Below are 57,671 nucleotides of genomic sequence, written 5' to 3'. Positions count from 1 at the left end.
GACCGCGTCGGCGAAGGCGTTCCTCGACGGCGGGATCGTCCGCCATGCCCGCCCCGGACCAGGGGCCCCAGGAGACGGCGGTGGCGGGGAGCCCGGTGGCGCGCCGGTGCTCGGCGAGGGCGTCCAGGTAGGCGTTGGCGGCCGCGTAACCGCTCTGCCCGCCGCTGCCCCAAATCCCGGCGATCGAGGAGAACAGCACGAACGCGTCCAGTTCGTGGCCGGCGAGCAGGTCGTCGAGGTGGGCTGCGCCGTCCACCTTGGCGCGGGTGACCGCCGCAAACTCTTCGGCGGTGCAGTCGTCGAGCGGGGTGGGGTGGTCGACCCCGGCCGCGTGCACGACGGCCCGCAGCGGTGTGGGGCCGGCGTGTACGTCGAGGAGCAGGTCGGCGACCGCGGACCGGTCGGTGACGTCGACCGGCGCGATGGTCACCCGGGCGCCGAGGCTCTGCAGTTCGGCGGAGAGCTCCGCGGCACCGGGCGCGGCTGTTCCGCGCCGGCTGGTCAGGACCAGGTGTTCCGCGCCGGACCGGGCGGCCCAGCGGGCGACGTGTGCTCCGAGACCACCCGTACCGCCGGTGATCAGGACGGTGCCGGCGGGCCGCCAGGAGGAGCCGTCGGTGTCGGTGGCGACGCGGACGAGGCGACGCCCGTGCGGACCGTTACGCCGGATCGCTACCTGGTCCTCGTTGCCGGCGGCGAGCACGGAGGCCAGGTCACCGGCGGTTCGCTCGTCGATCTGCTCGGGCAGGTCGACGAGCCCACCCCAGCGTCGGGGGTGGTCGAGTGCGACGGCCCGCCCGAAGCCCCAGACGGTCGCCTGGGACGGTCGGCGCAGCGGGTCGTCCCGGTCGACGGTGACGGCGCCTCGGGTGAGGCACCAGAGCGGTGCGCCGGTGCCGCCGCTGTCGCCGAGCGCCTGCAGCAGGCGCAGCGTCGACAGCGCGGGGTCACCTCCGTCGCTGTCGTGCAGGGCCTGGAGGGAGACGACACCGGCCAGGTCGGGGGTCTCCGAGACGATCTGCCAGAGCTGGTCGGTGAGCACGCCACGGTCGGTGGTGGTGTCGTCGACCGTCGTGGTGATGACCGTCGCGCCGTGCTCCTCCAGCGCGGTCTGGACCCATCGGGTGTCGTCGGTGGGCGACACCAGCAGCCAGGTGCCGCTGAGGGCCGGCGCGGGGTCGGACGGGAACGGCTTCCAGGTGACCCGGTACCGCCAGTTGCCGACGGTGTCGTGCTGCTTGCTCCGGTGCCGCCAGGTGGAGAGGACCGGCAGTGCGGCGTCGAGCACCTCGCGGGCGGCGCTGTCGAGGTCGCCGGCGATCAGGTCGAGGTCGGCGCGTTCGACGGCGTCCCAGAAGCGGACGTCGGCGGGGTGCGGGCCGGGTGCGGCGGGCCGCGTCGTGTCGGGCCAGTACCGCTCGTGCTGGAAGGAGTAGGTGGGCAGGTCGACGCGTCGCGCGCCGGGGTAGCAGGGCGTCCAGTCGACGGCGACGCCGCGCACGTAGGCCTGCGCGAGGGCGGTCAGCAGCGTGGTCGGTTGGTCCCGGTCGGAGCGTTGCACTGGTACGAACACCGCGTCGGTGACGCAGTCCGCGCCCATGGCCGAGAGGACCCCGTCGGGGCCGATCTCGATGAACGTGCTGACGCCGAGGGCTTCCAGGGTGGTGATGCCGTCGGCGAACCGGACCGCCTCGCGGACGTGCCGCACCCAGTAAGCGGCATCCTGGGTCTCGGCGACCTGCCCGGTCAGGTTGGACACGATCGGGATGCGCGGCGACTCGTAGGTCAGGGATGCCGCGACCGACGCGAACTCGGCCAGCATCGGCTCCATCAACACCGAGTGGAACGCGTGACTGACCCGCAACTGCTTCGACTTCTCGAAGTGCGCTGCCACCGCCGTCACCTCGTCGGCAGCACCGGACAGCACCACCGACCGGGGGCCGTTGATCGCGGCGACGGACACGCGGTCGGTCAGCAGCGGCACCACCTCGGCCTCGGTGGCCCGTACCGCGACCATCACCCCACCGGCCGGGAGGGCCTGCATGAGGCGGCCTCGGGCGGTGACCAGTCTGGCCGCGTCCGGAAGGGACAGCACCCCGGCGACGTGCGCGGCGGCGATCTCACCGATGGAGTGCCCCACCAGGTAGTCCGGCACGACACCGAACGACTCGACAAGCCGGAACAACGCGACCTCGACGGCGAACAACGCCGACTGCGTGTACACCGTCTGGTCCAGATCGTCGCCCTCGGCGATCACCTCCCGGACCGGCCGGTCCAGGTGAAGGTCCAACTCGGCGCAGACCGCGTCGAACGCCTCCGCGTACACCGGGAACGTCTCGGCCAGGGCCAGGCCCATGCCCGGGCGTTGCGAACCCTGGCCGGAGAAGACGAACGCGAGCGTGCCGTCGGAGGTCTCGCCGGTCACCAGACCGGCCGCCGCCTGACCGGCGGCTGCCGCCGCCAGGGCGTCGGCGTGCTGGGGGCTGAGCACCACGAGGCGTTCGGTCAGCGCGGCACGGGTGGTGACAAGCGAGTGCCCGACGTCGACAGGGTCCGGGGCGTTCTCGCCGGAGGCCCAGATCAACAGGCGGGCGGCCTGGTCGCGCAGCGCGGCGGGGCCACGCGCGGAGAGCGTCCAGGGCACGATGCCGGTCTGCGGTCGGCGGGGGGCCGGCTCGTCGCCGTCGGCTACGGCCGGCGGCTCCTCGATGATCACGTGGGCGTTGGTGCCGGACATGCCGAACGAGGAGATCGCGGCCCGGCGCGGGCGGTCGCCGGCCGGCCACGGCCGGGGTTCGGTGAGAAGTTCGACGGCGCCGGCGGACCAGTCCACGTGCGGGGTCGGCTCGTCGACGTGCAGGGTCCGGGGCAGGGTCTCGTGGCGCATGGCCTCGACCATCTTGATGATCCCGGCGACACCGGCGGCGGCCTGCGAGTGGCCGATGTTCGACTTGATCGACCCCAGCCAGAGCGGCCGGTCGGCGGGGCGGTCCTGACCGTAGGTGGCCAGCAGCGCCTGCGCCTCGATCGGGTCGCCCAGCTTGGTGCCGGTGCCGTGCGCCTCGACGGTGTCGACGTCGGCGGTCGTGAGATTGGCGGCCGCGAGCGCCGCCCGGATCACCCGCTGTTGGGCGGGCCCGTTCGGCGCGGTCAGGCCGTTGGAGGCGCCGTCCTGGTTGATGGCACTGCCGCGGACCAGGGCGAGGACCTGGTGACCGTTGCGTCGGGCGTCGGAGAGCCGCTCCACCAGCAGGACGCCGACGCCCTCGGCCCAGCCGGTGCCGTCGGCGGCGGCGGCGAACGACTTGCACCGGCCGTCGGCGGCCAGGCCACGCTGGCGGGAGAACTCGGTGAACGTGCCGGGCGTGGCCATCACGATCGCCCCACCGGCCAGGGCGAGGTCGCACTCGCCGGACCGCAGTGCCTGGGCGGCGAGGTGCAGTGCGACCAGTGACGAGGAGCAGGCGGTGTCCACCGATACGGACGGCCCTTCCAGACCCAGCGCGTAGGACACCCGACCGGAGATGACGCTGGCGGCGTTGCCGGTGGCCAGGTAGCCCTCCACCGCGTCCGGCGCCGCCATCAGCAGCGTCGGGTAGTCGTGGCTGTTGGTGCCGGTGAAGACACCGGTGTGGGTGCCGCGCAGTGCGGTCGGGTCGATGCCGGCGCGTTCCACCGCCTCCCAGGAGGTCTCCAGCAGCAGGCGTTGCTGCGGGTCCATGGCGAGCGCTTCGCGGGGCGAGATGCCGAAGAACCGGGCGTCGAAATCGGCGACGCCGTCGAGGAAACCGCCGGCTGCGGCGTACGAGGTGCCGCGCGCGTCGGGGTCGGCGTCGTAGAGGGCGTCGAGGTCCCAGCCACGGTCGTCGGGCAGGGCCGAAACGGCGTCGGTGCCGGTCTCGACCAGTCGCCACAGGTCCTCCGGCGAGCTGACCCCGCCGGGGTAGCGGCAGGCCATGCCGACGATGGCGATCGGCTCGGACGTCGTGGTCGTCGTCCGGGTCTGCGGGGTGGGGCTGTCGTCGGCGCCGAGCAGTGCGTGCAGGTGACCGGCGAGGGTGGCGGCGCTCGGGTAGTCGAAGACGATGCTGGAGGGCAGTTGCAGGCCGGTGGTGGTGACCAGTCGGTTGCGGAGTTCGACAGCGGTCAGGGAGTCGAAGCCGAGTTCGCGGAAGGGCCGGTCGACGCCGATGTCGGCGACGCTGCCCAACCCGAGCACCGCCACCGCCTCGGTGCGCACCACGTCCACCAGTCGCCTCGACCGCTCGGTGGCGCTCAACCCGTCCAGGAAGGTGCTCGGCGCGCTCGTCTGCTCCACCGGGGCGTACACCTCGTCCAACAACGGACGCGACCTCGCCGACGTGAACGACGCACCAAACCGGTCCCAGTCCACATCCGCGACGGTGACCGCCCGCTCCCCCGACTCCGCCACCTGAGCGAACGCCGCCATCGCCACCTGCGCCGACATCGGAGGCAACCCACGACGCCGCAACGGCCCGTCATCGCCCGCCGCCGTCACCATGCCACCGCCGGCCCACGGACCCCACGACAGCGCCGTACCGACCACACCCCGAGCCCGCCGGGCCGCGATCATCCCGTCCAGGAACGCGTTCGCCGCCGCGTACGCACCCTGACCACCACTGCCCCAGATCCCGGAGATCGACGAGAACACCACGAACGCATCGAGGTCGTCGTCAAGCAGTTCATCCAGGTGCACCGCGCCGGCGGTCTTGCCGGACACCACCTCGTCCCAGATCTCCGGAGTGATTTCGGTCAACACCGACGTCCGCTCCACACCGGCGGCGTGCACGACGGCTCGTACCGGGGCGTCCAGGCTCTGCACCAGTGCGTTGACCGCGTCCCGGTCCGCCATGTCGCAGGCGACGACCGTCGCCCGGGCGCCGGCTGCCTCGACGGCGGCAACGATGTCGGCGGCACCCTCGGCCTGTGGGCCGCGCCGTGACACCAGCACCAGGTGCTCGGCACCACGCTCGGCCGCCCACACCGCGACGCGGCCACCCAACGAACCCGTACCACCGGTCACCAACACCGTCCCCGACGGCGACCAACCCGGCTGCTCACCAGCCACCACCGCCGAACGGGTCAACCGCCGCACGTACACACCCGAGGACCGCACCGCGACCTGATCCTCAGCACCGAACCCACCGGCCAACACCCGCACCAACCGGGCACCGACGCGCGCGTCCCACACGGACGGAACGTCGACCAGGCCACCCCACAGGTGCAGCATCTCCAGGCCGACCACCCGGCCCAGTCCCCACACCGCCGACACCGCCGGCGACACCACATCCGCACGCCCCACCGACACCCCACCGGCCGTCACCACCCACAGCGGAGCGGTCACGTCGGCCCGGACGAGTTCCTGCACCAGGGCGAGGGTGGCGTGGGCGGGGTCGGTGAGCTCGGGGTCGAGGGCGAGGAGCGAGACGACACCGCTCAGGTCTGCCGGCAGGTCGGCGAGGACGGCGGCGAGGACTGCCCGGTCGGCGGTCGGGGCCAGTTCGACGCGGATGAGGTCGGCTCCGGCGTCGGCCAGTGTGGTGGCGATGCCGGTGTCGACGCCGGTGGGGCCGACGACCAGCCAGGGGCCGGTCAGCTCGGCCACGGCGTCTCCGGTCGCCGAGCGCCACTCGACGCGGTAGCGCCGGTCGTCGACAAGCTGGGCGTCCTGGCGCTTGCGATGCCATTGGGCCAGCGCGGGGAGCAGGTCGCTGGCGTTGTCCGGGGCGATGCCGAGGCGGTCCAGGTCGCCGTCCTCGATGGCGGCCCAGAAGTCGGCGTCGGGCACTGTGGTGCTGGTTGCGCCGCCGTCGACCCCGGCGAAGACGTCGGCCAGGGTGGCGCTCGGCCAGTAGTCACGGTGCCGGAAGGCGTAGGTGGGCAGGTCGACGAGGCTTCCACCGGGGTAGCACTGCGTCCAGTCCACCGGCACGCCGCGGACGAAGGCTCGGGCGAGGCCGGTGAGGAAGGTCGTCACCTGGTCGGGGGTTGCGCGTTGCAGGGGTACGAGCGCCGCCCCGGTCACGCAGTCCGCGCCCATGGCGGAGAGGACTCCGTCGGGGCCGATCTCCACGAAGGTGCTGACGCCGAGGCCTTTCAGTGTGGTGATGCCGTCGGCGAAGCGGACCGCCTCACGGACGTGCCGCACCCAGTAGTCGGCGTCCTGCGCCTCGGCGACCTGCCCGGTCACGTTCGACACGATCGGGATGCGCGGCGGGTGGTAGCTCAGCCCGCCGGCCACTCGGGAGAACGCGTCGAGCATCGGTTCCATCAGCGACGAGTGGAAAGCGTGGCTGACCCGCAGTCGCTTGGACTTCTCGAAGTGGGCGGCGACGGCTGCCACCGCGTCGCCGGCGCCGGACAGCACGACCGAGTGCGGCCCGTTGATCGCGGCGATGTCCACGCCCTCGGTCAGCAGTGGCCGTACCTCGGCTTCGGTGGCCCGTACGGCGACCATGACGCCGCCGGCGGGCAGTTCCTGCATCAGGCGGCCCCGGGCCGCGACCAGCGTTGCCGCGTCGGCCAGGGACATGACCCCGGCGATGTGCGCGGCGGCGATCTCGCCGATCGAGTGCCCGACCAGGTAGTCCGGGGTGACGCCGAACGACTCGACCAGGCGGTGGAGCGCGACCTCGTAGGCGAACAGCGCCGTCTGGGTGTAGAGGGTCTGGTCGAGGTCGGTGTTGTCGGTGATCACGTCACGCAGCGGGCGGTCCAGGTGGACGTCGAGTTCGGCGCAGGCCGCGTCGAACGCGTCGGCGAAGACCGGATAGGTCTCGGCCAGTTCCAGGCCCATGCCCGGGCGCTGTGATCCCTGGCCGGAGAAGACGAACGCGAGCTTGCCGTCGGAGACCTCACCGACGACCAGACCGGCCGAGGCGGTCCCGGCGGCGAGCGCGTCGAGGGCGTCACGGTGGTCGGCGCCGATCGACACGGCCCGGTACGGCAGGGCAGCGCGGTGCGCGGCGAGGGTGTGACCGACGTCGATCGTGGCGGTGGGGTGTTGGTCGAGGTGGTGGGTGAGTCGGGTGGCCTGTGCGCGTAGGGCGTCGTCGCTGCGCGCGGAGATGAGCCACGGCGTGATGGGGTGCGGCGCACCGACCGGCTGGTCGGTCGCGGCGTCGCTGGTGGGTGGTTCTTCGAGGATGAGGTGGGCGTTGGTGCCGGAGAATCCGAACGACGACACCCCGGCCCGGCGGACCCGGCCGGTCTGCGGCTGCCAGGGGCGGGGTTCGGTCAGCAGCTGCACCGCACCGGTGGTCCAGTCGACCTGCGGGGTGGGTTCGTCCACGTGCATCGTCGCCGGGAGCACCCCGTGCTTGAGCGCTTGGACCATCTTGATCACACCGGCGACGCCGGCGGCGGCCTGGGTGTGCCCGATGTTCGACTTCACCGACCCCAACCACAACGGCTCACCACCGTCACGGTCCTGCCCATAGGTGGCCAACAACGCCTGCGCCTCGATCGGATCACCCAACTTGGTGCCCGTGCCATGCGCCTCAACGACGTCCACATCACTCGCGGCCAATCCGGCGCTGCCCAACGCCGCGCGGATCACCCGCTGCTGCGACGGACCATTCGGCGCGGTCAGACCATTCGACGCACCATCCTGATTGACCGCACTACCCCGCACCACCGCCAACACCCGATGCCCATTGGCCACCGCATCCGACAGACGCTCCACCACCAGAACACCGACGCCCTCACCCCACGCCGTGCCATCCGCCCCCGCAGCGAAAGCCTTACACCTGCCATCACCGGCCAACCCCCGCTGCCGCGAAAACTCAATGAACGTCCCCGGCGTCGACATCACCGTCACACCAGACGCCAACGCCAAACCACACTCACCTGAGCGCAACGCCTGCACCGCCAAATGCAACGCCACCAACGACGACGAACACGCCGTATCCACAGTGACCGCAGGCCCCTCCACACCCAACACATACGAAACCCGACCCGACAACACACTCGCCGCGTTACCAGTCCCCAAGAAACCATCAGCCTCCCGCGGCACCGCCAACAACAACGTCGAATAATCCTGACCATTCGTCCCCGTGAAAACACCAACCGGAGAACCCCGCAACCCCAGCGGATCAACCCCCGCCGACTCCAACGCCTCCCACGACACCTCCAACAACAACCGCTGCTGCGGATCCATCGCCAACGCCTCCCGAGGCGACACCCCGAAAAACGACGCATCAAAACCCGCAACACCCCTCAAAAACCCACCAGCAGACACATACGACGTCCCAAACGACTCCCCATCACCGGCCAAACCCGCCAAATCCCAACCCCGATCCGACGGAAACTCCACCACCCCATCCCCACCCGACACCACAAAATCCCACAACTCATCCGGCGACCCCACACCACCAGGAAAACGACACGCCATACCCACAATCGCCACCGGCTCATCCACCACAACCGACGACGACACCACCTCCGAAACACCAGAAACCCCACCCAACAACGAACCCAGAAAACCCGCCAACACACCCGCCGACGGATAATCGAAGACGATGCTGGAGGGCAGTTGCAGGCCGGTCGTGGTGACCAGTCGGTTGCGTAGTTCGACTGCGGTCAGCGAGTCGAAGCCGAGTTCGCGGAAGGGGCGGTCGACGCCGATGTCGGCGACGCTGCCCAACCCGAGCACCGCCACCGCCTCGGTGCGCACCACGTCCACCAGACGCTTCGCGCGTTCGGTGGCGCTGAGCCCGTCCAGGAAGGTGCTCGGCGCGCTCGTCTGCTCCACCGGGGCGTACACCTCGTCCAACAACGGACGCGACCTCGCCGACGTGAACGACGCACCAAACCGGTCCCAGTCCACATCCGCGACGGTGACCGCCCGCTCCCCCGACTCCACCACCTGAGCGAACGCCGCCATCGCCACCTGCGCCGACATCGGCGGCAACCCCCGACGACGCAACTGTGCGTCATCACCAGCGGCAGCGACCATCCCACCGTCAGCCCACGGACCCCACGACACCGCCGTACCCACCACACCCCGAGCCCGCCGGGCCGCGATCAACCCGTCCAGGAACGCGTTCGCCGCCGCGTACGCACCCTGCCCACCACTGCCCCACACCCCGGAGATCGACGAGAACACCACGAACGCATCCAGGTCATCGCCCAGCAGTTCATCCAGGTGCACCGCGCCGGCGGTCTTGCCGTTGAACACCTCGTCCCACGTGTCGGGGGTGGTTTCGGTCAGCAGAGCGGAGCGCTCGACACCGGCGGCGTGCACCACGCCCCGGACCGGAGCGTCGAGTCCGTCGAGCAGGGCTCGCACCGCATCCCGGTCGCCCATGTCGCAGGCCGCGACGGTCACCCGGGCGCCGGCTGCCTCGACCGCAGCGACCACGTCGGCAGCTCCGGCGGCCTGCGGGCCGCGCCGAGACACCAGCACCAGGTGCTCGGCACCACGCTCGGCCGCCCACACCGCGACGCGGCCACCCAACGAACCCGTACCACCGGTCACCAACACCGTCCCCGACGGCGACCAACCCGGCTGCTCCCCAGCCACCACCGCCGAACGGGTCAACCGCCGCACGTACACACCCGAGGACCGCACCGCGACCTGATCCTCAGCACCGAACCCACCGGCCAACACCCGCACCAACCGCGCACCGACCCGCGCGTCCCACACGGACGGAACATCGACCAGACCACCCCACAGATGCGGCATCTCCAGGCCCACCACCCGACCCAGACCCCACACCGCCGACACCGCCGGCGACACCACATCCGCACGCCCCACCGACACCCCACCGGCCGTCACCACCCACAGCGGAGCGGTCACGTCCGCACCGGCGAACTGCTGGACCAGGGCGAGCAGGTCGGCTCCGTAGTCGGCCACGGCGACGATGCCCGCGATCGGTGCGGAGAGGTCGGTCAGGTCGGTCGCGTCGTGGGCGTGGAGCACGTCGGCGCCGGCCTCGGCGAGTGTGCTCGCGAGGAAACCGGCGAGGTTCTCGTCGGTGGGGTCGGCACCGACGATCAGCCAGCGGCCGTCGAGGGTGTCGGAGGCGGCACCGGTGACCGGACGCCAGGTGATCCGGTAGCGCCAGCCGTCGACGACGTCGGCGTCCTGACGCTTGCGACGCCATTCGGCCAGCGCCGGCAGCAGGTCACCGGTGCTGTCCGCGGTGATGCCCAGTCGCGCCAGGTCGCCGTCCTCGACGGCGGCCCAGAACTCGGCGTCGGCCGGCTCGCCAGCGGTGACCGGCTCCGGAACGCTCGGCCAGTAACGCTCGTGCTGGAAGGCGTAGGTCGGCAGGTCGATCAACCGCCCGCCGCTCAGGCACTGCGTCCAGTCGACAGCGACGCCGCGCACGTAGGCCTGCGCGAGGGCGGTCAGCAGCGTGGTCGGCTGGTCCCGGTCAGAGCGTTGCACTGGTACGAACACCGCGTCGCTGACGCAGTCCGCCCCCATCGCGGACAAAACACCGTCGGGGCCGATCTCGATGAACGTGCTGACACCGAGGGCTTCCAGTGTGGTGATGCCGTCAGCGAAGCGGACCGCCTCGCGGACGTGCCGCACCCAGTAGCCGGCGTCCTGCGCCTCGGCGACCTGCCCGGTCACGTTCGACACGATCGGAATGCGCGGCGTCTCGTAGGTCAGCGTTGCCGCTACCGACGCGAATTCGGCCAGCATCGGCTCCATCAACACCGAGTGGAACGCGTGGCTGACCCGCAGCCGCTTCGACTTTCCGAAGTTCGCCGCGACAGCCGCCACCTCGTCGGCCACTCCGGAGAGCACGACCGACCGAGGCCCGTTGATCGCCGCGATGCTCACGCCGCCGGTGAGCAACGGCAGCACCTCGGCCTCGGTGGCCCGCACGGCGACCATGACCCCACCGGCCGGGAGTGCCTGCATCAGGCGACCCCGGGCGGTGACCAGCGTCGCCGCATCGGACAGGGACAGGACCCCGGCGACGTGCGCGGCGGCGATCTCACCGATCGAGTGCCCGACCAGGTAGTTCGGTCTGACCCCGAACGACTCGACCAGGCGGAACAACGCCACCTCGACGGCGAACAACGCGGCCTGCGTGTAGAGCGTCTGGTCCAGGGCTTTCGCGTCGTCCGCAATCACGTCCCGGATCGGCCGGTCGAGATGACGGTCCAGCTCGGCGCAGACCGCGTCGAACGCCTCCGCGTACACCGGGAACGTGGCGTAGAGGTCCAGGCCCATGCCGGGCCGTTGCGAGCCCTGGCCGGAGAAGACGAAAGCGGTACGCCCACCCTGCGCGGTGCCGGTGACCAGTCCGGGACCGGTCGTCCCGGCTGCGAGGGCAGTCAGCGCGGCCTGCCGATCCGTACCGAGGACGACGGCCCGGTGGGCGAGGGTGGCGCGAGCGGCCAACGAACGCCCGACGTCTGCCGGGTCGGTGTCGGGCCGCTCGTCGAGGTGGTGGGTGAGTCGGGCGGCCTGTGCGCGCAGGGCCTCGTCGCTGCGCGCGGAGATCAACCACGGCACCACCGAAGGTGCGCCGGCCAGTTGCTCGGGTTCGACGACCGGGGGCTCTTCCAGGATCAGGTGGGCGTTGGTGCCGGAGAATCCGAACGACGACACCCCAGCACGCCGGACCCGGCCGGTCTGCGGCTGCCAGGGGCGGGGTTCGGTCAGCAGCTGCACCGCACCGGTGGTCCAGTCGACCTGCGGGGTGGGTTCGTCCACGTGCATCGTCGCCGGGAGCACGCCGTGCTTGAGCGCTTGGACCATCTTGATCACACCGGCGACGCCGGCGGCGGCCTGGGTGTGCCCGATGTTCGACTTCACCGACCCCAACCACAACGGCTCACCACCGTCACGGTCCTGCCCATAGGTGGCCAACAACGCCTGCGCCTCGATCGGATCACCCAACTTGGTGCCCGTGCCATGCGCCTCAACGACGTCCACATCACTCGCGGCCAATCCGGCGCTGCCCAACGCCGCGCGGATCACCCGCTGCTGCGACGGACCATTCGGCGCGGTCAGACCATTCGACGCACCATCCTGATTGACCGCACTACCCCGCACCACCGCCAACACCCGATGCCCATTGGCCACCGCATCCGACAGACGCTCCACCACCAGAACACCGACGCCCTCACCCCACGCCGTGCCATCCGCCCCCGCAGCGAAAGCCTTACACCTGCCATCACCGGCCAACCCCCGCTGCCGGGAAAACTCAATGAACGTCCCCGGCGTCGACATCACCGTCACACCAGACGCCAACGCCAAACCACACTCACCTGAGCGCAACGCCTGCACCGCCAAATGCAACGCCACCAACGACGACGAACACGCCGTATCCACAGTGACCGCAGGCCCCTCCACACCCAACACATACGAAACCCGACCCGACAACACACTCGCCGCGTTACCAGTCCCCAAGAAACCATCAGCCTCCCGCGGCACCGCCAACAACAACGTCGAATAATCCTGACCATTCGTCCCCGTGAAAACACCAACCGGAGAACCCCGCAACCCCAGCGGATCAACCCCCGCCGACTCCAACGCCTCCCACGACACCTCCAACAACAACCGCTGCTGCGGATCCATCGCCAACGCCTCCCGAGGCGACACCCCGAAAAACGACGCATCAAAACCCGCAACACCCCTCAAAAACCCACCAGCAGACACATACGACGTCCCAAACGACTCCCCATCACCGGCCAAACCCGCCAAATCCCAACCCCGATCCGACGGAAACTCCACCACCCCATCCCCACCCGACACCACAAAATCCCACAACTCATCCGGCGACCCCACACCACCAGGAAAACGACACGCCATACCCACAATCGCCACCGGCTCATCCACCAGATGACTCGAAGATGGCGCTGCCGCCGGCACACTTTCCAATCCACCCAACAACGAACCCAGAAAACCCGCCAACACACCCGCCGACGGATAATCAAAAACAACACTCGACGGCAGTTGCAGACCCGTCACCACATTCAACCGATTACGCAACTCCACAGCCGTCAACGAGTCGAAGCCGAGTTCCTTGAACGGTTGGTCGGCGTCGATCAGACCGGCGCCGGTGTGCCCGAGGACGGCGGCCGCACTGGTGACCACCAGGTCGAGCAGTTCGCGGGAGCGCTCCTCGGCGCTCATCGCGGCGTACCGGCCGGCGGCTGGCGCGGCCGGCGTGGAGTCGGTGGCCTGGAGGCGAATGTGGTCGGGCAGCGCGCTGACCAGCGGACGGACGCGGGCGGACGCGTACATCGGAAGGAAGCGGTCCCAGTCGACGTCGGCGATGGTCACGCTGGTCTCGTCGCGGTCGAGGACCGACTGGAGGCCGGAGAGGGCGAGTTCCGGGTCGACGGTGAGCAGGCCACGCTTGCGCAGCTGCTCGGTGATCTCCGGGTCGTCGGCCATGCCCGCACCGGCCCAGACGCCCCAGGCGATCGAGGTGGCCGCGCGACCACGGGCGCGACGCCACTCGGCGAACGCGTCGAGGAAGGCGTTGCCGGCCGAGTACGCGGCCTGCCCGCCGCTGCCCCAGACACCGGAGATGGAGGAGAACAGGACGAAGGTGCGGGGCTCGTCGCCGAGCGCGGCGTCGAGGTTGATCGCGCCGGCGACCTTGGCGGCCAGGACGGCGTCGAGGTCGGCGGCGGTGGCGGTGTCCAGGTCGGTGTGGTGGTCGACGCCGGCGGCGTGCACGACGGTGTCGATCCGCTCGCCGGCTTCCCGTAGGTGCTGGACGAGTCGGTTCACCTCGTCCGGGTCGGCGACGTCGCAGGCGCTGACCGTCACCCGGGCCCCGTGGCGTCGCACCTCGGCGGCCACCACGTCGGCGTCGGGCGCGTGGAGACCGCGGCGGCTGACCAGGACGACGTGTTCGGCGCCGCGGACGGCGACCCAGCTCGCCACCCTGGCGCCGAGGCCACCGGTTCCGCCGGTGATCAGCACGGTGCCGCGCGGCAGCCACGCGTCGCGGGGTGCGGCCTCGGTGTGTGGTTGACGCAGCAGCCGGCGTACGTAGGTGCCGGATCCGCGTACCGCGATCTCGTCCTCGCCGCTGCCGTGCAGCGCGGCGACCACCCGGTCGGCGGCGCGCTGGTCCAGCTTCTCCGGCAGGTCGACGAGGCCACCCCAGAGGTGGGGGCGTTCCAGGCCGAGGACCCGGCCGAGGCCCCAGGCGAGGGCCTGGCGGGGCGCGTCGAGGCGGTCCGCGCGGCCGGTGGCGACGGCGCCCCGGGTGGCGGCCCACAGTGGTGCTTCGAGGCCCGCGTCGGCGCAGGCCTGCGCGACGGTCAGGAGGGTGGCCGCCGGGTCGAGCGCGGGGTCCAGGGCGAGTAGCGACAGGATGCCGTCGGTGGGGCCGGCGGCGCGCAGTCGGTCGGCGATAGCGGTGCGCTCGGGGGTCACGGTGAGCACTGTGGCGTCGCCGAGTGCGGACAGGAGCGCCGTGGTGCCGTCGACGTCCGCGCTGGTCAGCACGGTCCATCGGCCGGTCGCCGGGGTGTGGGTTGTGCCGGTCGACGGCTCCCAGCCGATCCGGTAGCGCAGGGTGTCGAGCACCGCGTGGGTGTGCCGGCGTCGCCGCCACGCGGAGAACGCCGGCAACAGGGTTTCGAGGGTTTCGCGGTCCTCGTCCGAGCCGAGGCCGAGGGTTTCGGCGAGGAACGCGGTGTCCTGGCGCTCGATCGCCGACCAGAAGTGCCCGTCGGCCGGGTCGCCGGCCGTCTCGACCCGCTCCGTGGGCGGCGAGGTGAGCCAGTACTGCTGCCGTTGGAAGGCGTAGGTGGGTAGGTCGACGAGACGCCCGCCGCTCAGGCAGGGCGTCCAGTCCACGGCGACGCCACGCACGAAGGCCTGCGCGAGAGCGGCAAGCAGCGTGGTCGGTTGGTCGCGGTCAGAGCGTTGCACTGGTACGAACACCGCGTCGCCGACGCAGTCCGCGCCCATCGCGGAGAGGACGCCGTCGGGGCCGATCTCCACGAACGTGCTGACACCGAGGCCTTCCAGTGCGGTGATGCCATCGGCGAAGCGCACCGCCTCACGGACGTGCCGCACCCAGTAGCCGGCGTCCTGCGCCTCGGCGACCTGCCCGGTCAGGTTGGACACGATCGGGATGCGCGGCGCCTCGTAGGTGAGGGTTGCGGCGACCGACGCGAACTCGGCCAGCATCGGCTCCATCAACACCGAGTGGAACGCGTGACTGACCCGCAACTGCTTCGACTTGAAACTCGCAGCCACGGCCGCCACCTCGTCAGCGGCACCAGACAGCACCACCGAGCGGGGGCCGTTGATCGCCGCGACGGACACCCCGTCGGTCAACAGCGGCAGCACCTCGGCCTCGGTTGCCCGCACCGCGACCATCACGCCCCCGGCCGGCAACGCCTGCATCAACCGGCCCCGCGCGGTGACCAGCGTCGCCGCATCAGCCAGGGACAACACCCCCGCCACGTGCGCGGCGGCGATCTCCCCGATGGAGTGCCCCACCAGGAAGTCCGGTGTGACACCGAACGACTCGACCAGACGGAACAACGCGACCTCGACGGCGAACAACGCCGACTGCGTGTACACCGTCTGATCCAGATCGTCGCCCTCGGCGATCACCTCCCGGACCGGCCGGTCCAGGTGAAGGTCCAACTCGACGCAGACCGCGTCGAACGCCTCCGCGTACACCGGGAAGGCCTCGGCCAGAGCCAGGCCCATGCCCTGCCGCTGCGAACCCTGACCGGAGAACACGAACGCCGTCTTGCCGCGCACCACCGAACCGGTGACCGGGCCGGGCTCACCGGCGGCGACCGCCGCCAGCTCGTCACGCCCGAAGACGACCGCCCGATGCGCGTGCGTCGACCGCGACGACACCAGCGAGAAGCCGACGTCCACCGGGTCGGCGTCCACCGGAATCAGCCGGGCGGCCTGCCCGCGTAACGCCTCCGGTGACCGGGCGGAGAGCACCCACGGCACCGGGGCGGACGCCACTGTCTCGCTCTGGGGTGGCTCCTCGGCGGTCGGTGGTTCCTCGATGATGACGTGCGCGTTCGTGCCGGAGACCCCGAACGACGACACGCCGGCGCGGCGCGGCCGGTCCTCGGCGTCCGGCCACGGCCGGGCCTCGGTGAGCAGTTCCACGGCGCCCGCCGACCAGTCCACCTGCGGCGTCGGCTCGTCCACGTGCAGCGTTCGCGGCATGGTGCCGTGCCGCATCGCCATCAGCATCTTGATGATCCCGGCGACCCCGGCGGCGGCCTGGGTGTGCCCGATGTTCGACTTGATCGACCCGAGCCACAGCGGCTGGTCGGCGGACCGGTCCTGCCCGTAGGTGGCCAGCAGCGCCTGCGCCTCGATCGGGTCGCCCAGGGTGGTGCCGGTGCCGTGGGCCTCGACGAGGTCGACGTGCTCGGCGGGAACCCGGGCGTTGGCCAGGGCGCTGCGGATGACCCGTTGCTGGGCCGGGCCGTTCGGGGCGGTGAGGGCGCTGCTGGCACCGTCCTGGTTGACCGCGGTGCCGCGCACCACGCCGAGGACGCGGTGACCGTTGCGGACCGCGTCGGAGAGCCGTTCCAGGAGCAGCATGCCGGCGCCCTCGGCCCAACCGGTGCCGTCGGCGGCGGCGGCGAACGACTTGCACCGCCCGTTGGTGGAGAGTCCCCGCTGCTTGCTGAAGTCGACGAAGACGACAGGGGTGGCCATCACGGCGACGCCGCCGGCCAGGGCGAGGGAGCACTCACCCTGACGGAGCGACTGGACGGCCAGGTGCAGGGCGACGAGCGACGACGAGCAGGCGGTGTCCACGGTGACCGCGGGCCCCTCCAACCCCAGGGTGTACGCGACCCGCCCGGAGGCGACGCTGCCGGAGTTGCCGGTGCCCAGGTAGCCGGCGACGTCGTCCGGGATGCTGGTCAGGTTGACCGCGTAGTCGTGGTACATGACACCGGCGAACACCCCGGTGCGGCTGCCCCGCAACCGGGTGGGGTCGATTCCGGCCCGTTCGAAGGTCTCCCAGGACGTCTCCAGCAGCAGGCGCTGCTGCGGGTCCATGGCGATCGCCTCGCGGGGTGAGATGCCGAAGAAGGCCGGGTCGAACTGGCCCGCCTCGTGCAGGAAGCCACCCTCGTGGGTGTACGACGTCCCGGGGTGGTCGGGGTCGGGGTGGTAGAGCGACTCCAGGTCCCAGCCACGGTCGACGGGGAACTCGGTGATGCCGTCCCGCTCGTCGGCGACCAGGCGCCACAGATCCTCGGGGGTCTCCACGCCGCCGGGGTAGCGGCAGGCCATGCCGATGATCGCGACCGGCTCACGGTCGCGCTCCTCCATCTCGCGCAACCGCTGACGGGTGTCGCGCAGGTCGCTGGTGGCGCGCTTGAGGTAATCCAGGAGCTTGGCTTCGTCGGCCATCAGAACGTCACTCCCCGTCGGTGTTCCATGCGGTCAGGCAATGCCGAGTTCGTCGTCGAGGAGGTCGAACAACTCCTCGGCGGTGGCGCCGTGCAGGGTGCTGCTGTCGTGTGCCGGGTTCGCGCCGGTCCAGGTGTCGAGCAGGCTGCGGAGCCGGCCGGCGACCTTGGCCCGGTCCGGGTCGTCGGCGCTGACGGCGGCCAGGCCCGCTTCGAGGCGGTCCAGTTCGCCGAGCACCGACAGGGCGGACGAGGCCCGTTCGTCGAGCAGTTCGTCCTGGAGGTAGCGGGCGAGCGCCCCGGGCGTCGGCTGGTCGAAGACGATCGTGGCGGGCAGCCGTAGGCCGGTGGCGGCGGCGAGCCGGTTGCGCAGGTCGACGGCGGCGAGCGAGTCGAGGCCGCACTCGACGAGACCCCGGTCGGGCTGGATGGCGTCGGCGGAGGCGTGGCCGAGGACGGCAGCGACCTGGCTCTGCACCATCTCCAGCAGAATCCGCGGCCGGTCGGCGGGTGCGGTGGCGACGAGTCGCCGCTTGAGCGCCTCGGCCGGGTCGCCGCCGTCGGTGCTGTTCTCGGCGACCCTCCGGGCGGGGCGACGGACCAGGCCGCGCAGCAGCGGCGGCACCGGGCCGTTGCCGGCGACGGCGGCCGGCCGTAGTCCGATCGGCAGGACGACGGGGTTGTCGACGCCCACCGCCGCGTCGAACGCGGCCAGCCCGGTCTCGGCGGTGAACGGGGTGATGCCGAAGCTGGTCATCCGGCTGATGTCGGCGTCACTGAGCTGTCCGGCCATCCCGCCGCCGACCGCCCACGGCCCCCAGGCCAGGGAGATCGCGGCGAGGCCGTGGTGGCGGCGGTGCCGGGCGAGGGCGTCGAGGTAGGCGTTGGCCGCGGCGTAGTTGCCCTGCCCGGGGCCGCCGAAGCTGCCGGCCGAGGAGGAGAACAGGACGAACGCGGTCAGGTCCCGGTCCCTGGTGAGCTGGTGCAGGTTGCGGGCGGCGTCGGCCTTGGCGGCCAGGACCGTGGCGATCCGCTGCGGGGTCAGTGAGGCGAGGACACCGTCGTCGACGATGCCGGCGGCGTGGACCACCGCGGTGAGCGGGTGTTCGGCGGGGACGCCGGTGAGGGTGTGGGCGAGCTGGTCGGCGTCGGCGGCGTCGCAGGCCGCCACCGTGACGCTCGCACCGAGTGCGGTCAGCCGCGCGGTCAGGTCCTCGACGCCGGGCGCGTCCGGTCCGCGACGACTGGTCAGCAGCAGGTGTCGTACCCCGTGGTTGGTGACCAGGTGTCCGGCCAGCAGGCCGCCGAGAGCGCCGGTGCCTCCGGTGACCAGGACCGTGCCGTCCGGGTCGATGTCCAGGCCGGTCGGCGCGGCGGCGGCCCGGGCGAGCCGGGGCGCGTAGGCGCTGCCGTCGCGGACCGCCAGTTGCGGTTCGCCGCTGGCGAGGACTCCGGGCAGGCTGGCCGCGGAGAGCGGCGAGTCGTCCACGTCGGCGAGCACGATCCGGTCCGGGTCCTCGGACTGCGCGGAGCGGATCAGGCCCCAGGCGGCGGCGTGCGCCAGGTCGGGGGCGTCGGCGGCGGGGGCCGGTTCGACAGCGCCGCGGCTGAGCAGGATCAGGCGGGCCCCGGCGAAGTCCGGGTCGGCGAGCCAGCGTTGGGCGAGGGCCAGCCAGGCGTCGACCGTCGGGCCGGGGGCGTCGCCGCCGGGCCGGGCCGGCACGAAGACCAGCTCGGGTACGGCTCCGGAGGCGGCCAGCGCGTCCAGGTCCGGGTAGTCGTCCACGAGGGATCCCACGGCGGCTGCCGCGTCGGCCACGAACGGGTCGGGTGCGCCGATGACGGCGTACCGGCCACCGGTGGGGGCGATCTGCGGCTCGACGGGTGTCCAGTCGACGGTGAACAGTGGGGCCTCGTCGGCCGGCTGCCGCAGCTGGGTGACCGAGACCGGGCGCAGCACCAGCTTGCCGACGGTGGCGACCGGTTGTCCGGTCTGGTCGGCGAGGTCGATGCGGACCCCGTCGTCGCCGTTGGGTGTGATCCGTACCCGGGCTGCGGCGGCGCCGGTGGCGTGCACGCTGATGCCGGTCCAGGAGAACGGCATCCGACTCTGGGTCGGGCTCAGTCCCTGCTGCGCCTCGGCTGCGGTGGCGAGGCCCATGGCGTGGGTGGCGGCGTCGAGCAGCGCCGGGTGTACGCCGTAGCGGGCGGCTTCGGTGGCGGTCGGCTCGGCCAGGGCGACCTCGGCGTAGGTCTCCTCGCCGCGTTGCCAGGCCGCGCGCAGGCCCTGGAAGGCCGGGCCGTACCCGTATCCGAGCTGGGGCAGGAACTCGTAGAGGAAGTCGACGTCGATCGGGGTGGCGTCGGCGGGCGGCCAGGTCTCGTCCGGGTCGGGTTCGGTGACCGGCGTGGAGGACGCGATGCCGGCGGCGTGTCGGGTCCACGGGCTGTCGTCGTCGCGGTCCGGGCGGGAGTGGACGCTGAGGGCGCGGCGTCCGTCGGCGTCGGCCGGGCCGACGCGTACCTGCAACCGGGTCCCGACGCCGTCGGGGACGACGAGTGGTGCTTCCAGCGTGAGTTCCTCGACCTGGCCGCAGCCGACGTGGTCGGCGGCGTGCGCGGCCATCTCGACGAACGCGGTGCCGGGCAGGATCGCGGTGCCGAGCACCGTGTGGTCGGTGAGCCAGGGTTGCCGGGCGGTGGCCAGACGACCGGTGAACAGCACCTCACCGGTGTCGGCGAGCGTGGTGGCGGTGTGCAGCAGCGGGTGGCCGGTGTTGCTGGACGCGGCGTCGGCCGGGTCCGGGTGCAGCCAGTAAAGCTGGTGCTGGAAGGTGTACGTGGGGAGCGGGACGCGGCGGGCGTCGGCGCCGGCGTAGACGGCGGCCCAGTCGGGGTCGGCGCCTCTGGTCTGCAACCGGGCGAGCGCGGTGAGGACGGTGACCGGTTCCGGGTGCCCGCCGCGCAGGGCGGCCACGGCGATCGCCGCGCGTCCGCTCTGGTCGGCGAGTGTCTCCTCGGCCATCGCGGCGAGCACCGGGTCCGGGCCGAGTTCGAGCAGCGTACGGACGTGGTGCCGGTGGAGTTCGAGGACGGCGTCGGCGAAGCGGACGGTGTCCCGGGCGTGCCGTACCCAGTAGTCCGGCGAGGTGAGTTCGGCAGTGGTCGCGACGCGGCCGGTCAGGGTGGAGACGATCGGGATCTGCGGCGGCCGGTAGGTCACCGCGGTCGCGGCCCGCCGGAACTCGGCGAGCATCGGGTCCAGGTGCGGCGAGTGGAAGGCGTGGCTGACCTGGAGTCGCCTGGTGCGCCGCCCGGCGTCGCGCCAGTACGCGACGACCTGCTCGACCGATGACTCGTCTCCGGAGACCACAGTGGAGGACGGTCCGTTGACGGCGGCGACGGTGATCCGGCCGTCCACCCTGTCGAGCGAGGCGAGCACCTCCGCCTCGTCGGCCTGGACGGCGGCCATCGCGCCGCCGTCGGGCAGCGCCTGCATGAGCCGGCCACGGGCTGCCACCAGGGCGGCCGCGTCGGCCAGGTCGAGCACGCCGGCCACGTGGGCGGCGCTCAGCTCGCCGATCGAGTGCCCGGCGAGGTAGTCCGGGACGATGCCCCAGTGCGCGAACAGCCGGAACAGGGCCACCTCGACGGCGAAGAGCGCCGGTTGGGTGTACTCGGTGCGGTCCAGCAGGTCGGCGTGTGCCGGGTCGAGGACGACGTCGCGGATCGGCCGGTCGAGGTGGGTGTCCAGGTGGGCGCAGACCGCGTCGAACGCGTCGGCGTAGACCGGGTAGGCGTCGTACAGCTCCCGGCCCATCTCGGGCCGCTGGCTGCCCTGCCCGGTGAAGAGCACTGCGGTGCGCCCGTCGGCGGTGACGTCGGTGGTGAGGGTGGGAGCCGTGGTGTCGTCGCGCAGGGCGGTGAGGCTCAGGCGTACCTCGTCGAGGTCGGTCGCGACGATCGCCGCGCGGTGTTCGAGGGCCGCCCGGGTCGTGGCGAGGGACCAGCCGAGGTCGGTGAGGCCTGCGGCGGGATCCTCGCCGAGGTGGTCGAGCAGTGCCGCCGCCTGCGCCCGCAGGGCGGGTGCGGTCGTGGCGGAGACCACCACGGGCACGGCGGGGAGCTGACCACCGCCGGTCGGCGGGACCGGGGCCGGGGCGGTCGGTTGTTCCAGGATGACGTGGGCGTTGGTGCCGCTCACGCCGAACGACGAGACGGCGCCCCGCCGGGGACGGCCGGTGTCCGGCCAGTCGCGGGGCTCGGTGAGCAGCTGGACGGTGCCGGCGGACCAGTCGACGTGGGGTGACGGCTCGTCGGCGTGCAGGGTGCGGGGCAGCACTCCGGCCTGGAGCGCGAGGACGGTCTTGATGACGCCGCTGACGCCCGACGCGGCCTGGGTGTGGCCGATGTTGGATTTCAGCGAGCCCAACCACAGCGGGTCGGTCCCGTCGCGGCCGGAACCGTAGGCGGCGATGACCGCCTGCGCCTCGATCGGGTCGCCGAGGACGGTGCCGGTGCCGTGCGCCTCGACCACGTCGACGTCGGCCGGGGTGAGTCCGGCGTCGGCGAGGGCGGCCCGGATGACCCGCTGCTGGGCGGGGCCGCTCGGGGCGGACAGGCCGTTGGAGGCGCCGTCCTGATTGACGGCGCTGCCCCGGATCACAGCGAGGACCTGGTGGCCGTTGGCCTCGGCGTCACGGAGCCGTTCGACGACCAGGACGCTGACCCCCTCGGCCCAGCCGGTGCCGTCGGCGTCGGCGCCGAAGGCCTTGCACCGGCCGTCGGCGGCGAGGCCTCGTTGCCGGCTGAACTCGACGAAGACCATCGGGTTGCCGATCACCGCGACGCCGCCGGCCAGGGCGAGGTCACATTCGCCCCGGCGCAGCGACTGGGCGGCCAGGTGCAGGGCCACCAGCGACGACGAGCAGGCGGTGTCGACGGTCAGCGCCGGACCTTCGAGGCCGAGGGCATACGAGATGCGGCCGGAAATGACAGCTGTGGCGGTGCCGGTGAGCAGGTAGCCCTCGGTGCCCTCGGGGGCGTTCTGGACACCGGCCCCGTAGCCCTGGCTGGACGCGCCGACGAACACGCCGGTCCGGCTGCCGCGCAGCGCGTGCGGGTCGATGCCGGCCCTTTCGAAGCCCTCCCAGGCGGTCTCCAACAGGAGCCGCTGCTGGGGGTCGGTGGCGAGCGCCTCGCGTGGGGAGATGCCGAAGAACGCGGCGTCGAACTCGGCGGCGTCGTGCAGGAAACCGCCGGAGCGGGTGTAGCTGGTGCCCGGGTGGTCCGGGTCGGGGTGGTAGAGGGCGTCGACGTCCCAGCCCCGGTCGGCCGGGAAGTCGCCGATCGCGTCCCGACCGTCGAGGACCAGCTGCCACAGGTCGTCCGGAGTACGCACGCCGCCGGGCAGGCGGCAGCTCATCGCCACGATGGCGACCGGCTCGTCGGTGCCGGCGGTGGCCGTGGCGGGGCTCGCCGACGGGGCCGGTGCCGTGCCGGCCACCTCGTCGCGCAGCAGCCTGGCGATGGCGTGGGCGTTCGGGTGGTCGAAGGCGAGGGTGGTGGGCAGTCGCAGGCCGGTCGCGGCGCAGAGCCGGTTGCGGAACTCGACGGCCGACAGGGAGTCGAAGCCGAGGTCGCGAAGTGCCCGGTCCGGGGTGACGGCGGAGGCGTCGGCGTGGCCGAGCACCGCGGCGGCCTCGGCGCGGACCAGGTCGACCAGGAACGTGTCCCGTTCGCCGGGGATCATGCCGTCGAGTTGCGCACGCAGCCCCGCCGCCTGGCTGTCGTCGTCGGGGGCCGCGTTGGTCAGTGCGGTGCGGGCGTCGTCCAGGTCGGCGAGCAGGGCGCTGGGCCGTCCGACGGTGAACGACGGGGCGAACCGGTCCCAGCGCACGTCGGCGACCGTGACGGTGGCCTCGCCGAGCGCGACCGCCTGGGCCAGGGCGACGGTGGTCTGCTCGGGTGGCATCGGCGGCAGGCCACGGCGCAGCAGGTGGTCGGCGGTCTCCTGTTTGGTGGCCATCCCGCCGCCGCCCCACGCGCCCCAGGACACCGCTGTCGCCGCGCAGCCGCGGGCCTTACGGGCCTCGGCGAGCGCGTCCAGGTAGGCGTTGCCGGCCGCGTACGCGATCTGCCCGCCGCTGCCCCAGGTGCCGGCGACCGAGGAGAACAACACGAACGCGTCGAGGTCGTCGGGCTCGCCGAAGAGCCGGTCCAGGTTCGCCGCGCCGGTGACCTTGGCGTCGAGCACGTGGGCGAACTCGTCGGCGGTGACGTCGGCGATCGGCGTGTGCTGGGCGACACCGGCGGTGTGGATGACCGCGCGGATCGGGTCACCGGCGTCGGCGCACTGCCGTACCAGTGCGGTGATCGCGTCGAGGTCGGCGACGTCGCAGGCGGCGACGGTGACGCGTACACCGGTCGCGGTGAGTTCGTCGGTCAGTTCGGCGGCGCCGGGTGCGGCGGCCCCGCGCCGGCTGGTGAGGACGAGGTGGTCGGCGCCGTTGCGGGCGAGCCACCGGGCGAGTTCGGTGCCGATGCCGCCGGTGCCACCGGTGACCAGGACGGTGCCGGACGGCTGCCAGGTCGGCGCGGTGCCGGCGGCGGCACGGGTCAGCCGGCGGGCGAGGACGCCGGAAGGGCGTACCGCCAGCTGGTCCTCGACCCCGTCGCCGACGGTGATGCCGGTCAGGACGGCGCAGAGCCGGTCGGCGGTGCGCTCGTCGAGGGTGTCCGGCAGGTCCACGAGACCGCCCCAGGAGGCGGACTGTTCCAGGGCCGCGACCCGGCCGAGTCCCCAGACGAACGACTGCGGGACCCGGCGTACCGGGTCGGCCGGGCCGGTCGAGACCGCGCCACGGGTGGCGGCCCAGACCGGGGTCTGCGGGTGGGTGTCGCGCAGGGCCGCGAGCAGGTCGGTGGTGGCGGCGGCGCCCCGGGTGAGGGCGCGGTGCTGGTCGGTGGGCCGTTCGTCGAGGGCGAGCAGGGACAGCACGCCGGCCGGGGCGGGGCCGTCCAGCGCCGCGCCGAGCTCCGCGTCGCTGGTGACGGTGACCGTCGCGCCGGCCCGGGTCATCCGATCGGTGATCGTCGCGACCAGGACCTGGTCGGTGCTGGTCGCGGCCGGGTCCTGCTCGGTGCTGGTCGCGGCCGGGTCCTGGTCGGTGCCCTCCGGTACGAGCAGCAGCCAGTCTCCGCCCAGTCGCGGCTCCGGCAGGTCGGTGCGCGGACGCCAGGTCACCCGGTAGCGCCAGGTGTCCAGGGCCCGGTGTTCGCGGCGTTCCCGGCGCCATTCGCCGAGGTGCGCCACGGCGTCGTTGAGGTGGCCCATGCCGAGTCCGGTCAGGTCGCCGCCCTCGACGGCCGCCCAGAACTCGGCGTCGACCGGGTCGGCGGCGATCCGCTCGGGTGCCGGTTCCGGCCAGAACCGACGCCGCTGGAACGCGTAGGTGGGCAGATCGACGCGGTGGGCTTCGGGCAGCACGGTGGACCAGTCGACGGGGGCCCCGGCGACGTGCGCCTCGGCGAGCGCGCGCACGATCCGTCGTTGCCCGCCCTCACCGCGTCGCAGCGTGTGCAGCACCGGGGTGGTGACCGTGTCGCTGATCCCGCCGGTCAGCACCGGGTGCGGGCTGACCTCGAGGAAGAGCCGGTTGCCGGCGGTGGCCGCGGCGGTGACGGCCTCGTCGAGGCGGACCGGGTTGCGCAGGTTGGCGTACCAGTAGGCGGCGTCGAGCGTGCCGCCGTCGGCGGCGCTGCCGGTGACCGTGGACAGGAACGGCACCGACGCGGGGCCAGGGGTGATGCCGGCCAGCGCGGTGGTCAGGTCGGCCTCGACCGGCTCCACGGCGGCGCAGTGCGAGGCGTAGTCGACAGCGACCCGCCGGGCTCGGACTCCGGCGTTCTCGCACCGGGTCAGGAAGGCTTCCACGGCGTCGGCCGGTCCGGCGACCACGACGGCGGACGGACCGTTCACGGCGGCGATCGTCAGGCCGTCGGCCAGCAGGTCCTCGACGGTGCTCAGCGGGGCGGTGACCGAGACCATGCCGCCGGTGCCGGCGAGTCGGAGCAGGGCCCGGCTGCGCAGGGCGACGACCTTCGCTCCGTCGTCGAGGGACAGTGCGCCGGCCACGACCGCGGCGGCGATCTCGCCCTGCGAGTGGCCGATCACGGCCGCCGGGGCGACGCCGTGGTCGCGCCAGAGTTCGGCCAGGGAGACCATCACGGCCCAGAGCGCCGGCTGGACCACGTCGACCCGGTCCAGCAGGTTCGGGTCGTCGGAGCGGAGCACGTCGAGCAGGTTCCAGTCGACGTGCGGGTGCAGGGCGGCGGCGCAGGCGGCGATCCGGTCGGCGAAGGCCGGGGCGGTGTCGAGCAGTTCGGCGGCCATGCCGCTCCACTGGGAGCCCTGGCCCGGGAAGACGAAGACCACCTCGGCGTCCGCGACGGCGGTGCCGGTGACGACGTCGGCGGCGGTGCCGCCGCCGGCGAGGGCGGCCAGGCCGTCGCGGTGCCGCGGGCCGAGGACGACCGCGCGGTGGGAGAGCGTCGAGCGGGCGGTACGCAGGGTGTGCGCGACGTCCGCCGGTGCGGCCGCGACGCCGGGGCCGTCGAGGTGGGCGGCCAGCCGTGCGGCCTGGTCGTGTAGTGCGTCGGCGGTGCCGGCGGAGATCAGCCAGGGAAGCTCCCCGGAGGTCGGGGCGGTCGGGGTGACCGGCTCGGCCGGCTCGGGGGCCGGTGCCTCCTCCAGGATGACGTGGGCGTTGGTGCCGGACATGCCGAACGACGACACCCCGGCGCGGCGCGGCCGGTCCCCGGTCGGCCACTGACGATCCTCGGTGAGCAGGCGTACGTTGCCGGCGGACCAGTCGACGTGCGGGCTGGGTTCGTCGACGTGCAGGGTCCGGGGCAGGGTCTCGTGGCGCAGCGCCTCGACCATCTTGATCACACCGCCGACGCCCGCGGCGCCCTGCGAGTGCCCGAGGTTTGACTTGAGGGAGCCGAGCCACAGGGGACGGTCCTCGGGTCGGTCCTGACCGTAGGTGGCGATCAGTGCCTGGGCCTCGATCGGGTCGCCGAGGACGGTGCCGGTGCCGTGTGCCTCGACGGCGTCCACGTCGGCGGTGGTCAGCCCGGCGTTGGCCAGGGCTTGCAGCACGACGCGCTGCTGAGCGGGGCCGTTGGGGGCGGTGAGTCCGTTGGAGGCGCCGTCCTGATTGACGGCGGAGCCGCGCAGCACCGCCAGGACGGGGTGACCGTTGCGCTGGGCGTCCCCGAGCCGTTCCAGCATGAGCAGGCCGACGCCCTCGGACCAGCCGGTGCCGTCCGCGGCGGCGGCGAACGACTTGCACCGCCCGTCCGGTGCGAGGCCACGTTGGCGGCTGAACCCGATGAACGCGGTCGGCGAGGCGAGGATCGTGGCGCCGCCGGCCAGGGCCAGGTCGCACTCGCCCAGGCGCAGCGCCTGGCCGGCGAGGTGCAGCGCGACCAGCGACGACGAGCAGGCCGTGTCCAGGGTGACGGCCGGGCCCTCCAGTCCCAGCAGGTAGGCGACCCGGCCGGAGATGACGCTGGGCGCGGTGCCGGTGAGGAAGTAGCCCTCGCTGCCCTCGGGTGGGTTCTGCTGAAGCAGTGAGACGTAGTCCTGGGTGCTCGGGGTGCCGGCGAAGATGCCGGTGCGGGTGCCGCGCAGCTGGTGCGGATCGATACCGGCCCGTTCGGTGGCCTCCCAGGCGGTCTCCAACAGCAGCCGCTGCTGCGGGTCCATGGCCATCGCCTCGCGCGGGCTGACCCCGAAGAACTCGGCGTCGAAGGCGGCCAGGTCGGCCAGGAAACCGCCGTCGCGGGTGTAGCAGGTGCCCGGGTTGTCGGGGTCGGGGTGGTAGAGCCCGTCGAGGTCCCAGCCCCGGTCGGTGGGGAACGCGCCGATGCCGTCGCGCCCCTCGGCGACCATCTGCCAGAGGTCCTCAGGGCTGTGCACCCCGCCGGGATAACGGCAGGCCATTCCGATCAGGGCGATCGGCTCGGAACCCGCCGATTCGAGTTCCCGAATGCGTTGACGCGCCTTGTGCAGGTCGGTCGTGACCCATTTCAGATAGTCCCGGAGCGTTTCTTCGCTTGCCATACGATGCCACCTCTTCAAGGCAGAGCGACCCGGAATGAGCTGGGCCGGAATACGACGATCCGCAATCAGGACGCTATGGTCGCCCTGGTGGGCCAACAACCCCTGCGGTCTCGCGGCGGACCCTCGCGCGCCCCGACGGCACCCCGATACCGGCCGGCCGATAGGGGTAGGTAGGGGATATCTACGGGGGTGCCGTCCAGGTCATTCTCAATACACAAAGCACGGAGCAGAGCGGGATGGCAGCGAGGAAGCGCCGACCCGGGCTCCGCCGGAAGGACCGGGTGACTCTTCGGGAAGGCAGAACAATGACCACAACGCTGTTGACGCCGATCGATGCTCCTACTGACCCGTTCGGCCCGTCGGCCGATCTGAGCAGGTTCCTGGGTCAGCACTACTTCAGCCACGACGCCGCGAACCCGGCGACCAACCCGCCGCTGGATTTCGAGAAGGCGGCGTTCCAGTCCCGGACCGTGGTGACCGCCGAGCAGCTCACCTCCGTGGTGCAGGTGATGCTCGTCGGTGGACCCGCCGCCATCCCGCGCAGCCTCGTCGTCAGCAAGACGCTGGCGGCGAACGAGAAGCTGAAGATCTGCTACCTGGACGGGTACGAGCACTTCGAGCGCGACGCGGAGCTGGGCGACGTGTTCGTCTGGTCGATGCGTACCGCGATGGCCTTCTGACACACGCCGCCGGCCTCGGTGCCACGGCCCCCGCGAGGGGCCATGGCGCCGAGGCCGGCGGCGTCGGTGCGGACGAGGTCAGGCGAGCTGGCGGCGCAGCAGGCGCAGGGACCAGGTGGTGCTGAGGACCAGCAGGCCGATCGCGACCGCCAGACCGATCAGCACGATCTGCTGGTCGTAGTTGCCGCTGATCAGCTCCCGCTCGGCCTCGACGACGTAGCTGAGCGGGTTGACCCGCGACAGGTAGTACAGCCAGTCCGGGGCGCGGTCCATCGGCAGCAGCACACCGGACAGCAGCATCAGCGGCACGACGATGCCGCTGACCACCGGGGCCAGCGCGAACTCGTGCTTGAGCTTGAGCGCCAGGCCGTAGGAGGTGAAGCCGACGGCGATCGCGGTGATGGCGAGCAGGACCAGCCCGGCCAGGATCGGCAGTACGCCGGCCCGGAAGCCGAGGATGAACGCCAGACCGATCATCAGGACCGCCTGGACGAGCAGGAGCACCACGTCCTTGAGCACCCGGCCGGTGAGCAGGGCGACCCGGCTGAGCGGTGTGACCTGCATCCGTTCCAGCACCCCGGAGCGGGTGTCCGGGATCAGCGAGAAACCGGCGTTGGCGGTGATGAACAGGGCGAGCTGGATGAGCATGCCGGGGACGAACCACTGCCAGGAGCTGAGGCCGCTCTCGTCGGTGGTGTCGCTGAGCAACGGCCCGAACAGGACCAGGTAGACCAGGGGTACGGCGACACCGACGATCAGTGTGCCGGGGCTACGGAGGGCGGGACGGACCGCCCGGTCGAACGTCAACCAGGTGTCTCGCAGGAACGACATGGGGATCCTCACTTCACAGGCCCGGGAACGCCGGGGCGGTCTCGCTGTCGCGCAGGCTGCGCCCGGTGACGGTCAGGAACACGTCGTCGAGTGTCGGCCGGCTGGTCCGCACCGAGAACACGTCGACGTCGTTGCGGTCGAGTTCGCGCAGGAGGCCGGGCAGGACGCTGTCGCCGCGGGCGATGCGGAAACGCACCGTCGTGCCGTCGACGGTGACCTCCTTCGCACCGTCGAGGCGTTCGGCGGCGGTGGCGGTCTGCGCGGGTGCGGAGGTTTCCAGTGTCACCAGGTCCCCATTGACCTGGGCCTTCAGCTCGTCGGCGGTGCCCTCGGCGACGATCCGTCCACCGTCGATGACGAGGATCCGGTCGCAGAGGCTGTCGGCCTCGTCCAGGTAGTGGGTGGTGAGGAAGACCGTCGTCTCGTGCTCGCGGCGCAGGGTGCGGATGTGGTCCCACAGGTTGCTGCGGCTCTGCGGGTCCAGCCCGGTGGACGGCTCGTCGAAGAACACCACCGGCGGCCGGTGCAGCACCCCCATCACGATGTCGATGCGCCGCTTCTGACCGCCGGAGAGGGCGCCGATCATGCGGTCCTCCAGGCCGGCCAGGTCGTACTGCTCCAGCATCTCGCCGACCCGGGTACGGGCGGCCGAGGCGGACAGCCCCTGCAACCGGGCGTGGGTGACCAGCTCCTCGCGGACCTTGTACTCGACGCCGGCCGAGGAGTTCTGGCCGACGTAGCCGATCAGTCTGCGGACTCCGGCGGGATCGCTGAGCAGGTCGCAGCCGCCGATGTTGGCCTCGCCGGAGGTGGGCCGCAGCAGCGTGGTCAGCATCCGCAACGTGGTGGACTTGCCCGCCCCGTTGGGGCCGAGGAAGCCGACCATCTCGCCGGACGAGACGTCGAGGTCGATGCCCCGCACGGCCTCGACGGTGAACTTGTTGATCTGGAACGTCTTGGTCAGACCCCGCGCCTTGATCATCGGTGGTCTCCTCTCGACAGGGATCCCACCGTCGGCGGAAATCCTCGAAACGGCGCTGGTACCGGCATTCGCCTATCGCAACCAGCATCGAGAGCGGCCTGTGCGCGGACAACCCTTAGCGGGCCCCCTAGCGCCCGTAGCCCAGCTCAGAGTGCCCGAGAACCGGTCCGCGGGCGTTCCGGGCGGCGCCGGTGCGCGCCTACGATCGGCGTTGTGAGTGCTCCCGGTACGGTTCCGCACGGCAGGTTGTTGGCGATCAGTGATCTGCACGTCGGCTATGCCCGCAACCGGGAGACAGTGCTGGGGCTGCGCCCCGGCCACGTCGACGACTGGCTGATCGTCGCCGGCGACGTCGGTGAGAAGATGGCCGACGTCGAGTGGGCGCTGACACTGCTCGCCGGGCGCTTCGCGAAGGTGATCTGGGTGCCGGGCAACCACGAGCTGTGGACGCCCGCCGACGACCCGGTGCAGCTCCGCGGCGAGCAGCGCTACCGCGACCTCGTACGGATGTGTCGTGAGCTGGGCGTCGTCACGCCCGAGGACGACTTCCCGGTGTGGCGTGGGGCCGGCGGCCCGGTGGTCGTGGTGCCGCTGTTCGTGCTCTACGACTACACGTTCCGTCCACCGGGGACCACCAAGGAGCAGGCGCGACACTGGGCCGAGTCGGCCGGGATCGTCTGCACCGACGAGTTCCTGCTGCACACGGACCCCTACCCGGGAGCTGACGACTGGTGCCGGGCCCGGCTGCGGGAGACCGAGCGCCGTCTGGCCCGGTGCGACCCGGCGCTGCCGACGGTGCTGGTCAACCACTTCCCGCTGACCCGGGAGCCGACGTGGGTGCTGCGCTATCCGCAGTTCGCCCAGTGGTGCGGCACCACCGGCACCGCGACGTGGCACCTGGACCACCGGGCGGCAGTGGTGGTCTACGGCCATCTGCACATCCCACGGACGACAGTGGAGGACGGCGTCCGGTTCGAGGAGGTCTCCCTCGGCTACCCCCGCGAACAGGACCTGTACGGCCGGCACGGTGACCCGCTGCGGGTCATCCTTCCCGCGCCCGATCCGTCCTGACCCTCGCCCGACCGGCGGCCAATCCCGCGGGGCCGGACACCGACGGCCCGTCCGCATCGCGACCCCCACACACCGCGGCCCCCACACACCGCGGCCCCGACCGCGCGGTGACGCGGTGCGGGGCCGGGGTACGCGGGGTCAGACGGTCGCGGACAGGTCGAGTTCGAGGTGCGCCGGCAGGTCCGTACGCCCCACCACGCCGAGCTTGCGGTAGATGCGTGTCAGGTGCTGCTCCACGGTGCTCACGGTGATGTAGAGCTTGTCGGAGATCTCCCGGTTGGTGTAGCCGATCGCGGCCAGGGCGGCCACCCGGCGTTCGGCGTCGCTGAGCATCGCGGCACTGCCGGTGACGCTGGGCTGCGCCGCGGCGGTCTCCTTGTCGTCCCAGCCGATGTCGCGCGAGAGCCGGCGGAGCAGAGGCTGCGCGTCGCACTCCTCCGCCAGTGCCCGCGCCCGCCGGCCAATCATTCCGGCGCGCCGCGACTCACCGAGCGCGTGGTACGCCTCGGTCAGGTCGACGAGCACCCGGGAGTGCTCGTACCGGTCGGCGCCGGACTGCAACAGGTCGGCCGCCTGCCGCAGCAGCATCGGCCGGTGCCGCAGCTGGCTGGTCGCGGCGAGCAGACGCAGCGCGGAGCCGTGTACGCGCGGCATGTCCTTGCCGCACCGCCCCAACTGGTCCTCGATGAGCCGGCGGGCCTGGTCGGGGCGTCCCATCCGCAGCAGGGTCTCGGCGGCGTCGGTGCGCCAGGCGACCAGGCCCGGCGCGTCCAGCTCCCAGGTGGTCATCAGCTCACCGCACTTCTGGAAGTCCCGGAGCGCGAGCGGCAGGTGGCCGGTCGCCATGCTGTAGCGACCACGGGCGTGCAGGTAGTGCAGCCCGTACCGGGTCTGGAACATGGTCTCCGGCACCGGCTGGTCCAGCCACTCGGACACCTCGTCGAAGCGACCCATCGCGGTGCAGGCCGTGACGAGGCTGGCCAGCGGCACGCCGACGCCCACACCCCAGCTGCTCGGCGGCATGATCTCCAGGGCCAGGCGGGCGTGCCGGGCCGCGCCGGGCAGGTCACCGAGGCGGAGCGCGACCTCTGCCCGGATCGCGGCGAGACGGGCCTGCCGGCTGGGGGCGCGTCGGGTGTGCGCCTCCTCGATGAACAGGTCGCACCAGGGCGCCGCCTGTTCGGCGTGCCCGCCGTAGGTGAGGGTGAGCAGGGCGCTCTCCACCGTGTCCAGGCTCATCTCGTCGAGCCGGGAGCTGCGCAGGATGCGTTCGACGACGACTGCCACGTTCTCCGACGGGGTGGCGCTGAGCACCGTGGACAGCGCGTTGGCCGCCTCCAGGCGACGGCTCGCCGAGACCGTGGTGACGGTCACCGGCGCCGGTCGGAAGTGCTGGGCCAGTGGCGTGAACGAGCAGCGCAGCCAGGGCCGGGTCATGGCCAGTTCTCCGGCGACGGCCGGGTCGAGGTCCACTCCGGTGGCGGCGAGGTGTTCCAGGATCACCTCCGCCTCGGCGAGCTGCCCGTGCCACAGCAGCGCCTTGGCCAGGATCACCGCGTCGCTGCCCTGGAGGAAACCCTTGTCCAGCGCGCCGGCGAGTTCGGGCAGGTAGCTGCTGGAGGTGCTGGGGTTGACCCGCCACTCGGCGCGTACCAGAGTGGTCATGATCTTGATCTTGTGCCGTTCGTCGGTGCAGGCCCGCCAGGCCAGCTTGAGGTAGCTGACGGCCGACTCCACCTGGCCCTCCCGCAGGGCCTGCCGGGCGGCGTCCTCCAGCGCCGCCACCCCCCACGCCTCGCTGGCCTCCTTGGCGCCCAGCAGGTGCTCGGCCACCACGCGCGCCGACGCGCCGCCGTCGTAGGCGAGCACCGCCGCGCGCCGGTGCAGCTCCGCCCGCTCGTCCTGGTCGAACCCGGCGAGCACGGCGGCTGCGGCGACCGGGTGCCGGAACCCACCGAGGGTGAAGATGCCGGCCGTGGTCAGCGCCCGCATGGCCTGCGCGACCACGCCGGCGTCGGTACGCAGGAGCCGGTCGAGCGCCTCGGTGTCGGCGAGCACCGCCACTCCGCGGGCGACCTCCAGCATCTGCGGTTCACCACGGCGTAGGCAGGACACGACGGCCTGGGCGTACCGCTCCCCCGCCACCACCTCGTCCGGCTCGGCGCCGGTCTCCTCGGTGGCGGCCTGGTAGTCCTCCACCAGGCCGGTGACCAGGAGCGGGTTGCCGCCGGTGAGCTGGTACCACTGGCCGGCCAGCCGTTCGGCGACCTCCGCGCCGACCGTCTCGGCGGCGAGCTGCTGCACGCCGAGGCCGGTGAGCGGCGTCAGCTTGATCCGGCTCCCGTGCCCCGGGCGCAGCAGCTCCGCCTGCCAGGACGGGTCGGCGCTGCGCCCGAACTCGGTCTGCGTGAAGGCGACCAGGACCGGCGCGAACCGGGCGCGTCGCGCCAGGTACGCGAGGCAGACCACCGAGGCGCGGTCGGCGTGGTGCACGTCGTCGACGAGCAACGCCAGTGGATAGCGTTCGGCCAGTTCCAGCAGGATGGTGCAGAGGCCGTGCACGATCTGCACGTCGATGTGCTCGTTGTCGTCCCGGTTGTCGGCGGCCAGGGCCGCGACGGTGCCCTCGTGCAGCAGGCTCATCGCCCGCTCACGCTCACGGTCCTGCAGGGGCGCGTCGTGAAAGAGCTGGCTGAGCAGCGCCAGGGGCAGGTTGCGCTCGGCGTGGGCGCCGCTCGCGGTGACCGCCAGGGCACCGAAGTCGACAGCCCGGTCGGCCAGGGTGTGCAGTAGTTCGCTCTTGCCGGTGCCGACGGTACCGGTGATCATCGCCACCCGGCCACGGCCCGCGACCGCCTCGGTGAGCAGGCCCTCCAGGCCTGTCACCGCCTTGTCTCTCTCAACGAGTCCCATGTGGATTTCCCCCAGGTCTGGAATGGTGAACGGCCTCGAATGGTGTTCAGCCGGCCCGGTCGAGGCCGACGGTGCCAGCCAGGTCGCGGCCGACGGCGCCGGCCAGGACGGGGCGCAGCAGGGGTGGCGCGGGGTGCATCACGGGGGCGTCGAGGTCCCCGACGGTCTCCAGGGCGTTGCCGGAGCGCAGCGCACGGCTGAGGGCCGCGCGGACGGCGGCGAAGGCGGCGGTGTCCGGTTCCGCGTCGATGCCGACGCCCCAGACGGTACGGGTGCCGAGCCGACACTCGGCGTACACGACCACGTCGTCGCGCTCGCTGACCGCGCCGACCCCGGTACGGTGCACGGCGCGTACGTCGATCCCCCAGGACAGCATCGTGGCGCGGATCTGCTCGATCGCGTCGGCCCGGGCCGCGCCGATGGTGAAGCCGCCGCCCCCGACGTGCAGTTCGGTGGCGACCATGTCGCGGAAGCGCAACGGCACCGACAGGGGGCGCCGCACGACGTACTCCTGGAGGAACAGCTCCCCGATGCGAGCCGGTGAGATCTCCGCCCCGGCGGCGTCGGCCTGCGCCTGCACCACGGCGGCGAACTCCAGTTGCAGGTCGCGCGGCAGGAGCATGCCGTGCCGGCTGGCCAGCACGTACGCGACGCCACCCTTACCGGACTGGCTGTTGATCCGGACCACGGTCTCGTAGGTGCGCCCGACGTCCTCCGGGTCGAGCGGCAGGTACGGCACCTCCCAGGGCAGGTCGTCGACGGACGCGCCGATCGCCATCGCGGCCCGGGCGCGCTCGTCGAAACCCTTCTTGATGGCGTCCTGGTGCGAACCGGAGAACGCGGTGTAGGCCAGGTCGCCGCCGTACGGGTGGCGCGGGTGCACCGGCAGTTCGTTGCAGTACTCGACGGTCCGCCGGATCCGGTTGATGTCGGAGAAGTCGACACCCGGGTCGATGCCCTGGGTGTAGAGGTTCAGCCCGAGCGTGACCAGGCAGACGTTGCCGGCCCGTTCGCCGTTGCCGAACAGGCAGCCTTCGATCCGCTGCGCGCCGGCGAGGGTCGCCAGCTCCGCGGAGGCGACGCCGGTGCCACGGTCGTTGTGCGGGTGCACCGAGAGGCACACGTGCTCGCGGCGGGACAGGTTGCGGTCCAGCCACTCGATCTGGTCGGCGAACACGTTCGGCATGGTCCGCTCGACGGTGGTCGGGAAGTTCAGGATGATCGGTCGGTCCGTCTCCGGCTGCCACACGTCCATGACCGCTTCGCAGACCTCGAGTGAGAACTCCAGCTCGGTGTCGTTGAACAGCTCGGGCGAGTACTGGTAACGCAGATCGGTGCCGGCCAGGGTGCGGTCCGCGTACTTCATCATCAGGCGCGTCCCCTGGACCGCGAGGTCCAGGCACTCGGCGCGCGTCATGCCGAAGACGACCCGGCGGAACAGCGGCGAGGTCGCGTTGTAGATGTGGATGCGTGCCCTCGGCGCGCCGGCCAGGCTCTCCACCGTGCGCCGGATCAGCTCGTCGCGGGCCTGGGTCAGCACCGTGATGCAGACGTCGTCCGGGATCAGGTCGTCCTCGATCAACAGCCGGACGAAGTCGTGGTCGTCCTGGCTCGCGACCGGGAAACCGACCTCGATCTCCTGGTAGCCCATCTCCACGAGCAACCGGAACATGGCCAGTTTCCTGGCCGGGCTCATCGGGTTGGCCAACGACTGGTTGCCGTCGCGCAGGTCGGTCGAGAGCCACCGGGGCGCGGTGGTGACCGTACGGCTCGGCCACCTCCGGTCCGGCAGGCTCACCGGAGCGGAGGGCAGGTAGCGGCCGGCGGAACGTCGACTCGGGTTCACGATGGATTCCTTTCCTCGCTGTACGGAGCCGGCGCGTGTGGCCCGGCCGCCACCTGACTCATCCGCGGGTGCCGAAGTACATCGAGTACGAGTAGGGAGTGAGGAGCACCTGGACCTGACAGGTGTCGGACTCGTCCTGGACTCGGAAGGTGACAGCGATCTCCGGGTACGCGGCGCTCACGCCGAGGCCGGAGAAGTAGTGGTCGCTGTCGAAGACGATCCGGTAGGGGCCCCTCTCCAGGAGCTCTGCCGCCCAGTCGTCGATGTGGCCGTCGGGGTCGGACTCCGCGTCGGCGACCGGCTTCCAGCCGCCGTCGTCAGCGCGTTCCAACCGCGCCCGGATGCCCGCCGCCGGGCGGCCGAACACACCGTCCAAAGCTTGCGCCGAAACACTCATGTGTTGTCACCTGCCAGTCGGTCCCGTCGCGGTGACCCGCGGTGCGAGCCGGCGACGGTTGGTTGCCGGATTCCCGGCCTAGGGCAGAAGACTGCGCCGATTGGCTATCGGATGGCCTTCGCCGTTCTATCGCCAGCTATCGGTCGCTATCCGATAGCGGTGATAGGGGGTTGCAGGCGAACAGATAACAGGGGGATGGGGCTCGTTCCTACGTTTGTGTCATCGCCGAACACGGCGGAACGAAATCCCCCTCACCTGGAGGAACATCGCCATGCGCAGCAACGTCTCGCTCACCGTCAAGGCCCGCATCGCCATCGCCCTCGCCGCCGCCGCCGTCACCATCGGGATGTTCGGGGCGACCGCCGCCCACGCCGAGGACGCCAGCGGTAGCACCCCGGCGCCGGCGGCCACCCCCACCCCGAGCACGACCGCCTCCCCCAGCCAGCCCTGGGGCTGACGGCGCACCACGTGGGTCTCCGGCGGGCCATCTGATCAACGGCCACCGGGCACACGTCCCGGGAGCCCGGTACGGCTGACGAGCCGGCCGGCCGCACCCCGAGTTTCAGCCCTGACGAAGTCCCTGCACCACCGAGGAACCGCTGCCCGTGCGATCCGGCCGCTGCTGCCGAGGTTGACGCACCAGCGGAACCACGTTGTCACGCACCGGTTCGGTCGCCGTAGCCGCCGGATGTTCCCGGCCCCCGGCCGCCACGTACGCCTCCGTCAGCTTGGTCAGCACCCGCTGTTCGAACTTCGGCGCGCGGATCCCCCGGAACAGTCCGAGTGCCCGGTGCAGGTGCACCACCGCCTGCGTCGCGCTGCCCCGTTCGAGGGCGAGTTCGCCCAGCGCCAGCGACACCCGCGCCTCGATGAGTCGTTCCCCAGCCGTGCTCGCCAGGCCCAGGGCGCTCTGCAACGCTGTCTCGGCGGCGGTCAGATCACCGGCGGTCATGTGCGCCACGCCCAACCCGTGCAGCGCGTACGCCTCACCAACCGGGTCGCCGATGTCCTGCACCACCGCCAACGCCTCGGCGAAGGCGCTGGCCGCCGCGAGCGGGTCTCCGGTGTTCAGGTAGGTGTCGCCCATGCGGTGCAGCACCTGCGCCTCCACCCGGCGGCTGCGGGCGCTGCGGCTCATCACCAGCGCCTCGGGCAGGATGGCCAACGCGTCCTGCGGATGTCCGCTCTCCATGTGCACCTGCGCCAGACTGTGCAGGACGTAGGCTGCGGCGCCCAGGTCGCCGCTGCGTCGGAAGCTGTCCAAGGCGTGCGAGTAGCGGATGGCGGCGGCCGGCAGGTCTCCTCGGATCCGGTCGGCGAAGGCGATCTGCCGGGTGACCAGCGCCAGCCCTTGCTCGTCGTCGAGGTCCTGGAAGATGACCCCGGCCGCTTCCAGGTCGCGGCGCGCCTCGTCGAACCTCTGCTCGGCGAGGAACAGCGAGCCGTTGGAGTAGAGCATGGCCGCCTGCCCCTGCTTGTCACCCGCCGTCTTGCTGGCCGCGAGCGCGATGCGGTGGGTCTCCCGCCAGTCGTTGAGGTAGATGCGGGGCTCGAAGAGGGTCACCGCGATGTGGGCGAGTGTCCAGCACAGGTCGGTGAAATTGGCCTGCGCGGCCTGACGGACGCCGGCGACGAGTGAGTGCCGCTCCCGTTCGAACCAGCTCAGCGGACGGGCGACCAGCTGCTCGGTCAGCCGTTGCGGCAGCGGCCAGCGTGGGGCGTCGCTGCTGAGGATGAAGTAGGGGCCGCCGTGCAGGCCGCAGTGGGCGGCCTCGGCGAGGAACAGCAGGGCACCGAGCACCCGGCACAGCGCGGCGTTGCGGTCGGCGACGCTCTCCTCGGCGGCGAGGCGTTCCCGGGCGAAGACCCGGATCAGGTCGTGGAACCGGTACTGCGGGACCTGCCCCGGACCCATGCTCGTGCTCTCCACGAGTTGCGCCTCGGCGAGGTCGTCCAGCAGGTCCTGGGCCTCCATCACCGGCTCGTCGAGCAGTGCGGCGCTGACCCAGCCGGAGAACGACGGCACGTCGAGGACGGCGAGCCGACGGAAGAGCCGGCGGGCCTCCTCGGTGAGGCTGTCGTAGGTGAGCGAGATGCTGGCCCTGATGCCCATCCCGCTGTGCTTCAGCTCGTCCAGGCGCCGCGCCTCGTTGTCGAGCCGCTCGACGAGATGCTCGACCGTCCAGTGCTGCCGTGCGGAGAGCCGTGCGCCGGCGATCCGCAGGGCCAGGGGCAGGTTCCCGCACAGAAAGGCGAGTTGGGCGGCCGCTTCGGGCTCCTGCTCGATCCGTTCCCGTCCGGCGACGTGCGCCAGCAGTTCGAGCGAGTGTTCCTCGTCGAAGACGTCGACGTCGAGGTGGATCGCCCCAGGCAGGCCGGCCAGCCGGCTGCGGCTGGTGACCAGCACCGCCGAGTGGGGGGTGCCGGGCAGCAGCGGCAGCACCTGACTCTCACCCGCCACGTTGTCCAGCACGATGAGCATCCGGCGGTCGGAGAGCAGGTCCCGGTAGAGCTCGGCGCGTTCCTCCAGCACTTCGGGCATCGCGGTGCCGGGGACGCCGAGGGTCCGCAGGAAGCGTTCCAGCACCTGCATCGGGCCGACCCGCTGCGGGCTGCGGCCGTGCATGTCCGCGAAGAGCTGCCCGTCCGGGTACCGGGTCGCCGCGCGGTGCGACACGTGCACGGCGAGGGTGGTCTTGCCGATGCCCGGCTTGCCGGCGGCCACCACGATCGGCACCGCGAACTGCGTGGGGCTCTCGGCCGCCATCAACAGTTGCTGCTCGATGACGTCGATCTGCTTGGACCGGCCGGTGAAGTCGGCGATGTCGGTGGGGAGCAGGCAGGGCACGGTGACCGGGATGACCGGTTCGGTGGGAGCGACGATCACCGGCGGGCTGATCGTGCCGACGGGGAGGTCGTCCACCGGCGCGACGACGAGCGCCGGTGCGACCGATGGCAGCGGCGCGGGGGCGGTCGGAGCGGGCGGGGCCGGCGCGGGTGAGACCGGTGCGGCGAGTTCCTCGTCCGAGGTGAGGATCGCGTGTTCCAGCTGTTGGAGCCACTGGTTCGGTTCGAGACCCAGCTCGTCGATCATCGTGCGGCGGGCCTGCCGGTAGACGTCGAGGGCCTCGGCCTGGCGGCCGGACCGGTACAGGGCGAGCATCAGCTGCCCGCGTAGCCGTTCCCGCAGTGGGTGCTGCTCGACCAGGTCGGAGAGTTCCGGGATGAGATCGCGGTGCCGGCCGAGTTCCAGTTCGAGTTCGACGCAGTCCTCGTGGAGGTTGATCCGCCGCTCGTCGAGGCGGTTGCCGGCCGATTGGACCAGCCGACTCTCCAGCCCGTAGAGGGCACGGCCACGCCAGAGGGCGAGGGCGGCGCGGATGTGCCGGACCGCCTCGTCGACGTTCTGGCCGGAACGGGCCCGCCGGCCGCTCTCGACGAGACCGACGAACCGGTCGAGGTCCAGGGCGCCCTCCGTCACCCGGAGCAGATAGCCCTGGGACCGGGTGACGATGGTGTCCGGGTGGTCGTGGGTGTTGAACAGCCGTCGGAGCGCCGAGACGCAGATCTGCACCTGGGCGCGGGAGGTGCTGGGCAGGTCGTCGCCGTAGATGGCCTCCATCAGACGCCCCACCGGGACGACCCGGTTGGCCTCCAGTGCGAGGCTGGCGAATACGATCTGTTGGCGGTGACCGCCCAGATCCAGCCGTCTGCCGTCGACCAGGACCTCAAGCGGCCCCAGAACCCGTACCTCCACGCGCACCTCCCCCGCGGTGACGCGACATCGCCGTCGTCGCTCGGTGCCAGCCCCCCGGCCGGCTGCCGATCGCGCTTCTCGACCGTGGCCTGATCGGCCCGGAGATCGAGGCATCTAGATACACGACTCACCCCCCGTGTTCGTCTAGAGACTACGAGCAGTCACCACGAGTCGAAACACGAGAGGCACTTAGATGCCCGAATGTCCCAGCCAAAACTCCACCTTTCGGCTAGGCGGTCACGGGAATGACATACGTCAGACACCGCCCGGCAAGGTCCCAGATTCCAACAGCGACAGTAAAGTTGTCTTCTGCACCTTGCCCAGGGCATTGCGCGGCAATGATTCCACCACGTGTACATGGCGCGGTCGCTTGTGCCGCGACAATCGCTTCTCCACATAGGTCACCAACGACCGGGCGGCCAGCGACTCCTCGCCGACGATGAACGCGACCACCTCCTGACCCAGATCGGCGTGCGGCGCACCGACCACCGCCACCTCGCGCACCTGCGGGTGGGTGAGCAGGCAGTCCTCGATCTCGCCGGCGCCGATCCGGTACCCGCCGCTCTTGATGATGTCGGCACTGGCCCGCCCGACGATGCGGAAGTCCCCCGCCTCGTCGACAGTAGCCACGTCACCCGTGCGGAACCAGCCGTCGGCGGTGAACGTCTCGGCGGTCTTCTCGGGCAGGTGCAGATAGCCGTCGAACAGCGTCGCGCCACGGATCTGCAGCGCACCGAAGGTCCGCCCGTCGGCCGGCACCGACGCACCCGTGTCGTCGACGAGCCGGGCCTGCACTCCGCGTACCGGGCGGCCGACCGAACCGACCCGTCGCGGGCCGTCCGCCCGCGTACTGAGCGTGATAAGGGTCTCGGTCATCCCGTACCGCTCGACGGGCCGGTGCCCGGTCAGCGCCTCCAACTCGGCGAAGACCGGCGCGGGCAGCGGCGCGCTGCCGGAGACCAGCAGCCGGGCCGCGGACAGCGCGCGGGCGGCGGCCGGCTCGGCGCAGACCCGGCCCCACACCGTGGGAACCCCGAAGTACATCGAGCCCCGCGCGGCGGCGTACCGGCCCGGCGTCGGCCGCCGGGTGTGCACCAGCGGCGAGCCGACCCGCAGCGGCCCCAACAGACCCAGGATCAGGCCGTGTACGTGATAGAGCGGCAACCCCTGCACGAGGACGTCCTCGTCGGTCCAGTCCCAGGCGTGCACGACAGCGTCGATGCCGGCCCGGATCGCGGCGTGACTCAGCAGGACGCCCTTCGGTGGGCCGGTGGTGCCGCTGGTGTAGAGGATCAACCCGGTCGTGGACGGGTCGGGGTCGACGCTCGACAGCTCACCGCGCCGGGCGACGTCGACAGGCAGCACCGGGATCGGACAGTCCACCAGCACCGGCGCCTCCGGCTCACCGGCGAGCAGCAGCTCGGCGCCGGAGTCGCTGAGCACATGGGCGAGTTCGGCCGCGCCGGTGTCCGGCGGCACCGGAACCACCGCCACCCCGGACAGCAGGCCACCGACGATCGCGGCCACTGTCGGCACACCCGGGCTGGCGAGCACCGCCACCGTCGCGGCCCCGGCGATGTCGGCGGCCACCGCGCCCGCGCCGGCCCGCAATGCTTCCCGGGAGATGCCGTGGCCATCGACGCTCACGGCGTCCGCACGGTCGGGCCCATCTCCGGACAACGACGGCAACAGCATGGCCAGCCCCCTCGCGGCCGCACGGACGCAACCGCAGCTGAATCTACGGACCAGCCCTCCGCCGGCCCACCCCTAATACCTGCGCTCGTCGGCCTGCCGCGAACGGATGTCGACGCTCGACGTAAGCGGCCACGCCGACATTCCGCGCTTACCGCCGTTGGGGTGCCGATCGCCGTGAAACCTTGACACCCACTGGTCGATCCAGCGAGACTTCTCGATGCTAATTCGATTTAGCTGACCGCCGCGTCCATCGATCGTGCCCAGCGTCGAGGACGTGCCACCCACCGGTCGCTTCGCCTGCAACCCGTCCCCATCAGACGAAGCGTCATGACACAGAGGAGCAAGGTCGGATGAGGAGAGCGATCGGAAGACGCCGGCTCAGGCGTGTGATCTCGTTGCTCGCGTTGGTGTCACTCGGTGCGGGCGTCATCGCACCCACACCAGCCGCCGCCGCGGGCAGGCCCACGGCGGTGGAGGGCGCGACGATCAAGAAGGACCGTCATTCACCGACCGGGTACACCGTCCGGTTCGTCTACCACAACCCGTCGGCCACCCAGGTCCGCCTGGCCGGGGACCTGACCCTGCTGGACGTCGGCACCGGCACCACCCGGTACCAGCCGGAAGCCTGGCAGCCGGGGCGCTACCACGCCGGAGGCACCGAGTTCCTCCGAGACATGACCAGGGACGCGAGGGGAAACTGGTCGGTCTCCGTCCCGCTGCACGCGGGAGGTCTCAGTTACTGGTACCGGGTCTGGGACCCGACCCAGGGTTGGGTCAACAAGCGCATCTGGGATCCGGCCTCGACGAACCCTCGACCGCCCGGCGAATCCTCGTTCCGGGTCAGGAACAACGACGTCCTCGATGCCGTGTACGTGCCGTACGACAAGAAGCAGAACGACCCGGTGCTGAGGGAACGTGCCGAGTACGAACTGCCGATCAAGGACCCCTCGCGGCGCGGCAGCGTCCAGTACATCCCGTACACCACGATCCTCGGCGACGGCGGTCACCACCTCGGCGTCTACCTGCCCGCCGACTACGACGCCAACCGGCCCGAGCCGTACAAGGTCGCGTATCTCGCCCACGGCATCTTCGGTGACGAGACCGACTTCATGGTCCCGGCGAACGTGCCGAACATCCTGGACAACATGACGGCCAAGGGCGAGATCGAGCCGACGGTGGTCGTCACGATGGGGAACCACTTCACCGGCACCAGCCTCGGCTTCGCCTCCTACAACCAGACGAACGCCGCCAACAACCTCGTCCAGACGATCCTTCCCCTCATCGAGGGGAACTACAACGTCTCGACCGAACGCACGGGGCGCGCCTACGCCGGGTTCTCCTACGGCGGGATGACCGGCGGGGTCGTCATCAGGAACTACCCGACCACGTTCGGGTTCTACGGACACTTCTCCGGCAATCCGTCCCTGACCGCGCAGGACTACGACAGCATCGCGGCAGCGGTCGGGGACGACCCTCTCACCGTGTTCCTGGGCAACGGGGTCTTCGAGGGCAACCTCAACGCCCAGAACGCCATCGCCGACAACTTCCGGGCCCGGGGGTACGCCGCCGCGACGACCCAGGTTCCCGGCGCGCATGACGGCATGACGGCCGGTCAACTCTTCACCATCTTCGCGAGGGACCACCTGTGGTCCGGGGTCGACACCGTGTCGGTGACACCGGGGACGGCCCGCCTGACGCACGGCTGGAACTGGACCAGGCAGTTCAAGGCCCAGGTGACGACCAACCAGGGTGTGAGCCCGGCAGTGACGTGGTCGGTCGAGGGTGCGACGTCGACCGGCACGACCATCTCCGCTGACGGCCTGCTCTCGGTGGCCGCTGCCGAGACCGCGTCGTCGCTCACCGTCGTGGCGACGTCGGTGGTCGACGCGACCAGGAGGGCCACCGCCCAGGTCACCCTGACGCCACCGGGCGCGGCCGCAGCGACGGTACGCGCGAAGGCGACACCCGCCTCGGTCGTCAGTGGCGGGACGTTCACGGTGAAGGTCGACGTGCGTGCCCACCCGCCGCACGGCAAGGCTCCGAAGGTGACCGGCGAGGTCGCCGTCACCGTCGGCGGCACCACGCGGACCGTTGCGCTGTCCGGAGGCGAGGCCGCCGTCACGGTGTCGGCCGCCGGGCTGTCGGCGGGGGTGCACCCGGTCACCGTCAGCTACTCCGGGGACCCGACCTACGCTCCCGCGACGGCGAGCCCCCTGCACGTTCGGGTCCGGTAGCCAGTCGGCCCGGTGGGCCGGCGACCTCCCGTCGTCGGCCCACGCCGAGCCACCCCTGGCGCCGGTCCTCCTCGCCCGTCCCGACCCGTTCGCGCAGGGGACGGCTCCTGGGCCGGTCCTGTCGACCATGACGCGGTGGTGATGCGTCTACCTCACGATTCGGGGCGACTGCGCCCGTGCGTGCGGGTGAGCAGCGCCTCGAAGGCGGGGAACTGGGCTCGCGCGGCGGCGATCACCTCGGCGGTTGATCGTTGAGTGGAGCCGGTGTGCCGGTGCGCGATCGTCGTCAGCTCTGCGATGGGCTTGAGCACGCGCTCGGTGCAGTCGACCGTCTCGAGCGGGCCGACACCGTTCGCCAGCAGCCACAGATAATCGGCGAGGTCGCGCGCGATGACGGCGTACTCGCCATCCGAGCCCAGGAACACGACGGGTTGGTGATCGAGAGGGTCGCCCGGGTTACGGAGCCAGAAGGCGGCCAGACCACCGGTGCCGTCCTGGCCAAAGGCGCGCAACGGAGGAGCGCCCGCCACCGGGTCGTTCGTCCAGGTCTGCCACCACTGCACCATGTCGGCTGACCACATGAACGCGTCGTACGGCTCGAAGTCATGACCACTGTGCTCGTGGAAGAAGCCGGCCGCGTGTGCTTCGACGAGCACCGCGGGCAGCGTACGGTCCTCGTCCGTCATTCCGGCAGTCCGTCTCGGCCCTGCCAGGTCGTCACACAAGTCTCGTTACCCTCGACGTCGGCGAGAACCCAGAAGGCGGGAGCGCAGGACGCGGAGACAAGTCGGCCACCGGCCGTCAGCGCGGCTTCGATCCGCCGTGGTGCCTCGTCGTGCGGAACGCAGATGTCGAGGTGGATGCGATTCCGGTCCGGGCGCGGCTGATCCATCTGCTGAAACCACATCGCCGGACCCTGCCCGACCGGGTCGACGATCGGGTCCTTGGGACCGTCGTGTCCCGCCTCGTCCGTGTAGCCCAGCACGGCCTTCCAGAAGGGCCGGACCGCTGGGATGTCGAGCGCGTCGACGGCGATCTCCACGATCTGGACCGACCGCGGCGCTCCCGTACCGATGTCGGGCTCCGTCCGTAGCCCGATGTCCCGCACGGCGGCGGAGAGCCGGCGCGCAAGGTCGACGTCGCGAGCGGTGAGCGCCGCCTGATCCAACGACTGCAGGGTCAGGACGACCCGGTCGGACCGGATGTCAGCACGTAGGTGCCCATCAGCGTCATTACCGCACGCCGCCACCGCGCGCGCCGCCACCTCGGTTGCCTGGACCAGTGAGCCGACGGGGACCGACGTGCGCAACGCGCCCAGCAGATACCGCCATCCCTGGTCGCTGGTCGCGTCCGAAACCGCCCGCCGACTCAGTGTCTGCTCCATGCCGGCATCCTCACACGCGCCGGAACGAGTTCCGAATGCCGACAGGGACCCACACGGCTCAGGTCGGCCGGGCGGCTGTCGTGTCGTTCTCGCCGTACTCGCCGCGGATGGGCAGGTAGTAGGCGGGTAGGAAGCCGGCGATGATGACGACGCCCGCTATCGGCACGAAGGCACCGACGAGGATGCCGGATCCGATCCAGACCAACGCGAGCGCGAATCGTCGGCCGATGGCGCGAATGCCGAGGGGTCCGAGCTCGGGGTCCAGCAGTTTGGCCCGGCGAAGGTGGGCCCAGATGACGTTGAACAGGGCCGCCGCCGTCCACAGCGTCGCACCGTAGACGACAACCGCCGTGCGCAGCCCCAGCTCCGCGCGAATGGCGTCGGCGAGGAGCGAGGTGGAGAACGGCAGGAAGGCGATCACCATCAACAGCAACGTGTTGAGGAACAGGACCTGCCGGTCGACGTGCCGGACACGGTCGAACATGACGTGGTGGTTGACCCACACCTGCCCGACGAGCAGGAAGCTCAACGCGTATCCCAGGTAGGACGGCCACAGCGCGCCGAGACCCCGCAGGAGATGCCGGAAGTCCTGCGGAGGTTGGATCTCCAGTACCAGGAGTGTCACGGCGATGGCGAACACCGCGTCGCTGAACGAAATCAGCCGGCCGGGCTGACGCACCAACCGACGATTGTCGTTGTCGGACTCCACACGCTGATTATGCGTAGACGAACCCCCATATACCGGCACATCGCGTGCCCAGGCCTTATGGCGTCTCGCCACATCGTCCGATCGGACGGCAGGTAGCGACAATCGGACATTTCCATGGGCGAGCAGCACCTCGCGCCGCCTAGGAAGGAGCCATGAGCAACGAAGTGACCGTTCCCCTGCTGCCCTGCGCGTCCATCGACGACATCGTCACCTTCTACACGGCACTCGGATTTCACCCCACGCACCAGCAGCGCCGACCCAACCCGTACGTGGCGTTGCGACGCGAAGATCTGCACCTGCACTTCTTCGAGATGGCCGGGTTCGAGCCCGAACAGTCGTACGGCTCGTGTCTCGTCCTCACCTCGGACCTCGGGGAACTGCACCGGGCGTTCGCCGCGGGCATGCGGACCGCGTACGGCAAGGTGTTGGTGGCCGGCATTCCGCGGATGACGCGGCCCCGGGCGCGCCGGAACAACGACGGCCTGGGCGGGTTCAGCGTCATCGACCCCGGCGGCAACTGGATCCGGGTGGTGCAGAACCCCGCCACGGCCCCCACGCCGGAGCCGGTGCCCGCCGGCCGGCTCGCCAAGGCCCTGGCGAACGCCGTCGTGCAGGGCGACTCCCGGGGCGACGCCCACCAGGCCGTCCGCATCCTCGACAGCGCGCTCGCGCATCCGCAACCCGACGACGACCCGGTCACGCAGGTGCAGGTGCTCGTGTACCGTGCCGAACTGGCGATGGTGCTGCACGACCAGGAGACGGCGGCGGAGATGCTGGCCCGCGCCGACAGTGTCGTGCTCACCGCGGACGAGACCGAACGGGCCGCGTCGACGTTCGAGGCCGCCGCCGACCTCGCGGCGGCGATGGGCTGAACCGGACAGCGCACGAGCCGCAACCGCGCCGGCTATCCGCTGTCGTCCGGTGGCTGCTCCTTCGTCAGGTGGAGCAGCCACCCCTCGCCCGTACGAATCAGCGCGTACCGCCGTCGGCCGGTGCGGCCGTGCAACGTGAACAGCATCCGGCGGTCGGTCCGGTCGTGCTCCTCCCAGGTGCCGATGTCGGCGATCGACTTGTCGGCGTCCTCGTAGGTGAGGTGATCGAGGTCGTGGTCGGGCACCGCGATCGCGAGCCGGTTGTCGTTCGGGCTGTCCGGCAGGCCCCGAGGCACCGCCCAGGAGCGCAGCACTCCGCGCTCCTCCAGCCGCAGGTCGAAGTGCGGTCGTGGTTTGCGGTGGTGGTGCAGGACGAAGGCGGGTGCCACTCTTCCTATTCTCGCCGCCGAACCGGGTATAGGTGGCGTCTCAGGAAGGTCAGGATGTCGCGTCGCGCCGGCCGGGCCGCCGGCACCAGGCCGGGGATGCTGAGGAAGGTGTGGACGGCCCTCGGGTGGCAGGTCAGGCGAGCATCGGTGCCGCCTTCGCGGAGTCGGTCGACGTAGTGGCGCCCGTGGTCGGCCAACGGATCCAGCCCGGCCGTGACGACGAGTGCCGGTGGCAGTCCCGCGAGGGTGTCGACCATGAGGGGTGACACCCCGCGCGCGTCGAGGGTGGACGGGACGCTCAACCGTCGGGCCGCGCGCAACCGGGACAGCGGCAGTGTGGGGTTGTCGGCGTTCTCGTCGATCGACGGGTACCCGGTCATGGTGTCGGTCCAGTCGGTGACCGGGTAGTTCAGTACCTGGGCGACGAGCGGCGGCCCGTCCTTGGCCGCGCGGTGGGCGATGAGTGCGGCGATCGTGCCGCCGGCGCTCTCACCCATGACCGCGACGGCGCCCGGGTCGACCCCCCAGGCAGCGGGGTGTTCGACGAGCCGGACGAGGGTGTCGTAGCCGTCCTCGATCGGCTGGGGCAGCGGGTGCTCCGGGGCGAGGCGGTATTCCACCGACACCACCACGGCGGGGCATCGGGCCGCGAGGTGGCTGTTGAGCCAGTCGTTCTGTGCCGCCGTTCCCGCGATGAAACCCCCACCGTGGAAGGACACGATCAGCGGCAGTTTTCGGCCCGCGGCCTTCGGTCGGTGGACGCGCAGCACCAGACGGCGACCCGGAAGGTCGATCGTCTGCTCCCAAACCTTTGCGCGGCGGTCGACCCGGCCGGTGACGATCCAGGCGGCTCGGGACGTCGCCGCCCGGTTGGCCTTGTCCCGCGCGAGGATCACCTGGTCGTCGCTCATGGCTTCCCAGTCCTGCGTGTCAGTGAGGAGACGGGTGCCGAGCGGAGCTTTGGTTCTCATGAGTCCTCCTGGGCGTGCCGACGCTGAAGGCTCACTGTCACAGTCGGTGCCCTCGGGTGGCTTGGACGAATGTTCCCGGCGCTCAGGCGTCGGCTCTGCGCGAGCGGGTCAGCGCCGGACCGGCCACGCGACGTCGTCGACGGCGAGGAACGGCGCCCTGGCCACCCGCGCGGGTGTCGATCCGGTGAACGTCGTGACGTCCCGATGGAGGTGGGACTGGTCCGCGTAGCCGCTGTCCGCCGCCACCGCGGCGGGGGTGTGACCGGCTGCGAGGAGATGAGCGGCGTGGTCGAACCGGATGAGCTGAGCGGCCCGCTTGGGGGTGACGCCGATCTGCGACCGGAAGCGGGACCACAACCGCTTACGGCTCCATCCGACCTCGGCGGCCAGCCGATCGATCCGCAACTGCCCTCGGCTGTCCACCATCCGCGCCCACGAGAAGGCGACTTCCGGATCGACAGCGCGTCCCGCGTCGTGACGCCGCGCCAACGCGGCCTCAGCGACCACGAACCGGTCCTCCCACGACGTGGCGGCGCGCAGCCGCTCCTGGGTCCGCAGGGCGTCGCTTCCCCAGAGGTCGTCGAGGTCGAGCACGGCTCCGCTCACCTCGGACGCGGCACCGAGGACCGCATGTGCAACCACCGGCGACATCCGCACCTGAAGGCACGCGAAGCTGCCCGGCTGGCCCTGCCCGCGAACACGGTTGGGGGCGAGCCCTGCGACGACACGACCCCGCCGTTTAAGCCCGTTGCCGTCATCGATGACCAGCGGCCGGTCACCGAGGTCGAAGACCACCGTGACACCCGGGTGAGGGATCACCTCGACGTCGACGAAACTGTTGGTCCGGTCGCTGAACCCCGCCATGGTGGTGCCCGCCAGCCGACTCGGCCGCGTCGGCACGGCGATGTCCCACTGCGGCACACCGGCGCGAGTCTGCCCACCACGACGCACGTGACAATCGTACGGGCAGTCGCACACCGCCCCGCCCCGGCGGCGAGTCCAGGACGCGCCGCCGGGTCGTGGGGCAGCTCAGGAGCTACAGGTGTTGAGCATGCTCTGCAGGGCGGACTTCTCCGACGACTGCAACGTCAGACCCCAGCTGTACTTAACGGTGATCCACATCTTGCTGTAGGTGCACCGGTACGACGACAGCGGCGGCTGCCAGGTCGACGGGTCCTGGTCGCCCTTGGACTGGTTGACGTTGTCCGTCACCGCGATCAACTGCGGCCGGCTCAGGTCGTTGGCGAAGCTCTGCCGACGGCTGGTCGTCCACGAGCTCGCGCCGGAGCGCCACGCCTCCGCCAGGGGCACCACGTGGTCGATGTCGACGTCCGAGGCCGCCGTCCAGGTCGCGCCGTCGTACGGGCTGTACCAGCGGCCGGAGGTGGCCGCGCAGGAACTGTCCACGACGACGGAGGTGCCGTCGCGCTTGAGGACCTGCTCGCGGGTGTTGCAGCTGCCGCTGATCGTGATCCAGTGCGGGAACAGGTCCCGCGAATAGCCGCTGCTCGAACCCTGCGCCGCCACGGTCAGGGCGTTGAGCTGCGACTGGGCGGTCGCCTTGGAGGGGATCCCGGGCGGCGCGGCCCAACCGGGCTGGGCGTTCGTGACGGCCACGCCGGTCATCGCGAGCGCGCTGACGGCGATCGCGGCGGCGCGCCGCATCAGGCGGGAACGGCGGGGTGCGGATGGGCTCGTCGACATCACGGGTCTCCTCTGCGGGGGGTGGTGGAGGACAACCATCTCCGGCGACCATGGCGTTCGATCGATGCGTTGCTGAAGACTTGCCATACAGCTTCTGAGCAAACGGATCGGCTGGCAACCGTCGATCGCGTGCCGCGGCGGCGCGTGCGTCGAGGCCTCTCAGGCGACGGCGGCGGCCATCCGGCGTACCGCCTCGGTGATCAGCTCCGGTGCGGTGGCCAGGTTCAGCCGCACATGCCCGCCGCCGCCGGTGCCGAAGGCCGTACCGGGGTTGAGCGCCACCCGGCCCCGGTCGAGGAACACGCTGGCGGGGTCGTCGCCGAGGCCAAGGGCGCGACAGTCGAGCCAGGCCAGGTAGGTGGCCTGACCCGGTTGGTACCGGACGACCGGCAGGTGCTCGGCGAGCAGCGCCGCGAGGAGCCGGCGGTTGTCGTCCAGGCCGGTCAACACCGCGTCGAGCCACTCGCCGCCGTCGCGGAAGGCGGCGGTGTGGGCGATCACGCCGAGGTGGCTGGTGCTGACGCTGGCCTCGAACGGGACCCGGGCGAGGTCTCCCGCGGCCGCCGGGCCGGCGATGAGCATCCCGCCGCGCAGACCGGCCAGGTTCCATCCCTTGGATGCGGACATCAGCGACAGGCCGTTCTCCGCTCCGGGCACCGAGAGGTACGGCGTGAACTGCGCTCCCCCGATCACCACCGGGGCGTGGATCTCGTCGGCGACGACTCGTACCCCGTGCTGGTCGGCGAGACCGGCGACGGCGGCCAACTCGGCCGCGGTGTGCAGGACGCCGGTCGGGTTGTGGGGGTTGCAGAGCAGGTACGCGGCTGGCCGGCCAACGGCCCGAGCCCGCTGGAACGCGTCCTCCAGCGCCCCGAGGTCGATGCGCAGATCATCGCCGAGCGGTGCTTCGACGATGCGGCGGCCGGCGTGCGTGACGAAGTCGTAGAACGGCGGGTAGACCGGGCAGTTGACGACCACCGCGTCCCCGACGTCGGTGAGCAGCCGCAACGCCTCGACGACACCGTGCATCACGTCGGGCACCAGCGTGGTGCGTTCCACGGCCAGGCCGTCCCAGCCCCACCGGCGGTGGGCGAACTCGGCCAGCGCCTGCGGGTACGCCGTGCCGGCCGTGTAGCCGGTGTCGCCGCGCGCGACGGCGTCGGTGATCGCCCGCGCCACCGGTTCGGCCAGCGGCACGTCCATCTCCGCCACCCAGAGCGGCAGCACGTCGTCGGGGTACTCCCGCCACTTGAGGCTGGTCCGCTGCCGGAGCTGGCCGATCGTGAGCTGGCGAAGAGGGTTCGCAGAGCCGCCCCGGGCACCACCCAGCACACCACTCATGGCCGAAGCCTAGTCCGCCGCGTTTCGGACCCGTTCGGCTGACAGCGGAGGGCGACGTCGCGCTGCGTGCGCTGTTACCGTCGATGAGGGGCCACCTGCGGTCGGGGAGGCATGATGATCGGTGCGGTGACCGTCGGCGCAATCGCCGCTGTCCTGCTCGTCGGCGTCGCGGTGCTGGTCCGCCGTCCGCCCGACGTTCGGCGGGTGGTCCGCTGGTCGGCCCTGGCGATCACGGTGCTGGTCGCCGCCGCGCTGACCCCGTACACAGTTGACGATTCCGGGGCCGCCGCCGCCTATCTGCTCGGCGTGCCCGTCGTCGCCGCGCTGCTGCCGGTTCTCGCGCAGTGGGCCGGTCGGCTGACCGGGGTCGCCGACGTGGTGGCCGCGCTGGTCATCACCGGGTGGGGGCTGCTGCTCGGGCTGGGCATCGGGGTGGCGTTCCTGCCGGCGGTGCTGCTTCTCATCGCCAGTGCGGTGGGCGTCGGCGCTCCTCGACCGTCCGCCACCACCTGACGCGGGGGTGTCCACGCCCACCGGGCCGGCGAAGGCTGCCTCCGTCCACACCGTTCTCGTGGACTTCGACGGGGTACTCGTGCGCGGGGACGCGTTCGCCCTCTTCCTGCGACGCGTCGCCTTCGCGGGTGTGCGACTGCCGCTCGCCGTCGTCCTGCTCGTCCTTCTGGCTCCCGCGGCCGCCATCCCCGCCTGGCGTCTGCGGGTGGCCCGGTGGATGAGCTGGGTCGGCTTGTCGGGCCGGAGCGCGGATTGGTTGCGGACCGAGCTCGGGCGGTTCGGCGCGGACCTCGGTACGGAACCAGGGCGGATCATCGCTCCCGGTCTGCGGACGGTCCAGGCTCACCTCGCGGCGGGTGACCGGGTCGTCGTGGTCACCGCGTGTGAACACACACTGGCGCGTGCGGTGCTCGACAGGATCGGCCTCTCCGCTGTCGAACTCGTGGCCTCGCAGATCGACGGGCCGAAGCTGCTCGTGCACAACCACGGGGCGACCAAGCTGGCGCAGCTCGCCGCCCAGGGGGTGCGGCCGCCCTGGCGGACGGCCTACAGCGACTCGCTGTCGGATCTGCCGATCCTCGACGCGGCGGAGCAGGCGGTGCTGGTCAACGCCGACTCGCGGCGTGTCGCCCGGGCGCGTCGGCTGCTCGGCGACCGGCTGACCACCGTCACCTGGAACGACGACGGCCCGGAATCCCCGGCCAGTGACGCCGTCTGACCAGCGCCGGCCCCGGGCGTCGCGATCCTCGGTCGAGCATCCGGGGTGAACCCAACGAGAAAATGCATCGACGAGCGCCTATGCTTGCCGCATTGCACCGACGGCCAGTGCCCACGCCGCGCCGCCCCCGCGACCACGCACGCCGTCGATCGCCGGTCTCCACGACCGGCCGATGTCGATTGGAGTCTCCGATGAACTGGCGTCGAACCATGGCCCCGCTGGCCGGTCTGTGCCTCGCGCTCAGCGCCGCAGTGGTGCCCACCGGGGCAACCGCAGCACCCGCCGGAAATCCGCGCGCTGCCCATGTTAACGCTCACGCCGCAGCCGGCGCCGCGCTCGACAATCCGCCCGGCACACCGCCCGGCGCCTGCCCGGCGGGGGCCGGCTACGGCTCACCGCTGCCGGCGAGCTCCATGACCGCGACGAAGATCCGGGGTGGATTCTCCTTCCTCGAAGGGCCCGTCTGGGTGGCGGACGGCGGCTATCTGCTGATGTCCGACATGGCCGCCGGCAGTGGCCCGTACAACGTCCAGCCGTCCACGATCCACCGGTTCACCCCGCCGGCGACCTTCGACACGTTCCTCGCCAACGCCGGCAGCAACGGCCTGGCGCTGAGCGCCGACGGACAGCAGATCATCGCGGCCACCCACGACCAGCGGAGTGTCTCCGCGTACCGGCTGAGCGACCGGAGCCGCAGCACCGTCGCGGCGAACTACCAGGGCCGGGCGTTCAACTCACCCAACGACGTGGCAGTGCGCTCGGATGGGGTCGTCTACTTCACCGACCCCAACTTCCAGCGTGGCAACCGGCCGGACCAGATGAACGGCCGCACCAGCGTCTTCCGCGTCGCCGGAGGTCAGGTGTCGCTGGTCGACGACCGGCTGCGCCAGCCCAACGGCATCTCGCTCTCGCCGGACGGGACGGCGCTGTACGTGGGGGCGTACTCGGAGAACAAGATCTACAAGTACGCGGTGCAGCCGGACGGCAGCACCGGTGCCCGGAGTGTCTTCGTCAACTACATCGGCGGCCCGGACGGCGGCACTATCGACTGCGCCGGCAACGTGTACTGGACGTCGGGCTTCGACTCGCTGGTCCACGTCTACTCCCCCACCGGTGTCGAACTCGGCACGATCCGGTCCGGCAACACCGGCACGACCAACGTGGCCTTCGGCGGGCCCGACCGGCAGACCCTCTTCGTCACCTCGGGACCCCGGTACGACTCGGGCCTGTACAGCGTGCGGCTCAACGTGCCCGGCTATCCGTACTGACCCCGAATGGTGCCGGCGCCCGCCCGGGGCGCCGGCACCGGCGCGGTCAGGGCTGCTGACCCGGACGGTCGACGATGGCGAGCCGGATCACCGTCCCCGCCCCGTACAGCGACTCCTTGCCGTTGCGTACCACCGACATGCGGCGGCCGACGTAGACGTGCGTGTCGCGGTCGAAGAGGATGTCCGTGTGTCCGCCGATGCTGCCGGGCACCCGGATCGCCACCGCCGGCCGGCCGGCGGCGTCCACCACACCCCCCGACAGGACGACCGCGCCGGGCTCCCGTGCCAGCAGCTCGTACAGCGCCGCCAGCGCTCGCGGGGGCACGTAGCCGTCGAGCATCGACCGCGCGGTGGTGTACACCATGTTCTCGCCTCCGTAGACGGCCTCCTCGTCGGCGCCCTCGGGGAGGTGAAGGTCGACCGGGTTGTCCCGGAGGTAGCGGAACAACTCGTCCGGGTCGGCGGGCAGGTCGCCGTGGTACGCGGGCGGCGGGAACACGTCGAGTTCCTTGGTGGGGTCGCCCGGATCGTCCAGGCGCAGCACCTTCAGGTCGCTCCACCCGTGCGGTTCGGACTCCAGTCGGTGTCGTCCCTGCGTGTGCGCGACGCCTCCGGCCGACTCCCACCGCTGCACCCGCGCGTTGGTGTACGGGCCGCTGTCCGGCTCCTCCCGGAACGTCGTCACGGTCTCCGTGAAGACGTACTGATCGGGTCGGGCGGTGAGCTCGGGCTGCTGCCGGGCGGCGTCGGCGGCCAGCCGGAAGATCTCCGAGGCGCTGGCCGTGGGCGGCGTGCGGTCGCCCACCCTCGTGGTCTGGACCACCAGGCCACCGGCGGTCAGCGTGACCGCCAGCCCGAACGCGCCGGCCAGACGCCAACCGGGCAGGAAGCGCCTCCCGCGTCCGGTCGAACGGGCCGCCTCGACCTCCGCGGCGCGCTCGCTGACGTGGGCGGTCAGGTCGGTGAGGAGTTGTTCTTCGAAGCCGCGCGGCGGCTCATCGATGGTGTGCACAGCGTCATCTCCTGTCGTCAGGCGAGGGTGGCGGCCGGGTGGGCGAGCACGGCGCGGACGACGCGACGGGCACGATGCAGACGGACCCGGGCGGCGACCGGGGAGATTCCGAGTGCGGTCGCCGCCTCCGCGACGGTGAGGCCGTCCACGGCGACGAGTTCGACAAGCGTCCGGGTGCCCTCGGGCAGCTCGCGCAACGCCCGATAGGTGCGGCGGGCCGCCGACTCGGCGTCGATCCGTTCCTCGATGCGGGCGATGTCGTCCGGCCCCAGATCCCGTCGTCCGGCCAGTCGGCCGGACACCCGCAGCCGTTGGGCCGCCCGACGCCGCTCGTCGCCGATGACGTTGCGGGCCACCCCGAACAGCCAGCCGATCTGGCTCCCCCGGTCCGGTCGGTAGCCGGCCGCGGATTCGATCACCGCCAGGAACACGTCGGCGGTCAGGTCGGCGGCCAGGTGCGGGTCGTCCACCCGCCGCGCCACGAACCGGCTCACCGCCTCCACGTGCCGCCGGTAGAACACCGCGAATGCCGCCGGGTCGACGCCGATGCCGGAGATGTCGCCGTCGGATGGACTGGGGTCACTCACAGGCCGTCCCCTCTGGTTGCCGTCACACCTCTTCTTCGTACGGCGGGGCGCGGGTGTTACCGCATCCAGAAGAATCGGGTGGACGGCACGCCGGGACACGCCCGGCGCGACCGACACTGACGAACCAGCAGGTCAGGACGCCACCGCTGCGGCGAGCCTGCGGGCCTCGGTCACCAGGCGACTCGTGCCGCCGCGCGCCACCACGTCCGCCAGGCCCGGGACCTCGACGGGCACGCCCGTCGCGTGGGCCGTCTCGGCTGCCAGGGAGAGCAGGTCGGGAGTACCGCGAGGTGGCGTCGGCGCGGCCAGCAGCGGTGGCAGCGCGGCGGCGAGAAGCCGCCAGACACTCAGTCGGGCGCCTGCCGTGACCGCGTCACGCAGCGGCGTCATCGCCCGGGTCACTGTCACCTGACGGTCCGCCGCCAACGCACCCAACCGCCCGCCGACGCCCGGGGCGTCCAGATCACCAGCTGCCGCCAGCATCAGCAGCGCGTCCAGGGTGGCCACCCGGTCCACCTCGTGCCGGGCGCACAGGCCGTACGCCAAGGCCAGGTCGAGCGCCGGGCCGCCCGGACCGGTGCACTCGGCCAGGGCCGGCAGAAAGCCGGCGACGTCCCGGGTCTCCTCCTGCACCGACCTGGCGAACTCGGGCAGCAGGTGGGCGGCGACCAGGCCCCGGTGCCCCGGGAGCAACGCCGGCCACAGGTCTCCCCAGCCGTTGTATCCCCGTCTCACCTGTGCCGGCACGGTGAGCAGACCGAGCGGGTCCGCGACGCCCTCGGGTGGCTCGCCGGAAACGACGGTACGTCGGGCAGGATGAGGGTGGTAGTCGAGGTCGTCGGTGCCCGACCGGACCGTGACCACCCGGTGGACCGGCGTGGGCAGGGCGTCTCCGCCCAGCCAGTCGGCCAGTTCGTCGCCGGCCGCGGTGCCGAGGGCCGCCGCTCGGGCCGCCAGCGCCTCGTCCACCCCGACCGGTAGTCGCAGCAGTGCTTGGGTGAGGTCCCAACGCCAGACCGGGCGCTCGCCGAGCGCCGCCAGCCGGTCGTACAGCGCATACGGGTCGATCGCCCCGGTGGCCGACGTCGGGGCGGCCAGCAGCCCCGGGTCGTTCCGCCCGCTCATCCGCTGGCCTATCTCGGCCAGTCGGGCGCAGAGGACCAGCGTGAGCGGGGAGTGGCGGGGCGGCTCGACCGGCGACCGACCGCGGAACGGGCGCAGGCTCCGGTTCGACAACTGGCTGAGGATGACCGACCACTGGTCATGGCGGCTCGCGACGTCGGTCGACGCGGCGGCGGCCAGCAGCACCCCATGCAGTTGGGCCGGCACGTTGAACATCGCCCACGGGTGGTCGTCGGCGCCGACCTGCTCGCGGCGGAGCACCGGCAGCAGAGCCGTCGCCAACCGGTCCCGGTCGCTCGTCGCCAATCGGACCAGAGCATCCAGGACCCGCTCCAGGGCCGAGGACGCCAAGGGCCAATCACGTAGCCCGGACACCTCCTCGACCAACTCGTCCACGTCGGTGATCGGCGGCAGGGCAGCCACCGCCGGCGTGCGTGGTGGCAGCTCGTCACCCGCGATCACGACCGTGACCGCGACGGGAGGCTGGTGACCGTGCCGCCGGGCCAGTGTCACCGCCCGGTCCCGCAGGTCGGCCGCAGCATGGTCGGCGCCCACGGCGAGAACCTCGGCGATGTCCGCCGCCCGCTCGGGGCGCTGCCTGGCGAGCAGGTCCAACCAGGACAGCTGCCCTCGCACCAGCGCCTTCTCGGGCCGGGTGAGCACGATCCGAGACGTGTCGAGGAGCGCTGCAAGCTCCACGCCGTCGCCCACCGTCCGCAGCGTGCGCTGGGCGGCTGCGGCGACCGGCCCGGGCGCGTCGGCGAGCAGCCGCAGGTACGCGCTCGCCCGCGCCGTCACCTCGCTTCCGGTCGGTGTCAGCAGCTCATGGAGGGCGAGGAAGGGCCGCAGCGCGCCGGGACGGTCGCCGCGCAGCAGCCTGCCGAGCACCCCGTCGAGCAGCAGCGCGCGGTCGAGTCGACCCTCCGTCGCCAGCGTGGCCAACGCCGAGGGCACCGAGTGCCCGACGCCCCGGTATGCCAGGTCGGTGCCGATCCCGTCGACCTCGAACAGCCGGGGCAGCACAGTATCCAGGAAGGGGTCGGCGCGTAGCCGGTCGAGCAGGAGCCGATGCTGGTTGTCGTACCGTCGCCACCACAGGGCGTGCGCCCAGCCGGCGACGAAAGCGTCCCCGGTCGGCGGCACCGCCTTCTCCGCCAGCAGCAACTCGGCGATGAAGTGCCA

At 71.6% G+C, this 57,671-nt stretch carries 28 protein-coding genes (2 of these 28 running past the window's edge); 8 read left to right on the top strand and 20 right to left on the bottom strand.

The window, feature by feature from the left end; all coding sequences use genetic code 11:
• Together O7631_RS19230 and O7631_RS19225 are read right to left on the bottom strand one after the other, a co-directional pair.
• Window positions 1-17,365 carry the 5' portion of a type I polyketide synthase gene (locus O7631_RS19230; protein WP_278145477.1) on the bottom strand. The gene continues 725 nt to the left of window position 1, outside the view, so 17,365 of the gene's 18,090 nt are visible here — the first part of the coding sequence; its start codon is at window positions 17,363-17,365; the stop codon falls past the left edge of the window.
• Window positions 17,366-17,398: 33 nt separating this feature from the next.
• Window positions 17,399-27,493 carry a type I polyketide synthase gene (locus tag O7631_RS19225; RefSeq protein ID WP_278145476.1) on the bottom strand — a complete coding sequence of 3,365 codons (10,095 nt, stop codon included), beginning with the start codon at window positions 27,491-27,493 and terminating at the stop codon, window positions 17,399-17,401.
• Between the two features lie 305 nt (window positions 27,494-27,798).
• On the opposite strand from O7631_RS19225, the gene O7631_RS19220 reads away from it, so the two are divergent.
• A complete protein-coding gene (locus O7631_RS19220; protein ID WP_278145475.1) occupies window positions 27,799-28,173 on the top strand; it encodes a DUF5988 family protein in 375 nt (124 codons plus the stop codon).
• Window positions 28,174-28,251: 78 nt separating this feature from the next.
• Here the strand turns inward: O7631_RS19220 and O7631_RS19215 are convergent, their stop codons facing one another.
• Window positions 28,252-29,004: an ABC transporter permease gene (locus O7631_RS19215; RefSeq protein WP_278145474.1), complete on the bottom strand. Its 753-nt coding sequence runs from the start codon at window positions 29,002-29,004 to the stop codon at window positions 28,252-28,254.
• 13 nt (window positions 29,005-29,017) lie between these two features.
• Window positions 29,018-29,986 carry an ATP-binding cassette domain-containing protein gene (locus O7631_RS19210; RefSeq protein ID WP_278145473.1) on the bottom strand — a complete coding sequence of 323 codons (969 nt, stop codon included), beginning with the start codon at window positions 29,984-29,986 and terminating at the stop codon, window positions 29,018-29,020.
• 213 nt (window positions 29,987-30,199) lie between these two features.
• On the opposite strand from O7631_RS19210, the gene O7631_RS19205 reads away from it, so the two are divergent.
• Window positions 30,200-31,057 (top strand): metallophosphoesterase, encoded by an 858-nt coding sequence (locus O7631_RS19205; protein ID WP_278145472.1) that lies wholly within the window; start codon window positions 30,200-30,202, stop codon window positions 31,055-31,057.
• Window positions 31,058-31,195: 138 nt separating this feature from the next.
• Here the strand turns inward: O7631_RS19205 and O7631_RS19200 are convergent, their stop codons facing one another.
• The 3 genes from O7631_RS19200 to O7631_RS19190 are packed head-to-tail and all read right to left on the bottom strand — an operon-like array spanning window position 31,196 to window position 36,213.
• On the bottom strand, window positions 31,196-33,970 hold the full coding sequence (locus tag O7631_RS19200) for a LuxR family transcriptional regulator (protein ID WP_278145471.1): 2,775 nt from the start codon (window positions 33,968-33,970) through the stop codon (window positions 31,196-31,198).
• 46 nt (window positions 33,971-34,016) lie between these two features.
• Window positions 34,017-35,816 carry a 2-isopropylmalate synthase gene (locus tag O7631_RS19195; protein ID WP_278145470.1) on the bottom strand — a complete coding sequence of 600 codons (1,800 nt, stop codon included), beginning with the start codon at window positions 35,814-35,816 and terminating at the stop codon, window positions 34,017-34,019.
• Window positions 35,817-35,874: 58 nt separating this feature from the next.
• Window positions 35,875-36,213 (bottom strand): hydroxyisourate hydrolase, encoded by a 339-nt coding sequence (locus O7631_RS19190; RefSeq protein WP_088990103.1) that lies wholly within the window; start codon window positions 36,211-36,213, stop codon window positions 35,875-35,877.
• A 271-nt stretch (window positions 36,214-36,484) separates the two neighbouring features.
• Between O7631_RS19190 and O7631_RS19185 the strand changes: the two genes are divergently transcribed.
• Window positions 36,485-36,670: a hypothetical protein gene (locus O7631_RS19185; RefSeq protein WP_278145469.1), complete on the top strand. Its 186-nt coding sequence runs from the start codon at window positions 36,485-36,487 to the stop codon at window positions 36,668-36,670.
• 105 nt (window positions 36,671-36,775) lie between these two features.
• Here O7631_RS19185 and O7631_RS19180 read toward each other — a convergent pair whose 3' ends face one another.
• Together O7631_RS19180 and O7631_RS19175 are read right to left on the bottom strand one after the other, a co-directional pair.
• The gene (locus O7631_RS19180) at window positions 36,776-39,970 is read right to left on the bottom strand and encodes a BTAD domain-containing putative transcriptional regulator (RefSeq protein WP_278145468.1); all 3,195 of its coding nucleotides are present in this window, start codon (window positions 39,968-39,970) and stop codon (window positions 36,776-36,778) included.
• Between the two features lie 255 nt (window positions 39,971-40,225).
• Complete coding sequence (locus O7631_RS19175) at window positions 40,226-41,665, bottom strand: AMP-binding protein (protein WP_278145466.1); 1,440 nt, start codon at window positions 41,663-41,665, stop codon at window positions 40,226-40,228.
• Between the two features lie 386 nt (window positions 41,666-42,051).
• Here O7631_RS19175 and O7631_RS19170 point away from each other — a divergent pair, with 386 nt between their 5' ends.
• Window positions 42,052-43,899, top strand: a complete 1,848-nt coding sequence (locus O7631_RS19170) for an Ig-like domain repeat protein (RefSeq protein ID WP_278145465.1) — start codon at window positions 42,052-42,054, stop codon at window positions 43,897-43,899.
• A 152-nt stretch (window positions 43,900-44,051) separates the two neighbouring features.
• On the opposite strand, the gene O7631_RS19165 is transcribed toward O7631_RS19170, so the two are convergent.
• Genes O7631_RS19165 through O7631_RS19155 form a run of 3 tightly spaced genes read right to left on the bottom strand, consistent with a single transcriptional unit; the run spans window position 44,052 to window position 45,992 of the window.
• Window positions 44,052-44,585 (bottom strand): SMI1/KNR4 family protein, encoded by a 534-nt coding sequence (locus O7631_RS19165; RefSeq protein ID WP_278145463.1) that lies wholly within the window; start codon window positions 44,583-44,585, stop codon window positions 44,052-44,054.
• Window positions 44,582-45,283 (bottom strand): VOC family protein, encoded by a 702-nt coding sequence (locus O7631_RS19160; protein ID WP_278145462.1) that lies wholly within the window; start codon window positions 45,281-45,283, stop codon window positions 44,582-44,584. The genes O7631_RS19165 and O7631_RS19160 overlap by 4 nt, the downstream gene beginning before the upstream one ends.
• A gap of 58 nt (window positions 45,284-45,341) precedes the next feature.
• Window positions 45,342-45,992, bottom strand: coding sequence for a TMEM175 family protein (locus tag O7631_RS19155; RefSeq protein ID WP_278145461.1), 651 nt, complete (start codon window positions 45,990-45,992; stop codon window positions 45,342-45,344).
• Between the two features lie 152 nt (window positions 45,993-46,144).
• On the opposite strand from O7631_RS19155, the gene O7631_RS19150 reads away from it, so the two are divergent.
• On the top strand, window positions 46,145-46,864 hold the full coding sequence (locus tag O7631_RS19150) for a VOC family protein (RefSeq protein WP_278145460.1): 720 nt from the start codon (window positions 46,145-46,147) through the stop codon (window positions 46,862-46,864).
• Window positions 46,865-46,896: 32 nt separating this feature from the next.
• Here O7631_RS19150 and O7631_RS19145 read toward each other — a convergent pair whose 3' ends face one another.
• The 5 genes from O7631_RS19145 to O7631_RS19125 all read right to left on the bottom strand — a co-directional run bounded on the left by O7631_RS19145 (window position 46,897) and on the right by O7631_RS19125 (window position 51,269).
• Window positions 46,897-47,253: a DNA polymerase ligase N-terminal domain-containing protein gene (locus O7631_RS19145; protein ID WP_278145459.1), complete on the bottom strand. Its 357-nt coding sequence runs from the start codon at window positions 47,251-47,253 to the stop codon at window positions 46,897-46,899.
• Between the two features lie 5 nt (window positions 47,254-47,258).
• On the bottom strand, window positions 47,259-48,224 hold the full coding sequence (locus O7631_RS19140; RefSeq protein WP_278145458.1) for an alpha/beta hydrolase: 966 nt from the start codon (window positions 48,222-48,224) through the stop codon (window positions 47,259-47,261).
• Between the two features lie 108 nt (window positions 48,225-48,332).
• Window positions 48,333-49,175 (bottom strand): helix-turn-helix domain-containing protein, encoded by an 843-nt coding sequence (locus tag O7631_RS19135; RefSeq protein ID WP_347403514.1) that lies wholly within the window; start codon window positions 49,173-49,175, stop codon window positions 48,333-48,335.
• Window positions 49,176-49,253: 78 nt separating this feature from the next.
• Window positions 49,254-49,928, bottom strand: a complete 675-nt coding sequence (locus O7631_RS19130) for an HNH endonuclease family protein (protein ID WP_278145457.1) — start codon at window positions 49,926-49,928, stop codon at window positions 49,254-49,256.
• A 159-nt stretch (window positions 49,929-50,087) separates the two neighbouring features.
• Window positions 50,088-51,269 carry an aminotransferase class I/II-fold pyridoxal phosphate-dependent enzyme gene (locus O7631_RS19125; RefSeq protein ID WP_278145456.1) on the bottom strand — a complete coding sequence of 394 codons (1,182 nt, stop codon included), beginning with the start codon at window positions 51,267-51,269 and terminating at the stop codon, window positions 50,088-50,090.
• 126 nt (window positions 51,270-51,395) lie between these two features.
• Between O7631_RS19125 and O7631_RS19120 the strand changes: the two genes are divergently transcribed.
• The 3 genes from O7631_RS19120 to O7631_RS19110 all read left to right on the top strand — a co-directional run bounded on the left by O7631_RS19120 (window position 51,396) and on the right by O7631_RS19110 (window position 53,768).
• Entirely contained in the window at window positions 51,396-51,782 is a 387-nt protein-coding gene (locus O7631_RS19120; RefSeq protein ID WP_278145455.1) for a hypothetical protein, read from the top strand.
• A gap of 7 nt (window positions 51,783-51,789) precedes the next feature.
• On the top strand, window positions 51,790-52,500 hold the full coding sequence (locus tag O7631_RS19115; RefSeq protein WP_278145454.1) for a haloacid dehalogenase-like hydrolase: 711 nt from the start codon (window positions 51,790-51,792) through the stop codon (window positions 52,498-52,500).
• 191 nt (window positions 52,501-52,691) lie between these two features.
• Window positions 52,692-53,768, top strand: coding sequence for an SMP-30/gluconolactonase/LRE family protein (locus O7631_RS19110; protein ID WP_278145453.1), 1,077 nt, complete (start codon window positions 52,692-52,694; stop codon window positions 53,766-53,768).
• A gap of 46 nt (window positions 53,769-53,814) precedes the next feature.
• Here the strand turns inward: O7631_RS19110 and O7631_RS19105 are convergent, their stop codons facing one another.
• The 3 genes from O7631_RS19105 to O7631_RS19095 all read right to left on the bottom strand — a co-directional run.
• The gene (locus O7631_RS19105) at window positions 53,815-54,780 is read right to left on the bottom strand and encodes a CU044_5270 family protein (protein ID WP_278145452.1); all 966 of its coding nucleotides are present in this window, start codon (window positions 54,778-54,780) and stop codon (window positions 53,815-53,817) included.
• 17 nt (window positions 54,781-54,797) lie between these two features.
• Complete coding sequence (locus tag O7631_RS19100; protein WP_278145450.1) at window positions 54,798-55,367, bottom strand: sigma-70 family RNA polymerase sigma factor; 570 nt, start codon at window positions 55,365-55,367, stop codon at window positions 54,798-54,800.
• A gap of 132 nt (window positions 55,368-55,499) precedes the next feature.
• Window positions 55,500-57,671 carry the 3' portion of a hypothetical protein gene (locus O7631_RS19095; RefSeq protein WP_278145449.1) on the bottom strand. The gene runs 357 nt beyond the window's last position, so the window shows 2,172 of its 2,529 coding nt (coding positions 358-2,529); its start codon lies off the right edge, out of view — the gene reads right to left on this strand; the stop codon is at window positions 55,500-55,502.

It is taken from the genome of Micromonospora sp. WMMD967 (assembly GCF_029626165.1).
Taxonomy (GTDB): domain Bacteria; phylum Actinomycetota; class Actinomycetes; order Mycobacteriales; family Micromonosporaceae; genus Micromonospora; species Micromonospora taraxaci.
Note: the sequence above shows the minus strand (reverse complement) of the source record. Positions and strands in the feature narration are given on the sequence as shown.

Bases quoted from the DNA above. Each gene is read 5' to 3' on its own strand.
- O7631_RS19175 (WP_278145466.1), bottom strand. From the start codon at position 41,665: ATGCTGTTGCCGTCGTTGTCCGGAGATGGGCCCGACCGTGCGGACGCC.
- O7631_RS19140 (WP_278145458.1), bottom strand. From the start codon at position 48,224: ATGAGAACCAAAGCTCCGCTCGGCACCCGTCTCCTCACTGACACGCAG.
- O7631_RS19160 (WP_278145462.1), bottom strand. From the start codon at position 45,283: ATGGAGCAGACACTGAGTCGGCGGGCGGTTTCGGACGCGACCAGCGAC.
- O7631_RS19225 (WP_278145476.1), bottom strand. From the start codon at position 27,493: ATGGCAAGCGAAGAAACGCTCCGGGACTATCTGAAATGGGTCACGACC.
- O7631_RS19210 (WP_278145473.1), bottom strand. From the start codon at position 29,986: ATGATCAAGGCGCGGGGTCTGACCAAGACGTTCCAGATCAACAAGTTC.
- O7631_RS19130 (WP_278145457.1), bottom strand. From the start codon at position 49,928: ATGTCGACGAGCCCATCCGCACCCCGCCGTTCCCGCCTGATGCGGCGC.
- O7631_RS19125 (WP_278145456.1), bottom strand. From the start codon at position 51,269: ATGAGTGGTGTGCTGGGTGGTGCCCGGGGCGGCTCTGCGAACCCTCTT.
- O7631_RS19215 (WP_278145474.1), bottom strand. From the start codon at position 29,004: ATGTCGTTCCTGCGAGACACCTGGTTGACGTTCGACCGGGCGGTCCGT.
- O7631_RS19110 (WP_278145453.1), top strand. From the start codon at position 52,692: ATGAACTGGCGTCGAACCATGGCCCCGCTGGCCGGTCTGTGCCTCGCG.
- O7631_RS19165 (WP_278145463.1), bottom strand. From the start codon at position 44,585: ATGACGGACGAGGACCGTACGCTGCCCGCGGTGCTCGTCGAAGCACAC.
- O7631_RS19150 (WP_278145460.1), top strand. From the start codon at position 46,145: ATGAGCAACGAAGTGACCGTTCCCCTGCTGCCCTGCGCGTCCATCGAC.
- O7631_RS19200 (WP_278145471.1), bottom strand. From the start codon at position 33,970: ATGGGACTCGTTGAGAGAGACAAGGCGGTGACAGGCCTGGAGGGCCTG.
- O7631_RS19185 (WP_278145469.1), top strand. From the start codon at position 36,485: ATGCGCAGCAACGTCTCGCTCACCGTCAAGGCCCGCATCGCCATCGCC.
- O7631_RS19220 (WP_278145475.1), top strand. From the start codon at position 27,799: ATGACCACAACGCTGTTGACGCCGATCGATGCTCCTACTGACCCGTTC.
- O7631_RS19190 (WP_088990103.1), bottom strand. From the start codon at position 36,213: ATGAGTGTTTCGGCGCAAGCTTTGGACGGTGTGTTCGGCCGCCCGGCG.